This is a genomic window from Polaromonas sp. UC242_47 (assembly GCF_044452385.1).
Classification (GTDB): domain Bacteria; phylum Pseudomonadota; class Gammaproteobacteria; order Burkholderiales; family Burkholderiaceae_C; genus Polaromonas.
This window is the reverse complement of the sequence record NZ_JBIOAO010000001.1, coordinates 3,156,812-3,214,482: the sequence shown is the minus strand read 5'-3', so window position 1 is coordinate 3,214,482 and position 57,671 is coordinate 3,156,812. Positions and strand designations below refer to the sequence as shown.

Here is a 57,671-nt window from a genome sequence, read left to right as displayed (position 1 = left end):
TGAAGTCGACATCCTCAATGTCGACAAAAAAATCCGCGGTCGCGTCAAGCGCCAGATGGAGAAAAACCAGCGCGATTTTTACCTGAATGAACAGGTCAAGGCGATCCAGAAAGAACTCGGTGAAGGCGAAGAGGGCGCTGACATCGAAGAGATCGAGAAAAAGATCAAGACGGCCAAAATGCCGCAGGAAGCCCGCAAGAAGGCTGAAAGCGAGTTGAAAAAACTCAAGCTGATGTCGCCCATGTCCGCCGAGGCAACCGTGGTGCGCACTTACATCGATGTGTTGACCGGCCTGCCATGGAGCAAGAAAACCAAGATCAAGCACGACCTGGCGAATGCCGAGGCCGTTCTCGACGAGGATCACTACGGCCTGGAAAAGGTCAAGGACCGCATCGTTGAATATCTCGCGGTGCAGCAACGCGTCGACAAACTCAAGGCGCCTATCCTGTGCCTGGTCGGCCCTCCGGGTGTCGGCAAGACATCGCTGGGCCAGTCGATCGCCAAAGCCACCGGCCGCAAATATGTGCGTATGGCGCTGGGCGGCATGCGTGACGAGGCCGAGATTCGCGGCCACAGGCGCACCTATATCGGTGCGTTGCCGGGCAAGGTTTTGCAAAGCCTGTCCAAGGCCGGCACACGCAATCCGCTGTTCCTGCTGGACGAGATCGACAAACTTGGCACCGACTTCCGTGGCGACCCTTCCAGCGCTTTGCTGGAGGTGCTGGATCCCGAGCAGAACCACACTTTTGGTGACCATTATGTGGAGGTCGATTTCGACCTGAGCGACGTGATGTTTGTGGCGACCTCCAACTCCATGAACATTCCGCCGGCCCTGCTGGACCGCATGGAAGTGATCCGGTTGTCCGGCTACACCGAAGACGAAAAAACCAGCATCGCCATGCGTTACCTGCTGCCCAAGCAGCTCAAGAACAACGGTGTCAAGGACGGTGAGCTGGACATCCAGGAGCAGGCGGTTCGCGACATCGTGCGTTATTACACGCGTGAAGCCGGGGTGCGTTCCTTGGAGCGTGAGCTCTCCAAAATCTGCCGCAAGGTGGTCAAGGCGATCCAGCTGAAAAAGATGGCACCCAAGGTCATCGTCACGGCCGACAACCTCAATGATTTCCTGGGTGTGCGCAAGTACGACTACGGCCGCGCCGAGAACCACAACCAGGTTGGCCAGGTGGTGGGTCTGGCCTGGACCGAAGTCGGCGGCGATCTGCTGACGATTGAAGCGGCCATGATGCCCGGTAAGGGTGTGATCACACGCACCGGTTCGCTGGGCGACGTGATGAAAGAGTCGGTGGAGGCTGCACGCACCGTGGTGCGTAGCCGGGCGCGGGTGCTGGGCATCAAGGACGAGATGTTCGAGAAGCGCGACATCCACATTCACGTGCCTGACGGCGCCACGCCCAAGGACGGCCCGAGTGCGGGCGCGGCCATGACCACGGCTTTTGTGTCTGCCATCACCGGCATTCCGGTGCGGGGTGATGTGGCCATGACCGGTGAAATCACATTGCGCGGTGAGGTCACGGCGATTGGCGGGCTCAAGGAAAAACTGCTGGCCGCGCTGCGCGGCGGCATCAAGACCGTGATCATTCCGGAAGAAAATGCCAAGGACTTGCAGGAGATTCCCGAGAACGTGAAAAACGGTCTGGAGATCGTGCCGGTCAAATGGATCGACCAGGTGCTGCAGATCGCGCTGGTGCGCCAGCCTGTGCCTTTGCCTGAGGATGAATCGGCTGTTGCGCCCGCGGCTGCTGCGGTTCCGGCCGCCGAAGTTCTGGGCAGCGTCACGCATTAAGCAAAGTTTTTTCGCCCCTGTTTGCAGGGGTGCAAAAATCTACGCTATAATTCGAGGCTGATAACGCGGGAGTAGCTCAGTTGGTAGAGCGCAACCTTGCCAAGGTTGAGGTCGAGAGTTCGAGACTCTTCTCCCGCTCCAATTCAAAAGGGCAGCACGTCAAAATGCTGTCCTTTTTCATTGGCGCCACAGTGATCGCGTTGTGGCAGATGCAGAGAATAATTAGTCATAACAAGGCGCGGTAGCAAAGCGGTTATGCAGTGGATTGCAAATCCATCCAGGGCGGTTCGACTCCGCCCCGCGCCTCCAGAATTTGCGTTTGATTTTGTTGGTCATCAAGGCCTCGTCAGTCGATTTGGCGAGGCTTTTTTGTTTCACAATAGGTGCCCTGCCCGGGTGGTGAAATTGGTAGACACATCGGACTTAAAATCCGCCGCTTCCTTAATCGGGGCGTACCGGTTCGATTCCGGTCCCGGGCACCAAACGGCCGTTTTCTGATGTGTCGAAGAACCCCCAACCCACCCGCCCGCAATGCCATGGCCACGCCGTGGCAGCGCTCATTTCAGGCTGCAACTGGTTAAGATAGATTCCATGGCCCGCTACAACACCCCTCCCTTTGAAATTCACGTCCACGGCGAAGTGCTGCTGCGCGATGATGTTGGCTTCGAGCAGTTGCAGGAGGCACTGAAGCCGCTGTGGACCTATGCGGGTGCCAAGTCATTGGCCGGCGGCGCCGCCAGCGTGTACGAGGAGGAGCCCGGCATACGTTTCGATGCACAGCAGCATCTGCTGCAGCTGTGCTGGACCGTTCCCGGCGACGAGGATTTCCGGCAAGTGCTCGATGAGGTTTGCATGGCTCTGAACGAGTTGGCACTCAGCGGCGCACCGATCGAAGTCACGTTTTACGATGCAGACTTTGACGAGGATGAAGAGCGCGATGGCGCCGAGGCCAGGGACGACTTCGTGATGTATTTTGTGGGTCCGACGCCTGCAGCCATCATGCAGGTTCAGCGTGATCTGCTGGTGCAGGACATGATCGGGCTGATGGAGCGTCATTTCGACGCCGCCGAACTGGGTGACGTGGTCTCGGCTGTGGATAAATTGTTTGAGCGGCGTTTTGAAACGCTGGTCAACTCCATGCAGCTGGGCCGGCCGCCGCGCGGCATGGGCGGGCCACAGGGCGGCTCCGGCCACGGTGGCGGCGGGCGCAAGCCGCGGCACCTGCACTAAGCGCTTCTGCGGCGTTGCCGGGCCGTCTCTGGCCTGGCTGGCGCCTTATTTCTTTTCGGGCTTGAAGCCCAATCCTGCCAGATAAATATCCACCACGTCCTGGCCGACGGCGGCCAAGTCGAAGGCTGTGCTGTCCAGCAGCCAGTTCTGGATCAGGCCGTCAAGGATGGCGTGCAGTCCTTGCGCGACCGTGGAAGCGGGCGCCGTCAGTGTCAAGGCCTGACGTTCGGCGGCGTCAAGCAATCCGCTCTCGACCTGTTGCAAAAACTCATGGCGCACCGTCAGGTGGCGCAAACGCACCGCCTGCAGCTCGTCCACGTACTCGACCTTGTGGGTGGCGACTTCAAACACCCGGCGCGTGTGCGGGTCGGTGGCGATGTGAACCAGTGCTTTGCGTATGCCATCGCAGATACGCGCCAGCGGGTCGGTTTGTTCGTCCCGCATCACGTTGTCAAAAGATTGCTCCAGGGGCAGGGTGACCCGTTCCATCATGGCGTTGAACAGATCGGCCTTGTCCTTGAAGTGCCAATAAATGGCGCCCCGGCTGGTGCCGGCCTGTTTGGCAATGTCATTGAGCGAGGTGCGAGAGACGCCCTGGGCCTGAAACAGCAGTTCGGCCGCGTCCAGCAGGCTGTGGCGGGTGGCCAGCGCATCTTCTTTTGTCCTACGAGCCAAGGTGGGGTCCTGTGATCTAATTTTGTGAGGGTCTAAATATACATTCACAAATGTATGTAAAATCCGATGTTCACAGAAAACCGGGGTTTTGGCCAAGCTTTTTTTCAAACAGCTTTTCCAGCCTTCCTCTTTTTCCTCCTGCCCAGCCATTCTTCAAGGAAGCAGCATGCCTATGTCGAGCCCGATCCAGCCCTCTTTACCCGCTCCATCCCAGCCCAAAAACTTCAAGCGCCAGCATCTCCTGGCTGTAGCGGTGTTGACCGTCCTGATGGCGGGTTGCGGCAAAAGCGGTGATGGCCATGGGCCAGGCGCCGGCGGTGCGCCGCCGCCGGCCGAAGTCGGCGTGGTGACGGTCAGCCAGAAGGATGTGGGCCTGGTCACGGAACTGCCGGGTCGGCTGGAAGCCTCTCGCGTGGCGCAGGTGAGGGCACGCGCCGCGGGCATTTTGCAAAAGAGGCTGTTCAAGGAAGGCAGTGATGTCAAGGCCGGGCAGCCCTTGTTCACGATCGATTCCGCGCCTTATGCGGCCCAGGTCGCCAGTGCCAAGGCCAGCCAGGTGCGTGCCGAAGCCAATCTGGCTCAAGCAGCGGCGCTGGCCGAGCGTTACAAGCCGTTGGTCGCCGCCAACGCCGTGAGCAAGCAGGAATATGCCAGCGCGGTGGCGGCGCAAAAGCAGGCCGAGGCCGATGTGGCCGTGGCCAAGGCCAGCGTGCAAACCGCCACCATCAACCTCGACTATGCCCATGTGACCGCACCCATCTCAGGCCGTATCGGCCGTGCGCTGGTCACCGAAGGTGCTTTGGTCGGGCAGGGTGACGCCACCCAGCTGGCCGTGATCCAGCAGATCAACCCGATGTACGTCAACTTCACGCAGTCGGCGACCGAGGTGATGGCGTTGCGCAACGCCCTGGCCAACGGCCAGTTGAAACGCGCCGAAGGCCCCCAGGCGGCCAGCGTGCGCATCATGCTGGAAGATGGCAGCGAATATGCCACGCCCGGCCGCCTGCTGTTTTCTGACCTGACCGTTGATCCCACCACCGGCCAGATCACCTTGCGCGCCGAGGTGCCCAACCCTAAGGGCGAGTTGCTGCCAGGTCTGTACGTGCGTGTGCGTCTGGAGCAGGCGCAGGCCATGGCTTTCACCGTGCCGCAGCAAGCGGTGACACGCACGTCGCAGGGTGACACCGTGATGGTGGTAGGCGCGGACGGCAAGGTCAGCCCGCGCACGATCAAGATCAGCTCCGCCAAAGGCAACCAGTGGGTGGTGCTGGATGGCCTGAAAGACGGCGACAAAGTCATGGTGGACGGCTTCCAGAAATTGCAGCCTGGCGCTACGGTCAAGCCCGTGGCCTGGCAAGCCCCGGGCGCCACGCCGGCTGCCGCCGCACCTGCAGCGACAGCTTCCGCGCCATCGGCTGCCAAAGCCACAGAGCCCGCCGCTTCCGCGGCCGCGAAATAAGGAGCGCAAGGCATGGCCAAGTTTTTTATCGATAGGCCGATTTTTGCCTGGGTGATCGCGCTGTTCATCATCGTGATGGGCAGTGTGGCGATCACGCAGTTGCCCATCTCCCAGTACCCGCCGGTGGCCCCGCCGGCCATCATCATCAACACCGCCTATCCCGGCGCCTCGGCCCAGACGCTGGAGGACAGCGTCTTGTCCGTGATCGAGCGCGAGATGAACGGCTCCCCCGGTCTGATTTACATGGAATCGGTGGCCCAGGCGGACGGCACCGGCTCCATCACCATCAGTTTTGAGCCCGGCACCAACGCTGATCTGGCGCAGGTGGACGTGCAGAACCGCCTGTCGCGCGCCACGCCGCGTTTGCCGCAGGCCGTGACGCAGCAGGGTGTGCGCGTTGACAAGTCGCGCTCGAACTTCCTGCTGTTCACCATGTTGTCCTCGGACAATCCGGCCATCGATCCCGTGGCGCTGGGCGACTACGCTTCGCGCAACATCGTGCCTGAACTGCAGCGCCTGCCTGGTATCGGCCAGGCCCAGTTGTTCGGTTCCGAGCGTGCCATGCGGATCTGGATAGACCCGGCCAAGCTGGCCGGCTTCAAGCTGTCGTCGGCGGAGGTGACCGCCGCCATCCGTGCGCAAAATGCGCAGGTGGCCTCGGGCACGATTGGTGACTTGCCCAACATCACGGGTCAGGGGATTGCCGCCACGGTGGTGGTCAACGGCCAGTTGGCCGACGTCAAGCAGTTCGGCAACATCATCTTGCGTGCCAATACCGACGGCTCGACCGTGCGGCTCAAGGACGTGGCGCGTATCGAACTCGGCGGTCAGACCTATGCAACGGCGGCGCGACTCAACGGCCAACCGGCCGTGGGTATCGGCGTCCAGCTGTCGCCCAGCGGCAATGCGCTGGCTTCGGCCAAGGCGGTTCGCGCGCGCATGGCCGAGCTGGAGCGTTATTTCCCCGAAGGCGTGAAATGGAGCATTCCTTACGACAGCTCGCGTTTCGTGAAAATTTCGATCACGCAGGTGGCCGAGACTCTGTTTGAAGCGGTGGCGCTGGTGTTCCTGGTGATGTTCCTGTTCCTGCAGAACTGGCGCTACACGGTGATTCCAACCATCGTGGTGCCGATTGCGCTGCTGGGTACTTTCGGGGCCTTGCTGGCCCTGGGCTTTTCGATCAACGTGTTGACGATGTTCGGCATGGTGCTGGTGATCGGCATCGTGGTGGATGATGCGATCGTGGTGGTGGAAAACGTCGAGCGCATCATGAGCGAGGAGGGCTTGCCCCCGCTCGAAGCCACCCGCAAGGCCATGAAACAGATCTCGGGCGCCATCATCGGCGTGACCGTGGTGCTGATCTCGGTGTTTGTACCGCTGGCGTTTTTTACCGGCTCGACCGGCAACATCTACCGCCAGTTCTCGGCGGTGATGGTCGTGGCCATCGGCTTCTCGGCCTTCCTGGCGCTGTCGCTGACACCGGCCTTGTGCGCCACCTTGCTCAAGCCGGTGGAAGCCGGGCATCACCACGAAAAGACGGGCTTTTTCGGCTGGTTCAACCGTGGTTTTTCGCGAACCGCCAAGGGTTATGAGGGTGTTGTTGCACGCGTCCTGAAACGTGCTGCGCGTTACCTCGTGATCTACGTCGCCATCATCGGTGCGGTGGCCGTGGTTTATATGCGCTTGCCGACCTCTTTCCTGCCGGGCGAAGACCAGGGCAATATTTTGGTCAACGTGCAACTGCCGCCGGGTGCGACGCAGGAACGCACGGTGTCGGTGATGGAAAAGGTCGAGGGTTACCTCCTCAAGCAGCCTGAAGTCCAAAGCATGGTCAGCGTGGTGGGTTTCAGCTTCTCGGGCCAAGGCCAGAATGCGGCCCTGGCTTTTGTGACGCTGAAAGACTGGTCCGAGCGCAAAGGCCCGGGACAATCCGCCGACGCACTGGCGGGCCGGGCATTTGGGGCGCTTTCCGGGATTCGTGATGCCTTCATCTACCCGCTCAGCCCACCACCGATTCCCGAGCTCGGTTCGGCCAGCGGTTTCACTTTCCGCTTGCAGGACCGTGGTGGCGCCGGTCATCAGGCGCTGGTCAATGCGCGCAACCAGTTGCTGGGCATGGCCGCCAAAAGCCCGGTGCTGGCGCAGGTGCGTCCGGACGGCCTGGAAGACGGACCGCAATTGCAGATCGACATCGATAGAGACAAGGCCAATGCGCTGGGTGTGTCTTTTGATGCTATCAACAGCACCTTGTCGACGGCGCTCGGTTCCAGCTATGTGAATGACTTCCCGAATCAGGGACGTCTGCAGCGTGTGGTGGTGCAGGCCGATGCGCCGGCGCGTATGCAGCCCGACGACCTGCTGAAGCTCAATGCGAGCAACAGCCAGGGCCAGGCGGTGCCGCTGTCGGCTTTTGCCAGCACGCGCTGGGTGACGGGCGCGCAGCAGACCGTGCGTTACAACGGTTATCCCGCGATGCGTATTTCCGGCTCAGCCGCTCACGGTTACAGCTCGGGCGCGGCGATGACCGAGATGGAAAATCTGGCGAAGAAGCTTCCGTCTGGTTTCGGTTTCGAGTGGACCGGCCAGTCGCGTGAGGAAAAACTCGCCGGTTCGCAGGCGCTGATTCTGTATGGCTTTGCCATCCTGGCCGTGTTCCTGTGCCTGGCCGCCTTGTATGAAAGCTGGACCATTCCGCTGTCCGTGATCATGGTGGTGCCGCTGGGTGTGCTGGGCGTGCTGCTGGCGACCTTGTTGCGGGACTACTCGAACGACGTGTATTTCCAGGTCGGGCTGATCACCATCATCGGTTTGTCGGCGAAAAACGCGATCCTGATCATCGAGTTCGCCAAGGATCTGGAGTCACAAGGCAAGAGTGCGATCGAAGCGGCACTGACCGCCGCACATCTGCGTTTCCGTCCCATCATCATGACCTCGCTGGCCTTCATGATGGGTGTGTTGCCGCTGGCACTGGCCTCTGGCGCCGGCTCGGCCAGCCAGCGTGCCATCGGCACCGGCGTGATCGGCGGCATGATCACCGGAACTGCGCTCGCAGTGATTTTTGTACCAGTGTTTTTTGTGGTGGTGCGTACCCTGTTCAAGGGCAGTGCGCGTCAGAGAAAGATCTATGCCGAGCATGCCAGGGCGGCCGGTTTCGACGGAGAAGAAGGACATGAAGGTAAAACCCATGACTAAGACCCGATTGGCGCAATTCCTGTCGGTAAGCGCGGTCGCGCTGCTGGCAGGTTGTTCGATGGCGCCCAAATACGAACGGCCGGACGCGCCGGTGTCCACCGACTGGCCCAGCCTGCGCCTGTCCCGCGGCCTGACGGCTGCGGCGCCCGCCGCGTCGACGGCGGTGCAGGGCGCGACGGCGGCGGCCGAGATCGAGTGGCAGAGTTTTTTCAGCGATCCCAAGTTGCGGCAGCTGATTGAGGCGGCACTGAAAAACAACCGCGACCTGCGTGTGGCCGTGCTCAACATCGAGCAGGCCAGAGCCCAGTTCCAGATCCGGCGCGCCGACCAGTTCCCCACGGTGGGGGTGGGCGCCACAGGGATGCGCCAGCCCAACGGCACAGGCGGGACCACCAGCGTGTACACCGCCGGCCTGGCGACAACGTCTTACGAACTGGACTTTTTGGCCGGGTGGCCAGCCTGAAAGACGCCGCGCTGTCGCAGTACCTGGCGACCGAAGAAGGCCGCAAGACCACGCAGATCGGCCTGATTGCCTCCGTGGCCAACACCTACCTCAGCCTGCTGGCCGACGACGAGTTGCTGGCCATCACGCAGCAGACCCTGGTCACACGTGAAGAGTCGTTCAAGCTCAGCCAACTGCGTTTTGACAACGGCGTCAGCTCCGAGCTGGACCTGCGCCAGGCCGAGTCCCTGACGGAAGCTGCACGTATCAGCCTGGCGCAGTTGCAAAGGCAGCGCGCGCAGGATGAAAACCTGCTGACCCTGTTGCTGGGCCAGCCTTTGACCGACGACCTGGCCGTGGCTCTGCCGACGGGGCAGGGCCTGGCCGATGCGGCGGTGATGGTTGACGTGCCGGCCGGTCTGCCCTCGGATCTGTTGACCCGACGCCCGGACATCCGTCAGGCCGAGCAGCAGTTGCTGGCCGCCAATGCCAACATCGGCGCCGCACGTGCCGCGTTTTTTCCGAAGATTTCCCTGACGGCCTCCGCCGGCAGTGCCAGCAACCACCTGTCCGGGCTGTTCAAAAGCGGCACCTATGGCTGGACGCTGGCGCCCCAGCTGTTTTTGCCGCTGTTCGACGCGGGCCGCAGCCGGGCCGGGCTGGACTCGGCCAAGGCCGATCGCGACATTGCCGTGGCGCAGTATGAAAAGGCGATTCAAACCGCTTTCCGCGAAGTCGCCGATGCCCTGGCCGGCCGCGCGACCCTGGGCGAGCAGTTGCGTGCACAACGGGCACAGGCGACGGCCGAGGCCGCACGCTTCAAGCTGTCGGACCTGCGTTACCAAAACGGCATCGCCAGCCAGTTGGACTTGCTGGATGCGCAGCGCTCCTTGTTCGCCGCGCAACAAGCGGTGGTGCAAACCCGGCTGCAGCAGTTGCAAAACCAGGTCACCTTATACAAGACCCTGGGTGGTGGCTGGAAAGAGCCCGCGCCTGCCGTCGCCAGCACGGCAACACCCAGCACCACGCCCTGAGCCAAACCAAAACAACGCGACAGTGTCCATCCACGGGATGGCGCTGCCGCGTTTTTTCGTTTTTATAAGCATTTCAGGGTTCTAGCCCAGGGTGGACGGGCGCAAGAAGCTATTAAATTGGTAGCGTTTTGCCCCGCCGCAGCAGGTCGGGCCAGACCCGGCCCCGTCTCATTCGCCGGTGCCTATTCAGCGGGCTTGCGCAAGGCCGCGATCTGGGCAAAACCTCCCGAGAGAAAAGGGACCAGCAGCTCCAGGATTTGTGTCACATCGTCGGGGTCGGCTTCCCCGTTCGAAAGCAGGCGTATGCGCCCGGTGGGCGAAATTGCGGAAATCATCGCCCCCACGGAAAACAGATAACACCAGGCCAGGGTGGCCTGGTCCAGCTCGGGCAAGGCCAGGCGCAAGACCCGCATGGTCTGGCGCGCGATCGGGTCGGTCAGGGTGCGTGACACGTTGCGCGCGTGCGGTTGCGGGTCGTTCGTGACCTGCGAGATCAGCTGCGCGTAGTGGACGCCGCCCGAGGCCTTGTCCCGGGACAGCAGCACGGTGGGCTCCAGAAAGGCGCGCAACACATCTTCGAGTTCAATCTTGCCGGTGGCGGCCGAGCGTTGCTCCACCTCGTCCAGACGCATCAGGCGCTTGTGGTTGATGGCCATGATGCGGCGCTCCATCACCGCGCCAAACAACAACTCCTTGGCCTTGAAGTGGTACTGCGCCAGAGACACGGACACGCCCGCGCCGTCGGCGATTTGCCGCATGGAGACGCCGTGGTAGCCGCGTTCCGCGAACAAGGCCTCGGCCGCGTCCAGCAGCCGGGTCGGCACATCGGCCTTGGTCATGGGGTTCTCCTGGCAATACTTTTTTTACTGTTCAACTGACCTAATGCTGATCCAAATTTTACCGTTAACTTACCCGAGCGGAGTGCGTGGTTGATAGGAAATCTTGTACAGTTGACCTATAAACTGTACGATTGACCTACTTTTGAGCAAGCCCGGCCAGGTGCCGATGGGGTTTTGGCAATTGCACCGGACCTGGCTACCCCGCCCACTGATTCCTTTACTTTTTGACAGGAGCTTTCATGACCTCTTCGTTCTTGTACCCACGTCCCTGGGCCGCCTTCGCTGCTGCTGCCGCCATGGGCCTGGTGTTGCCGGCCGGCGCCCAGGAGGCCTTTCCCTCCCGCGTGGTGGAACTGATCACGCCTTACGCTGCCGGCGGCGGTGTCAGCGCCATTGCCCGCGTGTATGCCGCCGAAGCGTCCAAGGTCACGAATCAGCAATGGGCGGTGCTGAACAAGGAAGGCGCCGGGGGCGTGGTTGGGTTCACCGCCATGGCCAGGGCCAAGCCGGATGGTTACACCGTTGGTTTTGCACCGGCGTCACCCATGACCAACTCGCCGTTTGTGAACGCCAAGATGCCCTTCAGCAACGACCAGATCGAGCCGGTCTGCCAGGTGTTTGAAAACGTGTTTGCGGTGGCGGTCAAGGACAGCTCGCCGATCAAATCCCTGCCCGAGTTGATCGCCCTGGCCAAAAGCAAGCCGGGTGCCATTTCTTACGGCCATGCCGGACCGGCGTCGGTGCCGCACTTGTCCATCGCCGCCATCGAAAAAAGCAGCGGCATCAAGTTCAACGGCATTCCCTACCGTGGTGACGGCCCGGTGCTGACCGATGTGATGGGGGGCTCGATTGATTTTGCGGTGCCCGCCATTTCTTCGCTGGCCGGTAAAAACCTGCGTGTGCTGGCCGTCTTGTCGGACAAAAAAACACCCGGCCATGCCGGACGCACCCATCGTCACGCAATTCGGTTTCCCGGCCATCAGCCCCGGCCTGAACGGCGTGTATGCGCCTGCGGGCACACCCAAACCGGTGTTGGCCGAGCTGGAAGCGATCTGCAAGAAAGTCGTGGCTTCACCCTCGTTTGCACAAGGCATCAGCGGCTTGCTGCAGACGCCGCAGTATCTGTCGGCCAAACAATTCAAGGCGCGGATTCAGGCCACTTACAAGGTTCACGCCGAGCTGGTGCCTGGCCTGAACATCGAGAAAAACTGAGGACAGGCGATTTATTTATGAGCCGTTTCATCGACATCTCCATGCCTCTGGAAAACGACGTCCAGAGCGACCCGGACATCGCCCGCCCGCGGATTGAATACCTGGGCCACCAGGAAACCATTCCGCGTATCCAGAGCTTTTTTCCACAACTCAAGGCGGAAGACCTGCCGGATGCAGCCGGCTGGGCGGTCGAACGTGTGACCCTGACCACCCACAACGGCACACACCTGGACGCGCCTTACCACTTCCATCCCACCATGAACCACGCGAGTGGCCAGCCCGAGCGCGCCTGGACCATCGACGAGGTGCCGCTGGAATGGTGTTTTGCGCGCGGCGTGAAGCTGGACTTCCGGCATTTCCCCGACGGTTATGTGACCACCGCCGCCGATGTGGAGGCCGAGCTGAAACGCATCAACCACACGCTGGCGCCGAATGACATCGTGGTGGTCAACACCCGGGCGGGCGAGCGTTACGGCCATGCCGACTACATCAACGCCGGTTGCGGCATGGGCCGCGAGTCCACCTTGTACCTGCTGGAGCGGGGTGTGCGCCTGACCGGCACCGACGCCTGGAGTTGGGACGCGCCTTTTCTTTACACGAAAGAAAAAGTCGCGCAAACCGGTGACAACAGCCTGATCTGGGAAGGGCACAAGGCCGGGCGCGACATCGGTTATTGCCACCTGGAGAAATTACACAACCTGGAAGCCTTGCCGCCGCACGGCTTCATCATCAGTTGTTTTCCGGTGAAAGTGCGCGCGGCCTCCGCCGGCTGGACCCGTGCGGTGGCGATTCTGGATGCGCCACCGGGCTTGCTGCCTTGACGCGTGGGCGGGGCGGGTGCTGAACCCGTCTCGCCGGCTTTTATGGATGAAAAGTGCCTGTAGCCCTTGGATGGCGGGCGTAATTTGCTATCAAAAGTGAAGCGACTGAACGGAGATGTCCAGTTGCAGCCAGCGCTGCGCTGCGGCCTGCAGGGTGGCGGTCTGGCCGGTGCTGAACAGTTGGACCTGGCCTGTGCCCGTGGCCACAACATCGGGCGGTAGCGCGGCAGCTTCCAGCCGCAAACGGGTCTGGCGCGCCACAGGCGCACCGGTGTCTATCAACACCACATCCGGCCCCAGCAGCGTACGCAAGGCTGCGCCGGCAAACGGGTAATGCGTGCAGCCCAGCACCAGCGTGTCGATGTCCCCAGGCTTTAAGCCAAACTGGCCCATGGCCCCCGTGTGATGGGCGCAAGCAGCTATTATTTCAGTAGCGTTTTGCGCATCGTCCGCATGAAGCAGACTGTGTTCGATCGCATCGGCCAGGCCGTCGCAAGGCTGCAGCACAAACTCGGCGGGGTCGGACTGGTGAGCCAGCGTGTCCAGCAGGCGCTTGAAGCGGGTGCTGGCCAGGGTGCTGCGTGTGGCCATCACGCCTATGCGCCGGGTCTGGCTGATAGACGCTGCCGGCTTGAGCGCCGGCTCCACGCCGATGATGGGGAGGCCAGGATGTTCGGCACGCAACTGGTCGATGGCCGCCGCCGTGGCGGTGTTGCAGGCAATCACCAGCGCCTGGATGTTTTGCGCAACCAGGTGAGCGGTGAGGGCGCGCGAGCGGGCCAAGACATGGGTATGGTCCCGCTCACCATAAGGCGCGTGGCCGCTGTCGGCGATGTAGATGAAGTTGTCGTGCGGCAGCTCGCTGCGCAGCGCTTTCAGAACGCTGAGGCCGCCTATGCCGCTGTCGAAAACGCCGATTTGGCCCCCACGGTCGCTCACTGCGTGTAGCTCCCGAGGCCTTGCAGGCCGCGGCTCGCGAGACGCTTCGCCTCTGTTGCCTGTCCAAAGCTGCTCAAGCAGCCTTGGAGCCGCAGGCTCCAGCCCCTAGGGGGCCGCTGCGCCTGCGGCCCGGCTAAGCCGGTTCCGCGGCCCCTGCTTGCTAGGGAAGGGGCCTGTGGCATTGCAGGGTCAGGCTGCAGCAACCGCAATGCCCTTGAACTCGCCGGTGGCGATCTTCTTCTGCCACTCGGCCGGGCCGGTGATGTGGGCGCTGGTGCCGCCCGAATCGACCGCCACGGTGACCGGCATGTCGACCACGTCGAATTCGTAAATGGCTTCCATGCCGAGGTCGGCAAAACCCACGACTTCGGCATGTTTGATGGCCTTGGACACGAGGTAAGCCGCGCCGCCCACCGCCATCAGGTAGGCGCTCTGGTGTTTCTTGATGGCTTCAATCGCGACCGGGCCGCGTTCGGCCTTGCCGACCATGGAGATCAAGCCGGTTTGGGCCAGCATCATTTCGGTGAAACCGTCCATGCGGGTGGCGGTGGTCGGGCCGGCCGGGCCCACCGCTTCGCCCTTGACCGGATCGACCGGGCCCACGTAATAAATCACGCGGTTGGTGAAGTCGACCGGCAGTTTCTCGCCCTTGGCCAGCATGTCGGCAATGCGTTTGTGCGCGGCATCGCGGCCGGTCAACATCTTGCCGTTGAGCAGCAGGGTCTGGCCGGGTTTCCAGCTCGCGACTTCTTCTTTGGTCAAGGTGTTGAGGTTGACCTTTTGGCTCTTGACGTAATCCGGCGTCCAGTTGACGTCGGGCCAGGTGTCCAACGAGGGCGGCGTCAGGTAGACCGGGCCGCTGCCGTCCATCACGAAGTGCGCGTGGCGCGTGGCCGCGCAGTTGGGGATCATGGCGACCGGCTTGCTCGCCGCGTGCGTGGGGTACATCTTGATCTTGACGTCGAGCACGGTGGTCAGGCCGCCCAGGCCTTGCGCGCCTATGCCGAGTGCGTTGACTTTTTCAAACAGTTCCAGGCGCAGGGCCTCGACCTTGCTCAGTGCCGCGCCGGAGGCCGCCTTGGCCTGCAGCTCGTACATGTCCAGGTCGTCCATCAGGCTTTCCTTGGCCATCAGCACGGATTTTTCGGCCGTGCCGCCTATGCCTATGCCCAGCATGCCGGGCGGGCACCAGCCGGCGCCCATGGTCGGTACGGTTTTCAGCACCCAGTCGACGATGGAGTCGCCGGGGTTGAGCATGGCCATCTTGCTTTTGTTTTCGCTGCCGCCGCCTTTGGCCGCCACGGTGATGTCGACCTTGTTACCCGGCACGATTTCCGTGAAGATCACGGCCGGCGTGTTGTCCTTGGTGTTTTTGCGGTCGAATTGCGGGTCGGCCACAACCGAGGCGCGCAGCGTGTTGTCGGGGTGGTTGTAGCCCTGGCGCACGCCTTCGTTGATGGCGTCGTCGATGCTGCCGCTGAAACCTTCCCAGCGCACATCCATGCCGACTTTCAGAAACACGTTGACGATGCCGGTGTCCTGGCAGATAGGCCGCTGGCCGGTGGCGCTCATCTTGCTGTTGGTCAGGATTTGCGCAATCGCGTCTTTTGCCGCCGGGCTTTGTTCGCGCTCGTAGGCGCGCGCCAGGTGGGCGATGTAGTCGGCCGGGTGGTAGTAGCTGATGTATTGCAGGGCGGCGGCAACGGATTCGATGAGGTCGGCTTGTTTGATGGTCGTGGTCATGGCTTTTCGTGAGGTGGTGCAAGTCCCACTCAATGGGAATTGCTTTTATTTACGGCTATGCTGGGAACTTCAACCCTCTATTTTGACAGGTCAGGCGAACACCATGAACACCTCCGCGGACACCCGTACAGAACATGACACTTTTGGGCCCATCACCGTGCCCGCCGAACGTTTGTGGGGGGCGCAAACCCAGCGTTCCTTGCAGAACTTCGACATCTCCGGCGAGCAGCAGCCGCGCGAGATCATCCGGGCGCTGGCGCAGGTCAAACGCGCGTCGGCGACGGTGAATCTGGCGTTAGGCCTGCTGGAGGGCAACAAGGCGCAGGCGATTGTGGCCGCGGCCGACGAGGTGATCGCCGGCCACCATGAGCGCGAGTTTCCGCTGGTGGTCTGGCAGACCGGCTCGGGCACACAAACCAATATGAACGTCAACGAGGTGCTGGCGAATCGCGCCAGCGAGTTGTTGGGTGGCGCACGCGGCGAGGGCAGACGCGTGCACCCGAACGATGACGTGAACCGCAGCCAGTCGTCCAACGATGTGTTTCCGACGGCCATGCACGTGGCGGCGGTCGACGCGATCCGGCACAAGTTGCTGCCGGCCATCGCCAAGTTGCGCGGCACGCTGGCGCAAAAGGCGCAGGACTTTGAGCGCATCGTCAAGATAGGCCGCACGCATTTGCAGGACGCCACACCGCTGACCCTGGGCCAGGAGTTCTCCGGTTATGTGGCCCAGCTGGAACACGGCGAAAAACATCTGCGTGACGCCTTGCCCCATCTGTATGAACTGGCGCTGGGCGGCACGGCGGTGGGCACGGGGCTGAATGCGCCCAAGGGTTATGCCGAACAGGTGGCGGCCGAGCTGGCCAGCCTGACCGGTTTGCCCTTTGTGACGGCGCCCAACAAGTTTGAAGCCATGGCCTCCTGCGATGCGCTGGTGCATGCCCATGGCGCGCTCAAGACCTTGGCCGCCAGCATGATGAAAATCGCCAACGATGTGCGCTGGCTGGCCAGCGGGCCACGCAGCGGCATTGGCGAGTTGTCGATTCCTGAAAACGAACCCGGCTCCTCCATCATGCCGGGCAAGGTGAATCCGACGCAGAGCGAAGCCGTCACCATGTTGTGTTGCCAGGTGTTCGGCAACGACGTGGCCATCAACATGGGCGGCGCGTCGGGCAATTTCGAGTTGAATGTGTTTCGCCCCATGATTGCCCACAACTTCCTGCAGTCGGTGCGTTTGCTGGCCGACGGCATGTCGAGTTTCAACGACCATTGCGCGGTCGGCATAGAGCCGAACCGCGACCGCATTGCCGAGCTGGTGAACCGTTCGCTGATGCTGGTCACGGCGCTGAATCCCCACATCGGTTACGACAAGGCCGCGTTTATCGCCAAAAAAGCGCACGCGGAAGGCACCAGCCTGCGCGAGGCCGCCATCGCCTCCGGCCATGTCACGGCCGAGCAGTTCGACCAGTGGGTGGTGCCCGCACACATGACCGGGCGTTGATGCGCAGGCGCTGAATCGTGCCTTGCTGAAACAGCGCAAGAAGCTATCAATACGATAGCTTCTTGCGCAGGTGGTGTAAGGGCTGTAGCCTTATTTTTCTTGAACATGGGCGGCGGTGCGGGCTTGCGCGATCCAGCCGTCAAACAGCTGCTGGTGCGCCTTGATCCAGCCGTCGGTGTGGCGCACGATGTCTTTCTGGCTGTTCTCGCCGTCCTGCATGTGCCGGTTTTGCGTGCTGATGTCGCTGATCGGCAGCGCCATGACTTCAAACAGTTTGCCGGCGGCCGGGTTTTGTTCGACGAAGGTCTTGTTGGCCACGATGTATTCGTTGTTCAGCGGAAAGCCATAGTTCTTGCCATTGGACAGCTGGGTGTCGGTGCCGGTCTGCACGCCGGGCATGGCGGAGAAGGGCACTTGCAGCCACACCACGTCCTGGCCCGGACGCAGCACGTTGCTGAGCCAATAAGGCGTCCACGCGTAGTAAAGCACGGGCTTGCCCTGCTTGAAGCGGCTGACCGTGTCGGCAATCAGCGCGGCGTAGTTGCCCTGTATGTAGGTCACGGTATCGCGCAGTTTGAAGGTGGTGAGCTGGTGCTCGATCACGGCTTCGCCGCCCCAGCCGGCGCTGGCGCCGACCAGGTCGGCCTTGCCGTCGCCGTTGCTGTCAAACAGCTTGGCCAGTTTGGGGTCGCTCAGCTGGCTGATGTGGGTGATTTTGTATTCGTCGGCGGTCTTCTTGTCGATCAGGTAGCCCTGCACCGCGCCGGCCGAATAAACGCCCTTGCGCGACATCTTGGCGTCGCCACCCGCGCTTTTGTAGAACTCGGCGTGGTGCGGATTCCAGTGGTTGGCAATGAAGGTCGCATCGCCGTTGGCCACGGCAAGGTGCGCGGCCGGGTAGTCGACTTCCTTGATGGGCAACACGTCGTAGCCGAGCTGTTGCAGCGCGCGGCTGACCAGCAGGGTCTGGAAGGTTTCTTCGGCGAGTGCACTTTGCAGCGGCTGCACCTTGATGCCCTTGCCGGGCAGGTCTTGCGCCTGCGCCGCGCCGGTCAGGCCGAACGCCAGGACGCTGGTGGCGAGCAGGCTGCGTGCGAAAAATCGGATCTTGGTCATGTAGTGATGGCTCCTGTTGTGATGAGGACATGCGGGGCTCACTGGCCCGAGGTCGACAGTTGTGGGGATGGCGCGGCGCTTGTGTCGGCAGCTTGGGCGCCGCGCTGCAGCAGGCGTTGCAGCAGGCGCAGCAGCAGCCCGGCCGGACCGGTGTGCCACCAGTGGCGCACGCCGCGGCGCGGCTGGCCCAGCGACTGGGTGATGCGGTCCAGCGTGATGGCCAGCAGCACGATGCCCAGGCCGCCCACGGTGGCCAAGCCCATGTCCAGGCGGCCTATGCCGCGCAGCACCATCTGGCCCAGGCCGCCGACGGCAATCATGGAGGCGATCACCACCATGGACAGCGAGAGCATCAGCGTCTGGTTGATGCCGGCCATGATGGACGGCATGGCCAGCGGCAACTGCACCTTGGTGAGCATCTGCCAGGGCGAGGCGCCATAGGCGCGCGCCGCCTCGATCAGGTCGGGCCGCACCTGGCGGATGCCGAGGTTGGTCAGGCGCACCAGCGGCGGCAGCGCGAAGATGGTGGTCACGATCACGCCGGGCACGTTGCCGATGCCGAACAGCATCACCACCGGCACCAGGTAGACGAAGGCCGGCGTGGTCTGCATGGCGTCGAGCAGCGGGCGCAGGACGCGCTGGGCGCGGTCGCTGCTGGCCAGCAAAATGCCCAGCGGCAGGCCTAGGCACAAGCAGAACACCAGCGAGGTCAGCACCAGCGAGAGCGTCACCATGGCCTCGGGCCAGATGCCCAGCATGGCCACCAGCAGCAGCGCCAGCACGGTGCCCACGGCCAGCGCGCGGCCGGCGAATTGCCAGGCCAGCAGACCGATGAGCGCGATCATGGCCAGTGCGGGCACGCTTTGCAGCAGGCCTTCGACACTGCCCAGCGTGCTGTCTATGGGTGCGCGAATGGTCTGGAAGAAGGGGCGGAAATTCTCCACCACCCAGCCCAGGCCCTGGTTGATCCAGGATTCGATGGGCAGCGAGCCGTCCCACAGCTGCTGCAGCTGAAAGCCGTTGACGGCGGCCGAGGGGTCGAGTGTGCCGGCGGCGTCCAGGGCGCTGGCTTGGGCATCAATCCAGTCGCTGCCCACGGTGGCATTAGCCCAGGGGTCGCTGTCTGCCATGGGTGCGGGCGCTGGGCTGTCCCACGGCGATGGCTGGGCCGTGACGGCTGGTGTGCTGTTGGCCCAAGGATTGGTCTCGACCAGCGGCGGCAGCGTTGCCGTGGCATCGAAGCCGGCGGCGAGTTCGGAATTGGTTTGTGTATCGTTCATGTGCGTCAACCTTGTAGTCAGTGCGCCGCAGCGGCGGAGGAGGTGGTCACGGAGGTGGCAGGGTTGACCAGCGTGGACTCTAGCGGCGGCGTGTCGCGGTCGAGAAAGCGCAGCAGTGTGGTCTTGCTGATGGCGCCGCAAAAGCGCCCGCCCTCGGTCAGCACCGGCACGGCGTGGGGTGCGTGCGCCACCTGGCCGAACAGGTCGGCCACGGGGGCGTCCACCGCAATCGGCTGTACCCCGCTCAAGTAGGCGTGCTGCAGGCCGAGCGGGCCGACATGGCCGCGCAGCGCCTCGCGCAGTGAGTCGGCCGAGACCATGCCCAGGTATTGCTGCGTGGGGCTGACCACGTAGGCGTATTCGCGGTCCTGCTCTTCGAGCAGTTGCAGCGCGGCGCGCGCGCCGCGCTGGCTGTGTTCGGACACCACGGTGAAGGCCTTGCGCGCGATGTCGCCGGCCTTGAACACCGCCGCCGCGTCCACGCCACGCACAAAGCTGCGCACATAGTCGTTGGCCGGGTTGCGCAGGATCTCGTCGGGCGTGCCGACCTGCACCACCTGGCCGTCTTTCATGATGGCGATGCGGTCGCCAATGCGCATGGCTTCATCCAGGTCGTGCGAGATGAAGACGATGGTGCGGCGCTTGACCTGCTGCAGGCGCAGTAGTTCGCTTTGCATCTCGGTGCGGATGATGGGGTCCAGCGCAGAGAAGGCCTCGTCCATCAGCAAGATGGATGGATCGGACGCCAGCGCGCGCGCCAGGCCGACACGTTGCTGCATGCCGCCCGACAACTCGTCCGGGTAACTGGCGCCCCAGCCGGCCAGGCCGACTTGCTCCAGCGCCTGGTCGGCCAGCGCATGGCGCTCGGCGCGGCTGACGCCGGCCAGTTCCAGCCCGAAGGCCGTGTTGTCCAGCACGGTGTTGTGCGGCATCAGCGCGAAGGACTGGAACACCATGCTGATGTCCTTGCGGCGCAGGGCGCGCAACTGGCTGTCGCTCAGTGCGCCGATGTCGTGGCCGTCGACCAGGATGCGGCCTGCCGTGGGTTCAATCAGCAGGTTGAGCATGCGCACAAGGGTGGATTTGCCCGAGCCTGACAGGCCCATGATGACAAAAATTTCACCGGCCGCGATGGTGAAACTGGCGTCGAACACGCCGATGGAGTGGCCGGTACGGGCCAGGATGTCCTGTTTGCTCAGGCCCTGGCGGACGAGGTCCATGGCGTGTTCGGGCTCGTCGCCGAAAACCTTGAAGACGTGGTCGATGCGAATTTCTTTTGCCATGCGCTTGGGCTCCTTGTTAAGAAGAGTGGACAAAGCGCCGCCATGAATGACGACTGCTGCGAACCGCAGCCGCGCCATCGGCCTTGTGCTCGGGCCAGACGCAGACCATCCGGCCAAGCCGCAAGGCCGCCGGAAGGCACTGAAGACGACAAATTGACGAAGCCAGAGCCTGTCCAACGTTCAATCCGGATCAGCGCGCTCCATCAAGGTGAGGGGGCTGGTCCGGCGAACGCGACGCGGCATCGGGAGGCCGGTAAACCGGCCGGTTGTCGGGCCTGGGCCCAACGAAGAGGTCTTGCACCGCGACGGGATTCTGGTTGATCCGCGAGTAGTGCAACACCAGCCAACAAAATTACTTGTTGGTTGCTTGAAGCGTTTGATTATAACTTTTGAGCATCATTTGGTCAAGTCTGGCGGGATGGCGCCAGACGAGGCTTGCGCTTCAATGGTCTCTGGCGGCTATGCCCGACATGATCTTGTCGGTGTAGGCAATGGCAAGCGCGGACAACAGGAAGGTGATGTGGATCACCGTTTGCGCAATCAGCACCTTGTCGGTGTAGTTGTCGGCATTGATGAAGGTTTTGAGCAGATGGATGGAGCTGATGCCAATGATGGCGGTGGCCAGCTTGACCTTGAGCACAGACGCGTTCACATGGCTTAACCATTCGGGCTGGTCGCGGTGCCCTTCCAGGTTCATGCGGCTGACAAAGGTTTCGTAGCCGCCCACAATCACCATGATCAACAGGTTGGAGATCATGACCACGTCAATCAGCGCCAGCACCACCAGCATGATGACGGTTTCGTTCAAGGTCGTGACCGGCACCGCGGTCTTGTAACCTATGCTGGTGACCAGGGCCTGCAGCGCCGTCTGGCTGCCGAAGACCGCCTCGATCAAATGCAGCAACTCCACCAGGAAATGAAACACGTACACACCTTGCGCGGCGATCAGTCCAACGTAGAGCGGCAGCTGCAACCAGCGGCTGGCGAAGATGAAGTTGGGAATAGGGCGCAGCGGCGAAGCTATGGGCGGAGTGATTTGGGGTTCTGACATAAAGGCGGGGGTAGTTTGGGTGGCTGCGAATTGTAGGCGTGCCGCCCGACGGGGCGTGAGGCGGCTTAAACTTGTAAGCTTCAAGCCAGTCAGTGGACTGTAAGTGCTGACTATGACATTAGCCGCATTGACATTCACCGCACCGCTACAACCCCAGGAGACAAGTCATCATGAGCGCGCCCTTATCTGCCATCGAATCCACTCTGGTTGAGAACCGGGTCTTTTTCCCGAGCCCGGCGCTGGTCAAGTCCGCTCGCATTTCGGGCATGGACGCTTACCAGGCGTTGTGTGATGAAGCCGAAAAAGACTTCGAAGGCTTCTGGGCCCGACTGGCGCGTGAAAACCTGAGCTGGAAAAAACCCTTCACCCAGACCCTGGACGAATCCAACGCGCCGTTTTACAAATGGTTTGCCGACGGCGAACTCAACGCGTCATACAACTGCCTGGACCGTCACCTGGGCACGGCGACCGAAAACAAAAAAGCCATCATTTTTGAGAGTGATGATGGTCAGGTGACCAATGTCACCTACAAAGAATTGCATACCAAGGTTTGCCAGTTTGCCAATGCGCTCAAGGCCATGGGCATCCAGAAGGGTGACCGCGTCATCATCTACATGCCGATGACGGTCGAAGGTGTGGTGGCCATGCAGGCCTGCGCGCGTATTGGCGCCACCCACTCCGTGGTGTTTGGCGGTTTTTCGGCCAAGAGTTTGCAGGAACGGATTCAGGACGCGGGTGCCGTCGCGGTGATCACCGCCAACTACCAGCTGCGCGGCGGCAAGGAGTTGCCGCTCAAGGCGATTGTGGATGAAGGTATTGGCATGGGCGGCTGCGAGTCCATCAAAAACGTCATCGTCTACCAGCGCACCGTCACGGCCTGCAACATGGTGGCCGGGCGTGACAGCCTGATGCACGAGGTTGCCGGCAGCCAGCCGGCCACCTGCGAGCCGGAGTTTGTCGGCGCCGAACACCCGCTGTTTATCCTGTACACCTCGGGCTCCACCGGCAAACCCAAAGGTGTGCAACACAGCACCGGTGGTTATTTGTTGTGGGCCAAGCTGACCATGGACTGGGCTTTTGATGTCCAGCCTTCGGACGTGTTCTGGTGTACGGCCGATATAGGCTGGGTCACAGGCCACACCTATGTCGCCTACGGCCCGCTGGCGGCCGGCGCCACCCAGGTCATTTTTGAAGGCATCCCGACCTACCCGAATGCCGGCCGTTTCTGGCAAATGATCGAAAAACACAAGGTCAGCATTTTCTACACCGCACCCACGGCGATCCGTTCGCTGATCAAGGCGGCCGAAGGTGACGAGAAGGTGCACCCGGCACGCTCCGATTTGAGCAGCCTGCGCATCCTCGGTTCGGTGGGGGGAGCCCATCAACCCCGAAGCCTGGATGTGGTACTACAAACACGTGGGCGGCGAGCGTTGCCCGGTGGTGGACACCTTCTGGCAAACCGAAACCGGCGGCCACATGATCACGCCGCTGCCGGGTGCGACGCCGCTGGTGCCCGGTAGCTGCACCTTGCCGCTGCCCGGCATCATGGCCGCCATCGTCGACGAAGTGGGCAAGGACTTGCCCAACGGCTCCGGCGGCATGCTGGTGGTCAAGCGTCCCTGGCCTTCGATGATTCGCACCATCTGGAACGACCCCGAGCGTTTCAAGAAAAGTTATTTCCCCGAAGAAATGGGCGGCAAGATTTATCTGGCCGGGGACGGCGCTGTGCGCAGCACAGACCGCGGTTATTTCCGCATCACCGGCCGTATCGACGACGTGCTCAATGTGTCCGGCCACCGCATGGGCACGATGGAAATCGAATCGGCACTGGTGTCTCATTCTGCCCTGGTGGCCGAGGCCGCGGTGGTGGGCCGGCCGGATGATTTGACGGGCGAGGCGATTGTGGCTTTTGTGGTGCTCAAACGTTCCCGGCCAACCGGCGACGAGGCCAAGGCGATTGCCAAGGAGTTGCGCGACTGGGTTGGCAAGGAAATCGGACCGATCGCCAAACCCAAGGACATCCGTTTTGGCGACAACCTGCCGAAAACCCGCAGCGGCAAAATCATGCGCCGCCTGCTGCGCGGCATTGCCAAAGGCGAAGCCATCACACAGGACACCTCGACCCTGGAAAATCCCGCCATCCTTGATCAGCTATCCGAGAACCTGTGATCAAGGGCGGCGCAAGCCGCGTCAGCGAAGCTGTGGCGGGATTGGGGGGCACTCATATCGCGAAGCGATGTGAGGTGGCCACAAAACCCCCGCCATCCTCGATCAGTTGTCGGAAAACCTGTAAGTGACCTTGCCAGGACTTTCCTGGCAAGCATAAAAAAAGCCCGTTGTAGCAACGGGCTTTTTTGTGCCGGCAGAGCGGGCTTATTTTTGCGTCAGAATCCAGGCGGCCAGTTTTTTGGCTTCGTCAGGGTTGACCTGGGCATTGGCAGGCATGGGCACGGGACCCCAGACGCCGGAGCCGCCTTTGATGATTTTGGCGGACAGTTTGTCGGCCGCGTCTTTTTGGCCTGCGTATTTGGCGGCGACATCTTTGAACGAAGGACCGACCAGTTTGGTCGCCACTGCATGGCAAGCCATGCAGTTTTTGGCCGTGGCCAATTGCAGGTCAGCCAGGGCCGGTGTGGACACCGCAACACCGGCGGCCAGGGTAGCAATTGCCAAAAATACACGTTTCATTGTTCGCCTCGTGGAAAGAGTTTTAAATTTGGATTCGGTTACAGTCAATCAACGTTATTGTAGTGGTGTGGGTTGACCCTGCTGCCAAAGGGCTTGCACCGGATCATCAGGAGTAATTCATGTTTTTTTTACTGATTGGCGTCGTCGGCCTGCTGCTGAAATATCTGGAGATCGGGCCGGTCGCCACCTGGAGCTGGTGGGTGGTGCTGGCACCGTTTGGCCTGGCGGTGCTTTGGTGGTGGTGGGCGGACAAATCCGGCTACACCGAAAAGAAAGCCATGGAAAAAATGGACAAACGCAAGCAGGACCGCATCGACAAACAGCGCAGTGCCATGGGCATGTTGTCCAAAAAGCGGAAATAAACCTCAGCATGGCAGGCGGTAAGCAGTACGCCGTGCCGCCCCATAAAAAAAGCCCGTGAGGTCTGTGACCCACGGGCTTTTGTTTTAGCGCTTGGCCAACAAGATCAATAGTCGTCGAGCACCGCGCCCTTGCTGGCGCTGGAAGCGTTGAAGGCGAACTTGGCTTGCACGCCGCGTGTGTAACGCGGTGCCGGGGCTTTCCAGCCCACTTTACGTTTGGCCAGCTCGGCGTCGCTGATGTTGAGTTGCAGCAGCAGTTCTTTCGCGTCGATGGTGATCGAGTCACCTTCGTTGATGAAAGCAATGTTGCCGCCGGCCGCCGCTTCCGGCGCGACGTGGCCCACCACCATGCCCCAGGTGCCGCCCGAGAAACGGCCGTCGGTGATCAGGCCCACACTTTCGCCCAGGCCGGCACCAATCAACGCGCCGGTGGGGGCCAACATTTCCGGCATGCCGGGTCCGCCTTCGGGGCCGAGGTAACGCAGCACCATCACATCGCCCGCCACAATCTTGCCGGCCAGGATGGCGGCCAGCGCCGATTGTTCGTCGTCGAACACACGGGCCGGGCCGGTGATGACCGGGTTTTTCAGGCCGGTGATTTTGGCGACACAGCCTTCAGGCGAGAGGTTGCCCTTGAGAATCGCCAGGTGGCCTTGTACGTACATGGGCTTGTCGATGGGGCGGATCACGTTCTGGTCGGCGCGTGGCACCTCGGGCACGTCTTTCAGCACTTCGGCAATCGTCTGGCCGGAAATCGTCAGGCAATCACCATGCAGCAGGCCGGCGGCCAGCAGGGTTTTCATGACCTGTGGAATGCCGCCAGCACGGTGCAGATCCACGGCCAGGTATTGGCCCGAAGGTTTCAGGTCGCAGAGCACGGGCGTCTTGACGCGCACACGCTCGAAATCATCAATCGTCCAGTCCACACCGGCCGCATGTGCAATCGCCAAAAAGTGCAGCACGGCATTGGTGGAGCCACCGGTCGCCATGATCACGGCCACGGCATTTTCAATTGACTTCTTGGTGACGATGTCGCGCGGTTTGATGTCTTTTTTCACCGCTTCAATCAGCACCTTGGCGGATTCTTTCGCCGAGTTCATTTTCTCGTCGTGCGGATTGGCCATGGTGCTGGAGTAGGGCAGCGAAATACCCAGGGCCTCGAAGGCGCTGGACATGGTGTTGGCCGTGTACATGCCGCCGCAACTGCCGGTGCCGGGGATGGCGCGACGTTCGATTTGCAGCAGATCTTCGTCGCTCATGCGGCCGGCGGCGTTTTCGCCCACGGCTTCAAACACGCTGACGATGTTCAGGTCTTTGCCTTTGTAAGTACCCGGCAGAATGGTGCCGCCGTAGACATAAATCGCCGGCACGTTGGCGCGCAACATGCCCATCAGGCCGCCCGGCATGTTTTTGTCGCAGCCGCCAACCACCAGCACGCCGTCCATCCACTGGCCCTGCACGCAGGTCTCGATGCAGTCCGAGATGACTTCGCGGCTGACCAGCGAATATTTCATGCCTTCGGTGCCCATGGCCATGCCATCGGAAATCGTCGGTGTGCCGAAGACCTGGGCATTGCCGCCGGCTTCTTCAATCGCGGCAATGGCGGCATCGGCCAGCTTTTGCAGGCCGCTGTTGCAGGGCGTGATGGTGCTGTGGCCGTTGGCCACGCCGATCATGGGTTTCTTGAAGTCGGCTTCTTCGTAACCCATGGCGTAATACATGGAGCGGTTGGGCGCGCGCGATTTGCCCTCGGTGATGTTTTTGCTGCGCGGGTTGAGCGTGATGGGTTTGGTTTCCATGGTGTCTCTCGTGGGGAGTGATTGGTTTGTGCAACGATTATGGGCGCTTTGACTCATTTGTCCCAATCCATTTTTTGAGCTGTATTAATATGCGTGGCATATGAGTCACCCTGCCTCAACAGCCGCCGCCCCCTGGATAGAACTGCGTTTGTGGCGCCAGTTTGTCGCGCTGGCCGAGGAGCTTCATTTTGGCCGCGCGGCGCTGCGCCTGTACATGACGCAGCCGCCGCTGACGCAGGCCATTGCGCACCTGGAGGTCTTGCTGGGATTCAAGCTGTTTGACCGCACCAAACGCAGTGTGCAGCTCACGGCGGCCGGCGCGGCGCTGCTGCCCGAGGCGCGCGACCTGCTGGCCCGGGCCCAGGCCTTGCCGGCCTATGGCCGTGCCAGTGCCGACGGCGAGGCGGGTCGCTTGCGGCTGGCCTTTGTGTCCACCGTCGGCTTTGACCTGCTGCCGCGCTGGGTCAGGGCCTTTCGCGAGCAACATCCGCGTGTGCAACTGGAGCTGATTGAAGCCACGGGGGATGTGCAGCTCCAGGCGTTTGAGCGCGGGGAGATCGATGCGGGCTTCATGTTGCACTCCCCCGGCTTTGCCCCGCCTGAATTGGCCAGCCAACGTATCTCGCATGAACAACTGGTGATGGCCGTGCCGGAGCAAAGCGAGCTGGCCGTCAAAACCGGCCTGACCTTGAAAGATTTGCTGGGCCATCCGCTGGTGATTTTTCCGCGCCGCATCGTGCCTTCGCTGTATGACGCCATCTTCGCCATGTACCACGCGGCCGGGGAGTCCCCGCGTGTGGCGCAGGAGGCGATTCAAATGCAGACCATTGTCAATCTCGTCTCCGCCGGGCTGGGCGTGGCCTGGGTGCCTGAAAGTGTGCAGCAGTTTCAGCGGCCGGGTGTGGTCTACCGCAACGTGTCTGCGCAAGCCTCGGCAGCGCCGTCACGGCGTGTGCCAAAAAATAAGGTGCCAGGCTGTGAAACCAGCCTGGTCTGGTCCGCCAAAAGCGCCAATCCTGCGCTCGCGCGTTTTATTGCTTTTATCGAGCAATCCATCCACTAGCCTCGGTCAAGCGGGGAATGGCCCACGGCGCTTGCGTGCAAAATACCGCCATGCTCATTTATCCCCACATTGATCCTGTTGCGTTGCAGCTAGGCCCGGTTGCCATTCACTGGTACGGCCTGACCTACCTGGCCGCTTTTGGCCTGTTCCTGTTTCTGGGGCTGCAGCGCCTGAAACATGAGCCTTATGTCTCGATGACGGGCACGGCCGCATGGGGCCGCAAGGACATTGAAGACATTTTGTTTTTGGGTGTGATGGGGGTGGTGATAGGCGGGCGTATCGGTTACTGCCTGTTCTACAAGCCGGGTTATTACCTGTCGCATCCGCTGGAGATTTTGGCGGTGTGGCAGGGCGGCATGAGTTTTCATGGTGGTTTGCTGGGTGTGCTGGTGTCGCAATTCTGGTTTGCCCGCAGCCGCCAGAAACCCTGGCTGCAGGTGATGGACTTGATCGCGCCTTGTGTGCCCACGGGGCTGGCGGCGGGACGTGTGGGCAACTTCATCAACGGCGAGCTGTGGGGCCGTTTCAGCAGCCCGGATTTGCCTTGGGGCATGGTGTTTCCGCAAAGCGGCTCCATGCTGCCGCGCCACCCCTCGCAGATTTACCAGTTCCTGCTGGAAGGCTTGCTGCTGTTTGTGTTGTTGTGGCTGTATGCCCGCAAGCCGCGCAAAACCGGGCAGGTGTCGGCGGCTTTCCTGGTCGGTTACGGCGTGTTCCGTTTTATCGCCGAATTTTTCCGCGAGCCGGACGACTTCCTGGGCATCCTGTCCTTGGGCATGAGCATGGGGCAGTGGTTGTGCCTGCCCATGATCGCGGCCGGTGTCTGGCTCTGGTTGTGGGCTGACAAGCGGGCCTAGCCCATGTCAGTCGGTCACTGATTGCTATCTTTTGGATAGTGATGCGTGGTCCGGCCGGAATCCGGGGTCGCAGCCATGCTGTTGGCGGGGACCCACAAACACGGGTTTTCACGGGGGAAACATGCCAGGAAAAGGCTTGTGTCCCAGTCTTGGTCTTGTTCATAATTACGCGTAATTACATAAAATTATGAGCTAGTTCAAGCCCTGCCAGTCCCTGAATTTGATTTGATGAAATAAAGCCAACCCGGTTTTGTCGGTTCGCCAGAGGTGCTGGCCCGACGGTTAACCGCCAACTCGCCACACCATGCGCCTCGTCCCCCACTCACTGCACCAGGAAGTCGCCGCTACCTTGCGGGAGAAAATTTTTGCCGGTGTGTATGCGTCCGGCAGTTTTCTTGACGAGGTGGTCTTGTGCGAGAGCCTGCAGATTTCGCGCACGCCGCTGCGTGAAGCGCTCAAGGTCCTGACGGCCGAGGGTTTGTTGCGCCACGAACCGCGACGCGGTTGTTTTGTCAATGAGGTGACCGAGCAGGACCTGGACGATATTTTCCCGGTGATCGCCCTGCTGGAAGGGCGTTGCGCTTATGAAGCGGCACGCAATGCCACCGATGCCGACCTGGCCGCGTTAACGACCTTGCACGAGCGGCTCAATAGCCATGCCCAGGCCGGGCGTATCAACGACTATTACGACACCAATTTCGCGATCCACGAAGCCATCATCACCTTGGCCAACAACCGCTGGCTGGCCATGGCAATTGCCGACCTGCGCAAAATCCTCAAGCTCGCCCGCTCGCAGCAATTGCACGCACCCGGCCGGCTGGCGCAAAGCCTGGCTGAACACATGGCGGTGTTTGCCGCCCTCAAGGCCCGCGACAGCGAAGGCGCGGACGCCGCCATGCGCACCCACCTGACCCGCCAACGCGAAGCCTTGCGCGAACTTGCCCGCAACCAGAAATCGCGGGTGCTGGCATGAGCTACCTGACGAGGGGCCCCAGCAGAAGGCTGGGGATCGGCAGAAAGCGAATGCCAGCAGGGAGCCGACACCTGAGCGTGACGCACATAGCGAAACCATCGGGAGGCGACGGCATGAGTCGACGTACTACCGGCATGAGCCGGCGCACCACCAACATCCGCCACTACCCCGCAGCAAAGGTCACACCATGAGCGCCCCCGAGTGGATCACCCGCAGCGTCTCCAAACTGCGCCCGGCCGCCAAATCAGCATCAAAAATGCCTGCAGCCCAGGTGGATAAAGCGCCAGCAGCTACAAAATCAGTAGCGAATGGCGAAGCCGCCCGCAGCACGCGCGAACGCCTCAAGGCCACCTTGCGGAAAAAAGAAGAAGCGCTGTCGCCGCGTGTCCTGCGCCGCACGCTGGAGGAGCTGAAGGCGATTGTGGATCCGCAGGTCAGCGAGGTCGAAGGCGGGCGCCGGGCCCAAGGCGTGGCCGGCTGGTACGCCAAGGCGACGCTGGAGCAGCGGCGCGACATGTGGTTGTTGATCAGCGAACAGTTTGTCGCCGATACGCACAAAGTCCAGCTGGCGCAGGCGCAATTGGCCGCCGCCGTGGGCACGCCCGACGAAGCCGTCGCCGAGGTGCGGTATCGCCGCGCCACGGTGTCGCCGCGCCGGCGTTTGCTGCAGCGTTTCAGTGCCTTTCCCGAAGGGTTCCGTTTCCTGGTGGACATGCGGGCCGACATGTTGCCGCATCTGAAAGCGGACAAACGCTTGCAGGCGCTGGACGTCGAGATGGAGTACATGTTCTCGACCTGGTTTGACGTGGGTTTTCTGGACCTGCGCCGTATCAGCTGGGATTCGCCCGCATCGTTGATCGAGAAGTTGATCAAGTACGAGGCGGTACACGACATCAAGAGCTGGTCCGATGTGAAAAACCGGCTCGACAGCGACCGCCGCTGTTATGGTTTTTTCCATCCACGCATGCCGGATGAGCCGCTGATTTTTGTCGAAGTGGCCTTCACCGACGGGATGGCCGATGACATCATGCCGCTGCTGGATGAGTCGGCCGCGCCGGCGGATTTGAAAAAAGCCACGACCGCGATTTTTTACTCCATCAGCAACACGCAGACCGGCTTGCGCGGCGTGAGTTTTGGCGACTCGCTGATCAAACGCGTGGTCGAAACACTGAACGTGGAATTTCCCCGGCTCAAACATTTTGCGACCCTTTCGCCCATCCCCGGCTTTCGCCCCTGGCTGGTGAAAAATGCGGGCGCGATGCTGGACAAACTCGACGACAAGGAACGTGGTTTGCTGGGCCGGGCTCTGGGGGCAACGCCGCCCACCGCGCAGCAGGTGCTGGCCGCCGCGGACGATGCGTTGGCGCTGAACGAGAAGTCGCCGCTGCGCCGTCTGCTGCTGCGCTGCGCGGCCCACTACCTGGGCCGCGAGCTGGACGGCGGCCGGCCGCTGGACCCGGTGGCGCGTTTTCACCTGGGCAATGGCGCACGTGTGGAACGACTGAATTGGGGTGGCGACCCGTCGCCCAAGGGCCTGAAGCAGTCTTATGGCCTGATGGTCAATTACCTCTACGACCTTAAGCGTCTGGACAAACACCGGGCGCTGCTGGCGCAGGGGAAAATCCCCGTGGCGGGCGCCATCGAGGATTTGTACATTTGAACGTGAACATTTGTTTTTTTGATTCAACAACAACAGGAGACAGACATGACATCGAGTTTTGAGATCAAGCCATCGCGGCGGGATGTGCTGCGTGTGGCGGCCGCCGGCGCGGCGGTGTTTTCCACGGGCAGCTACGCCCAATCGGGCTGGCCCACCAAACCGGTGAGCATGATCGTGCCTTTCCCCGCAGGCGGCGGCACCGATGCTTTTGCGCGCCCCATGTCGGCGCAGTTTGCACGCCTGACCGGCAAACAACTGGTGATCGACAACCGCGGCGGCGCGGGCGGCACCTTGGGCGCCGGCATTGCCTCGCGTGCGCAGCCTGACGGCTACACCTTGTTCATGGGGGCGGTACACCACACCATCGCGCCCAGCATGTACCCCAAGCTCGACTACGACCTCGAACGCGACCTGGTGCCGCTGATCCTGGTGGCCAGCGTGCCGCAGGTGGTGGTGGTGAATCCGAAAAACATCACGACGCCGGACTTCAAGTCTTTCCTCGAACTGGTGCGCAAGAACCCGGGCAAATACAACTACGGCTCGGCCGGCACCGGCACCTCGCACCACCTGGCCGGCGAGTTGTTCAAGCAGCAGAGTAAAACGTTTATCACCCACATTCCCTATACCGGCGCCGGCCCGGCCTTGCGCGACCTGGTCGGCGGCCAGGTGGACATGATGTTTGACGGCCTCGGATCGTCGGCCACCCACATCAAGAGTGGCCGCGTCAAGGCGCTGATGGTCTCGGGCAACAAACGCAACGCGGCTTTCCCCGACGTGCCTTGTGCCGCCGAGGTTGGCATGCCCGACTACACCGTGACCACCTGGTACGGCGTGTGGGCGCCCAAGGGCACACCGGCCGATGCCCAGGCGCGCGCGATCGAAGAGATCCGCAAGGCCTGCAGCACCGACGAAGCCAAGGCCGTCTGGGCCGGGCAGGGCGCAGAGTTTGCCAACCTGGCCGGTCCGCAATTCGGCAGCTTCATCAACGCGGAGATCAAAAAATGGACCCAGGTGGTGAAAGCCTCGGGTGCCAAGCTGGACTGAGCGCTGCGCCCCATCCGTCCACCGGGCTGAGTCAAGAGTCTTTCAGGGCTCCAGCCCAGAAAGGACGGGCGCCATCAGCTATGAATAACATAGCGAATGGCGCGGCCTGAAGAGAACGTTTTCCGCCGTGGCGAGTACCACGCTTGTTTTTGCTTTCCTTGATTTTCCTATTCACGAGCTCATGAAAAACCACAACCTGTTTGCCGCCCTGCGTGCGGCGTTCCCCCAAGACCTCGACAGCGTGGCGGTCGAAACCGACAACGGGCTGGCCTACTCCTGGCGCGATCTGGAGCGCGGCACGGCCATGCTGGCCAACCTGCTGAAATCGCTGCAATTGCCCGAGGGCGCACGCGTGGCCGTGCAGGTGGAAAAATCGGTCGAGGCCATGATGTTGTACCTGGCCACCCTGCGCGCCGGTTATGTGTTTTTGCCGCTGAACACCGCCTACCAAAGCGCCGAGATCGAATATTTCATCGGCAACGCCGAGCCCGCCGTGGTGGTGTGTAGCGGCAAGAACTTCGGCTGGGTCAGCAAGATTGCTTTCAAGGCCGGCACACAAAACGTGTTCACGCTGGACGAGGACCGCACGGGTTCGCTGCTGGACCGCGCCGCGCATTGCAGCGACAAACACGAGGTGGTGCAGCGCCAGCCTGACGATCTGGCGGCGATTCTCTACACCAGCGGTACCACGGGTCGCAGCAAGGGTGCGATGCTGTCGCACGGCAACATGCTGAGCAACGCGCTGGTGCTCAAGGATTATTGGGGCTGGCAAGCTGGCGACGTGTTGATTCACGCGCTGCCCATCTTCCACGTGCACGGTTTGTTTGTGGCCATCCATGGCGCGTTGATCAACGGCAGCAAGATGATCTGGTTGTCCAGGTTCGACCCCAAGCTGGTGGTGCGCAAGTTGCCCGAGGCCACGGTGTTCATGGGTGTGCCCACCTTGTACGTGCGCCTGCTGGCCGAGCCGGGCCTGACCCGTGAGGCCTGCCGCAACATGCGCCTGTTTGTGGCGGGTTCCGCGCCGCTGCTGATCGAGACCTTCACCGAGTGGCAAAACCGCACCGGCCACACCATCCTGGAGCGTTACGGCATGTCCGAAACCGCCATGTTGACCTCCAACCCCTATGCGGGTGACGAACGGCGTGGCGGCACGGTAGGTTTTCCCCTGCCCGGTGTCAGCCTGCGGGTGCGGGACGAGGGTGGCCAGGTGTTGCCGGCCGGTGAGATTGGTGGCATCGAGGTGCAGGGGCCGAATGTGTTCCAGGGTTACTGGCGCATGCCGGAAAAAACCAAGGAAGAGTTCACGGCCGATGGTTTTTTCAAAACCGGCGACGTCGGCAAAATCGACGAGCGCGGTTACGTGGTGATTGTCGGACGCAGCAAGGACCTGATCATCAGCGGCGGCTACAACGTCTACCCGGCCGAGATCGAGGCCTACATCAACGACTTGCCGGGTGTCGCCGAAAGCGCGGTGGTCGGTGTGCCGCACCCGGATTTCGGCGAGGTCGGCGTGGCCATTGTGGTGGCCAGGCCAGGCAGCATACTGGACACGGAACAGATTCTGGCCGAGCTGAAGGCCCGGTTGGCCAACTTCAAGATCCCCAAACGCTGTTTCAGCATCAGCGACCTGCCGCGCAACACCATGGGCAAGGTGCAGAAAAACATCTTGCGCGAGCAACACAAAGCCCTGTTCACCTGAAACGATAGCCTCAATTGCTATCGATTCAGGAGCTGCTTGTGACCGAGATGCAAGGGCTGGCGGCCGATTTACCTTAAGACCAGCACCGGAATATGCGAATGTGTGAGCACGTGGGTGGTCTCGCTGCCCATCAAAACCCGCTTGAGGCCACGGCGACCGTGTGAGGCCATCACGATCAAATCACAGTTGTGTTTTTTGGCCATGGCGATGATGGACTCGGCGATCAGGTCCGATGTCTTGGTGATGGCCTTGGCCTTGACCCCTTTGGCCTCCGCGCTGGCCTTGACTTCCTCCACCACGGCCAGCGCTGCGTCTGCCCATTGCTTTTCGGTGGCGGCGATATCTTGATTGTTGGCGGACAAGGACTTGCTGCCTTCGAAATAACTCACCGGATAGCGTGGTATCACCTTCAGCGCGACGACCTGAGCGCCTGCAAGCGCCGCCAGTTCGATGCCGCTGTCAACCGCCATGCGCGAAAGGTCTGAGCCATCGGTTGCAATAAGAATGCGTTGGTACATGGCCTGTCTCCGTTGGAGTGGAAGGGCTCTTCACTTTAAACCTATGTCGGGCTTTGCGCGACCCCTTTATCGATCGTCAACAGGCTCTTGGCCTCAGGGCGCAAAGTCATCGACCTGGATCACGCGGTTTGCCGCGCGCAGGTAGGCCAGCGACAGTGCAGGGTTGGCCGTGTTGAGCGCCGCTTCCTCGAAGGAGCGGGTGCGGCGCACCAGCTTGTTCAGTGCGGTGGTTTGCTCGCCGAGTTGCGCAGATAAGGCCAGTGCCTGCATCAGATCCAGCAGGCCGCCTTGTTTCGGTGTGCTGACGTCCGGGCAGAGGCGGGCCAGCAGCTTAGGGTGGCTGCGCAACAAGCGGGCCAGTTCCAGCCGTTGCGCGTCGCGCAGCGGGGCCAACTGGGCCGTGCGGCTCAGGACCAGGGCGCCCACCAGGCGGTGGCCGGGCGCGGGAAGGTTGGCGTACAAGTCACGCAACACCTCTTCGGCCGCATCGAGCTGCACCCGCAGCGCAGCGCGTGTGAAGGACAACATCTCGCTGTCGGCGTCGGCCGTGTAGCGCCAGAGGCAGGCGCTGGCCATGTAGAGATGGGCCAGGCAGTCGCCCAGCCGGGCCGACAACAGCTCCATGCGTTTGAGCTTGCCACCCAGCAGGCCCATGGCCAGGTCGCAGGTCAGCGCGTATTTGGCGCTCAGGCGCGCAAGCAGGCGGGCCTCTGCGCGCAAGACCTCGGGCGGTGTGCCTATCAGGGGCGCGCCGAACAGGCTGTGCCAGAAATTGCGCGCGGCATGGCCGGCATGGCCCAGCAACGCATGCCCCAGCGCTTCTGCATCGCGTTGTGCAACCGCCTGCATTTCCTGCATGACGAAGGGGTGGCAACGCACGGCGCCCTGACCAAAAATAATCAGCGAGCGGGTCAGGATGTTGGCGCCTTCGACCGTGATGGCAATCGGCATGTGGCGGTAGGCCGAGGCCAGCAAATTGGAGGGGCCGTTGATGATGCCTTTGCCGCCCAGGATGTCCATGGCATGGTTGACAGCGCGGCGCCCGGCCTCGGTCAACTGCACCTTCAGGATGGCGCTGGCCACGCTGGGTTGTTCACCCTTGTCCAGTGCGGCGGCGGTGTAGCGACGTGCGGCGTCGGTGGCATACAGCTCGGCCGCCATGCCGGCGATGATGCCCGCAATCGCGTCAAAGCGGCCTATGGGCAGGCCGAACTGTTCGCGCACCTGGCCGTAGCCGTTGGCGACAAACAACGCGGCCTGCTGGGTCGCCGCGCCCAGGGCCGGCAGCGAAATCGCGCGCCCCGCGGCCAGGCATTCCATGAGCATGCGCCAGCCCTGGCCAACCTGCGCTTCGCCGCCTATCAGCCAGTCCATGGGCACAAACACCTCCTGGCCTTCGATGGGTCCGTTCATGAAAGCGCTGTCCATGGGCCGGTGGCGCCGGCCGATTTGCATGCCGGCTTGCGGCACGGGAATCAGGGCGCAGGTGATGCCCAGTTCGCGCTGGCCTTCGGGCCGGCTGTTGTCGATGGCCTGGAAGGCGAGGCCGACCACCGTGGCCACAGGCGCCAGCGTGATGTAGCGCTTGGAAAAAGTGATACTGAAACCGCGCACCCGCTGGCCGTCAATCTCGCGATCGGTCAACACGCCGCGGTCGGGGATGGACGCCGCGTCGGAGCCCGCATACGGCGCGGTCAAACCAAAGCAGGGCAACTCGTGCCCGTCGGCCAGGCGGGGCAGGTAGTGCTGCTTTTGGGCCTCAGTGCCGTAACGCAGCAGCAACTCGGCGGGCCCCAGAGAATTGGGCACCATGACGGTCACCGCGGCCGGCACACAGACGGTGGCGATGCGGGTGACCACGGCGGCATGCGCCTGGTGGCCGAAACCCAGGCCGCCCCAAACCTCTGGAATGATCATGCCGAAAAAGCGTTTCTCACGCATGAATTGCCAGACCTCGGGCGGCAGGTCGTGGGCCTCGTCGATGGCAAAGTCGTCCAGCATCGCGCAAAGGGTCGTCACTTCGTTGTCGAGAAAGGCCTGCTCCTGTGCCGTGATGACACCGGGCCCCATGCCTATCAAGCGGTCAAAGTCCGGCCGCCCGGCAAACAGCTGGCCCTCGAAACCGACGCTGCCGGCCTCCAGTGCCGCGCGTTCGGTGTCGCCCATGGTTGGCAGCGCTTTGGAAAAGGGTGCCATGGCCACACGCCCCAGCAGTTTTGCAAATCCCATCACTTGTCTCCTGTAGTGCGTGGGATTCAGTCTGAGGCCTGGGCTGCGCCAGGTCTGTAGGCGCCAGGGCCGTCAGGAGGGCGGCGATATTCGAACACCTGCGGCCGGTGCCCGTTGCGGCAAGGTCGCGAGTACCACACCTGCCAGCGCCAAGGCGAAGGCGGCCATCTGCAGGCCGCCCAGTGTTTCACCCAACACGGCGACACCTACCGCCGCCGCGCTGATGGGCAGCATGACCGTGAAGACGCCGGCCTGGCTGGCCGGCAGGTTTTTCAGGCCGGTCATCCACAGCCACACGGTCCAGACGCTGGCGGCCAGCGCGTAAAACAGCAGCAGCCACCACATGGCCGGCGCAACGGCGCCAAAGTCAAAACGCCAGGCCAGCCACAGCCCCATAGGCGTGACCAGCACAAAACCCCAGAGGTTGATCAACGCCGTGATGCGTTTGGGGCCAAGCGCACCTGTGAGTTTTTTGCCGATCACCGCATACGCGGCTTCGCACAAGACGGCGCCGACCAGCAGCAAATTACCCAGCCAGGCTGTGTTGGATGCCAAATCGGCCTCCAGCCCAGAAGAGCCGGGCGCAATCAGCTCTGTTTTTGATAGCGACACCAGCATGATGCCCAGCACCGCGCAGGCCACGGCCAGCCAGACGCGGGGCCGGATCTGTTCGCGCAGAAAAAGCCAGCTCAGCACCGCCACCGCGGCCGGGATGGCCGCCATGATGACACCGGCCGCCACGGCGCTGCTCAGGCTCACACCAAACAACATACAAATCGAAAACAGGAAGTTGCCAAGAAACGATTCCAGGAACACCAGTTGTTTGGTTTGCCGCGTCATGGCGACTTCGCCGGCCGGTTTTTTCAGCCAGTGCAGCATGGCCATCCCGCCAATGCCAAAACGCAGCCAGGCCAACAAGAAGACCGGAAAAATCGCGACCAGCGGTTTGGACAGCGCCACATAACTGCCCACCAGGGACATGCTGAGCGCCAAGCAGGCGTAGGCCACAATCCGGTTCATGAAGTTTGCTTTTCTTTCTGGGTGGGTGAGGGCAAGGGGCCGTCTGCAACAGGCCGCGGGTGCTGCCCGAAATCATGCCTCAATTCCATGAGTGATCCGAGCACGACGGCGCCCAGTCGCTTTGTTTTTGTCTACGGCACCTTGCGTCGGGGCGATGTGCGCGACATCACACGCCTGTCTCCCGCACCGCGCTTTGTCGGCCTGGCCAGTGTGCCGGGGGTGCTGTATCACCTCGGGCGCTATCCGGGCGTGATTCTGGGCGGGGCTGGCCATGTGTTGGGTGAGGTCTACGCCATCAGCCCCGCGCTGGAGTACCAGCTCGACATCATCGAGGGCGTTTTACCGCAGGCCAACGGCGAATATTTCAAGCGGGAGGTGCTTGTGTCGCTGCGTGATGGCAGCTCGCCCGACACCTTGACCTGTCTCATGTACGAAATCAACCCGGCACACACGGTTGGCCGGCCGGTGATTGCCAGTGGCAACTGGCTGTTAGGCCGCGACCTTTTCTCCAGCGAATAAACCCTTGGCGACTCGGGCTGGCCGGGCCGAACGCTTGGGTGAGCGAGCGCAGGATGCGCTCTATTTCATCATTCGATAAATGCTTTTCATATTAAGAAATATGAAAATGCTGCGCCGCGGAATTATTTCTCAATATGAGAAAGTGATTCCTGCATTGTAAAAATTTAGATGAATAGCGTTGATTTCATTGAAGATAATTTTTGTCTTATATAAGACATAAGAGCTTACAAAAGTCTTGTAGAAGACTTAAAGTGGAGGCCAGAGCAAGACGCCAAGACACTTCCCAGTGCACAGCGGTTTGTCCCCTCTTTTTTTCAACCTCTGGAGTGACCTCATGCCGCAGACCCTCACCGAACAACTGAGCCGCGAACAGCAAATTTCCGCCCTCGAAAAAGATTGGGCCACCAATCCCCGCTGGAAAGGCATCAAGCGCGGCTACAGCGCGGCCGACGTGGTGCGCCTGCGCGGTTCCTTCCCGATCGAACACACGCTGGCCCGCCGCGGTGCCGAGAAGTTGTGGGACCTCCTGCACAACGAGCCTTACGTCAACTGCCTCGGTGCATTGACCGGTGGCCAGGCCATGCAGCAGGTCAAGGCCGGCGTGAAGGCCATCTATCTGTCGGGCTGGCAGGTTGCCGCGGACAACAACAGCTACTCGGCCATGTACCCGGACCAGTCGCTGTACCCGGTGGACTCGGTGCCCAAGGTGGTTGAAACCATCAACAACACCTTCCGTCGTGCCGACGAGATCCAGCACTCCAAAGGCATTGATGCCGGCGACAAGGACTACATCGACTACTTCGCGCCCATCGTGGCCGATGCCGAAGCCGGTTTTGGCGGCGTGCTCAACGCGTTTGAACTGATGAAGGCCATGATCAAGTCCGGCGCGGGTGGCGTGCACTGGGAAGACCAGCTCGCCTCGGTCAAGAAGTGCGGCCACATGGGCGGCAAGGTCTTGTTGCCAACCCGCGAGTCCTGCCAGAAGCTGATTGCCGCACGTATGGCGGCCGACGTTTGCGGCGTGCCTACCCTGGTGATTGCCCGCACCGATGCCGAAGCCGCCGATCTGCTGACCTCTGACTACGACGAGACCGACAAACCTTTCCTGACCGGTGAACGCACGGCCGAAGGTTTCTACAAGACCCGCAAAGGTCTGGACCAGGCCGTGTCGCGTGCCAATGCCTATGCACATTACGCCGACCTGGTGTGGTGCGAAACCGGCACGCCCGACCTGGACTTCGCCAGGAAGTTTGCCGAAGCCGTGCACAAGGTTCATCCCGGCAAGATGCTGGCCTACAACTGCTCGCCGTCCTTCAACTGGAAGAAAAACCTGGACGATGCGACCATCGCCAAGTTCCAGCGCGAACTCGGCGCCATGGGTTACAAGTACCAGTTCATCACGCTCGCCGGCATCCATTCCATGTGGTACAACATGTACGACCTGTCGCAAGACTACGTCAAGCGCGGCATGACGGCTTACATCGAGAAGGTGCAAGAGCCCGAGTTCGCCGCCCGTGACCGCGGCTACACCTTTGTGTCGCACCAGCAGGAAGTGGGCACCGGTTATTTCGACGAAGTCACCACCGCGATCCAGGGCGGCAAGTCCAGCGTGACGGCGCTGACCGGTTCGACCGAAGAAGAGCAGTTCCACTGAATCGCGCACTGATCTGAGCGCAAGCGGCCCGCCTCCGGGTGGCCGCCAGGCCCGGCCGAAGCCCCCAGCTTCTCCGGGCCTTTTTCTTGGGTCGACCGCAGAATGTTGGCTTGGCCCCAAGCTGCCGTAAAATAAGGTCATGCAATCAATCAAGCTGGAAACAGGAAGGATCGCGCGGGTTATGACACCGCGAACGACGACCACGCCTCCAGTTTGGAGCCACCCAGGGCGCTAGCCGCATCCCCAGGTGATTTGTAGCTACCTAATTAATAGCGAACCTCCAACCCAATCCTCTTCAAGCGCGGCAGTTTCCGCGCTTTTTTCATTTTTACGGCCTGCCCATCATGATCAAAATTACGCTGCCAGACGCCTCGATTCGTGAATTCCCCCAGCCTGTGACCGTGGCCGACGTGGCCGCCTCGATAGGTGCCGGCCTGGCCAAAGCGGCGCTGGCCGGAAAAGTCAATGGCCAGGTGGTGGACACCAGCTACCTCATCAGCAGCGACAGTCCGCTGGCCATCATCACGGCCAAGGATGCCGAAGGCCTGGACGTGATCCGCCACTCGACCGCCCACTTGCTGGCATATGCGGTCAAGGAGTTGTTTCCGGAGGCGCAGGTCACGATTGGTCCGGTGATTGAAAACGGCTTTTTCTACGATTTCTCCTACAAACGTCCCTTCACACCGGAAGACCTGACGGCAATCGAGAAAAAGATGGTCGAGCTGGCCTCCAAGGACGAGCCGGTGACACGCCGCGTGTTGCCGCGTGATGAAGCCGTGGCTTATTTCAAGGAGTTGGGCGAGCATTACAAGGCCGAGATCATCGCCAGCATTCCGGCGAATGAAGACGTCTCGCTGTACCGCGAAGGCAAGTTTGAAGATTTGTGCCGCGGCCCGCACGTGCCCAGCACCGGTAAGCTGAAGTTTTTCAAACTCATGAAACTGGCCGGCGCGTACTGGCGCGGCGATCACAACAATGAAATGTTGCAGCGTATCTACGGCACGGCCTGGGCCACCAAGGACGAGTTGCAGCAGTACCTGACCTTGCTCGAAGAAGCAGAAAAACGCGACCACCGCAAGCTGGGCCGCGAGCTGGATTTGTTCCACATCGACGAACACGCGCCGGGTCTGGTGTTCTGGCATCCCAAGGGCTGGACCGTGTGGCAAGGCGTTGAGCAATACATGCGCAAGGTCTACCAGGACAACGGCTACCAGGAAGTCAAGGGCCCGCAAATCATCGACAAGTCGCTGTGGGAAAAAACCGGCCACTGGGACAAGTACCGCGAAAACATGTTCACGACCGAATCGGAAAAACGTGAATACGCACTCAAGCCGATGAACTGCCCCGGCCATATCCTGATCTTCAAGCAAGGCATCAAGAGTTACCGCGACCTGCCACTGCGTTACGGCGAGTTCGGCCAGTGCCACCGCAACGAGCCTACCGGCGGCCTGCACGGCATCATGCGTGTGCGTGGCTTCACGCAGGACGACGGCCATATTTTCTGTACCGAAGAACAAATCCTCAAGGAGTGTGTCGACTACACCACCTTGCTGCAAAAGGTCTACACCGACTTCGGTTTCAAAAACATCATCTACAAGGTGGCCACACGGCCCGACGCGCGTATCGGCTCCGACGAAAGCTGGGACAAGGCCGAACACGCATTGATCGAAAGCCTGCGCGCTTCCGGCTGCGAGTACGAAATCTCCCCGGGCGAAGGTGCGTTTTACGGCCCGAAGATCGAATACACCTTGAAGGATGCGATTGGCCGTCAGTGGCAGTGCGGCACCATCCAGGTGGACTTCTCCATGCCCGAGCGCCTGGATGCAGAATATGTGGGTGAAGACGGTGCCCGCCATCGCCCCGTGATGCTGCACCGTGCCATCGTCGGCAGCCTGGAGCGTTTCATCGGCATCCTGATCGAGGAACACGCCGGCGCACTGCCCACCTGGCTGGCGCCAGTGCAGGTTTCTGTGCTCAATATCACGGATGCACAGGCTGATTACTGTCGTGAAATAGCTAAAACGCTGCAGAATCAAGGGCTTAGGGTCAACCTAGATCTGCGCAATGAGAAAATAACGTATAAAATACGGGAGCATTCAATGCAAAAGCTGCCTTACATCCTTGTCGTGGGCGACAAAGAGAAGGAAGCTGGCGCGGTTGCAGTGCGTGCCCGGGGTAACAAAGACCTTGGCGTCATGTCCCTCGAAGCTTTTGCCCAAACGATTGCTTCCGACATTACCCAGAAAGCCTGATTTTTAACTGTTTTGTTAATGATTTTGGTCTGTCGTCCTTGCTGGACGGGTGCAAGCAGCTATAGCTTTTATAGCAAGTGTTAAAGGATAACAGCCATCGCTACTGAATTTCGTGACCGCCGTCACCGTGAAGAACGCAAGCACCGCTTGAACCGTGAAATCATGGCCCCTGAAGTGCGCCTGACAGGGCCGGACAATGAGCCTTTGGGCGTTGTCAGCATCATGGAGGCCTTGCGCCTTGCTGGTGAGGCGGACGTTGACCTTGTCGAGATCTCGCCAACGGCGGTGCCGCCGGTGTGTCGTCTCATGGACTATGGCAAGTTCAAATACGCCGAGCAGAAAAAAGCGGCTGAAGCGAAATCCAAGCAAAAAGTGATCGAGGTCAAGGAAATCAAGTTCCGGCCCGGCACCGACGATGGTGACTACAACATCAAATTGCGCAATATCAAGCGCTTTTTGGAAGAGGGCGACAAGTGCAAGATTACCTTGCGTTTTCGCGGTCGCGAAATCACGCACCAGGAACTGGGCTTGGCCCTGCTGGCGCGTATCCGTGACGAGTTGGCTGATTTGATTGTGGTTGAGCAGTTCCCCAAGCTCGAAGGTCGGCAGATGGTCATGATGATCGCGCCGGGCAAGAAGAAGGTGGCTGCCAAGCCAGCAGCGGCGCCGGTGGAAGCGGCGCCGGCAACATCGACAAACGCCTGACGGCGCTTGTCACGAATGAAGAGTTCAACCTGTCGGTGATTCACCGGCAGGTTTTTCAAAGGGAGCGCATCAGCGCTTCCCGAGAAAGCAGATGAATCTGCTTTCCGAAGACGGTGTGTTTAAATATGCGCCGTCAACAAATGGCGAGTTGCAAAACTTGCCATGACAAGTGGCTCGGGGCCGTCAAGTCTGCGTCAGGTTCGCAGCGCCTCACGAGCACAAATGAAAAGGAGCATTTAATGCCCAAAATGAAGACCAAGAGCGGCGCTAAAAAGCGTTTCCGCGTTCGTCCGGGTGGTACCGTCAAGCGCGGCCAAGCCTTCAAACGTCACATTCTGACCAAGAAGACCACCAAAAACAAACGCCACTTGCGCGGTTCAGTTGCTGTTCATGAGACCAATATGGGTCACATGGCACAGATGCTGCCCGGCATGGGTATTTAATTAACGACGAACAAGGAGTAATCACATGCCTCGCGTCAAACGTGGTGTAACGGCTCGCGCCCGCCACAAAAAAGTTTTAGCCCTTGCAAAAGGTTTCCGTGGTCGCCGCGGTAATGTCTTCCGGATCGCCAAAGAAGCGGTGATGAAGGCCGGGCAATATGCCTACCGTGACCGCCGTAACAAGAAACGTGTGTTCCGCCGCTTGTGGATCGCGCGTATCAATGCCGCCAGCCGTTCGTTCGGCATGACGTACAGCCAATTTGCCAACGGCCTGAAAAAAGCCGGTATCGAGATTGACCGCAAGGTTCTGTCCGATATGGCCATTCATGACAGCGCCGCTTTCGGCGCCATCGTGGACCAGGTCCGGGCCAAGCTTGCTGCTTGATTTTGGAAGGGTGATCAGCTATTGATTTGATAGCTGGTTGCGCACAAAAGACGGGGGCTAGAGCTTGAAAAGGCTCTGGCCCTTTTTCTTTGACCTGGTAGCAGACGAGAACTGTGGCTGGGTTGGCAAGAAACTCACAAGAAATTTATGAACGAACTCGATGCTCTGGTGGATTCGGCAAAAACCAGCTTTACGCAGGCGGTGACACCGGCGGACCTGGAAAATGCCAAGGCGCAGTTTTTGGGCAAGTCAGGCCGCATCACCGAGTTGATGAAAGGCTTGGCGGCCTTGCCCGTGGAAGAGAAAAAATCCCGCGGCGCTGCCATCAACCTGGCCAAACAGGCCATCGAGGCCGCACTCACGGCGCGCCGCCAGGCGCTGGCCGATGCCGAGCTGGAGATGCAGCTCAAAGCCGAAGCGCTGGACGTCACGCTGCCGGGCCGCCAGCAATCGCAGGGCGGATTACACCCGGTGTCCCGGACGCTGGAGCGTATCGAGGCGATTTTCGGCTCCATGGGTTTTGATGTGGCCGAAGGCCCGGAGATTGAAACCGACTGGTTCAACTTCACCGCGCTGAACACGCCGGAAGACCATCCGGCGCGTTCCATGCACGACACGTTTTATGTCGAAGGCGGCACCGAAGCCGCGCCCAATTTGCTGCGCACCCACACCAGCCCGATGCAGATTCGCTACGCGGTGCAGCATGTCAAAAAACACCGCGCGCTGATTGATGCCGGCGGTGTGATGCCGGAGATTCGCGTGATCGCGCCCGGTCGCACTTACCGCGTGGACAGCGATGCCACGCATTCGCCCATGTTCCACCAGTGCGAAGGTCTGTGGATTGGCGAAAACGTCAGCTTCAAAGACCTGAAGGTGGTGTTTACCGATTTCTGCCGCACCTTTTTCGAAAGCGACGACCTGGTGTTGCGCTTCCGTCCGAGTTTTTTCCCCTTCACCGAGCCCAGCGCCGAGATCGACATCCAGTTCCAGACCGGCCCGCTGGCCGGTCGCTGGCTGGAGGTGGCCGGCTCCGGCCAAGTGCACCCGAACGTGGTGCGCAACATGGGGCTGGACCCTGAGAAATACATAGGCTTTGCCTTCGGCATGGGGCCGGACCGCTTGACCATGCTGCGTTATGGCGTCAACGACTTGCGGCTGTTTTTCGACGGCGACCTGCGTTTTCTGTCGCAGTTCCAGTAACCCATCAGGCTTGATCAAACATGCAATTTCCCGAATCCTGGTTGCGCGAATTCTGCAACCCATCGCTCACCACCGAACAACTGGCTGAAACACTCACCATGGCCGGGCTGGAGGTCGAAGAACTCAAGCCGGTGGCACCGCCCTTCACCAAAATTGTGGTCGGTGAAATCAAGGAAGCGGTGCAACACCCGGATGCCGACCGCCTGCGTGTCTGCCAGGTGGATGTGGGGCAGGGCGCCTTGCTCAACATCGTTTGCGGCGCGCCCAACGCACGTGTTGGTATCAAGGTGCCTTGTGCGCTGGTCGGCGCCGAGTTGCCGCCCGGTGATGACGGCAAACCCTTCCTGATCAAGGTCGGCAAGCTGCGCGGTGTGGAAAGCCAGGGCATGTTGTGCTCGGCGCGTGAGCTCAAATTGTCGGAAGACCATGGCGGCCTGCTGGAGTTGGCCGCCGATGCCCCGCTGGGCCAGGACATTCGCGAGCACCTGCAGCTCGACGACACCCTGTTCACCCTCAAACTCACACCCAACCTGGCGCATTGCCTGAGCGTGTACGGCATTGCCCGCGAAGTCGCTGCCCTGACCGGTGCGCCTTTGACGACGCCATCCTTCCCGCCGGTCAAGGTGGCCAGTGATGACCAACTAGCCGTCAAGATCAGTGCGCCTGATTTGTGCGGACGTTTCTCCGGACGTGTTATGCGCAACGTCAACACCAAGGCCGTCACCCCTGCCTGGATGGTGGACCGCCTGGCACGTTGCGGCCAGCGCAGCGTGACGGCCCTGGTGGATATTTCGAACTACGTGATGTTCGAGCTGGGCCGGCCGTCGCACATTTTTGATCTCGACAAGATTCAGGGCGGGCTGGACGTTCGCTGGGGCAAACCTGGCGAGACGCTGAAGCTGCTCAACGGCAACACGGTGACGGTGGATGAAAAAGTCGGCGTGATTGCCGACAACACGCAGGTCGAGTCGTTGGCCGGCATCATGGGTGGTGACGCGACGTCCGTGTCGGACGACACCCAGCATGTGTATGTCGAAGCCGCTTTCTGGTGGCCCAAGGCGATTGCCGGTCGTTCGCGCCGCTACAACTTTTCCACCGACGCCGGTCACCGTTTTGAGCGCGGCGTGGACCCGGGACAAACGGTCGAACACATCGAGCGCATCACGCAGCTCATCCTGTCCATCTGCGGCACAGCAGACACGGTCTGCGGGCCCATCGACGATGTGCAGGCCAACCTGCCCAAGGCCGTCCCGGTGACCTTGCGTGTGGCGCGGGCGGCCAAGGTCATTGGCATGCCTTTGACCCAGGCGCAATGCGGCGATGCCCTGCGGCGCCTGGGTTTGCCGGTGCTGGAAGCCGAGGGCACCTTGACGGTGACGCCGCCCAGCTACCGCTTTGACTTGCAGATCGAGGAAGACCTGATCGAGGAAGTGGTGCGCATGGTGGGTTACAAAAACCTGCCCAACACGCCACCGCTGGCACCCATCACCGCCAGGATACGGACCGAGTCCCGCCGCAGCCCGTTTGCCGTGCGCCGTGCGTTGGCCGCGCTGGGCTACCAGGAAACCATCAATTTCAGTTTTGTCGAAGAACGCTGGGAGCACGAGCTGGCCGGCAATCCAAATCCGATCAAGCTGCTGAATCCGATCGCCAGCCAGATGAGCGTGATGCGTTCCTCCCTGCTGGGCTCCTTGCTGCAGGTGCTGAAGTTCAACCTGGACCGCAAGGCCAGCCGGGTCAACGTGTTTGAACTGGGTCGGGTCTTTTTGCGTGATGCCAAGAGCCAGAACACCGACACCACGGTGGCGGGTTTTGATCAGCCCATGCGCGCCGCTGGCCTGGCTTATGGGCCGCGTGAGGCCTTGCAATGGAGCCAGTCCGACAAGGGTGTGGACTTCTTCGACGTCAAAGGCGATGTCCAGGCCTTGCTGGCACCGCTGCAGGCCGTGTTCACACCGGGTGATCATCCGGCCATGCATCCTGGCCGTTGCGCCCGTGTGGCGGTGGACGGTGTGGACATCGGCTTTGTGGGGGAGTTGCATCCCCGCTGGCGCCAGGCTTACGAGTTGGCGCAGGCGCCCATTCTTTTTGAACTGGCGCTGGATGCCTTGTTGCGGCGTCCGCTTCCCGGCTTTCAGCCGGTGAGCAAGCGCCAGCCGGTGGAGCGTGATATCGCTGTCATTGTTGCCGAGCAGGTCAGCCATGCGGCACTGATGGCCGCGATCCAGGGCGCCGATACCGGCGGCTTGCTGAAGTCGGCCACCTTGTTCGACATCTACCGGCCGCAGCAGGCCAATGCCGTCATGCAGCTGGGCGAAAAAAGCCTGGCGGTGCGCTTGGTGCTTGGCAGCGAGGACGCTACACTGACCGACGAACAGATCGAGGCGGCCATCAAGGCGGTGCTTGAGCAACTTGGGGCCCGTGTGCAGGCGCGTTTGCGTGCCTGAGCTTTCACCACCAACAACAACAGTCATCAGCGAGGAGCGTGCCGTGGAATTTTCCGTTGAAAGTCTTGAGAGCCCCGCACTGACCAAAGCCCACCTCGCGGACTTGCTGTTTGAGCAGATCGGTTTGAACAAACGCGAATCGAAAGACATGATCGATGCGTTTTTTGACCTGATCTCCGACAGCCTGGTGGATGGCAACGATGTGAAAATTTCCGGCTTCGGTAACTTTCAGATTCGCACCAAGGCGCCGCGTCCGGGACGTAATCCGCGCACCGGGGAGTCAATCCCTATCCAGGCGCGCCGCGTGGTGACGTTCCATGCCAGCCACAAGCTCAAAGAGCAGATTCAGGGTCTGCCCGACCCGGCATAAGCGGCCTGCGGTGCTGGCGAACGGCCGGCACCAGTCGAAAGCACTCAGGGTTTGTGCCCCTGCCACGGACTGGCCGGCTGTTACGATGGCTTGAGCTGGCCTGTGAACTAAACAACACATCCGGATATATCTTTTTGTAACTGTTTGCTCTTGGTTTGGACTTAGAGTAGATTTGTAGCTTTACCGCTTAGCGTATTGATTTAATTGGAGAAACCTCTCCCTCCCATTCCCGCGAAACGCTACTTCACCATTGGTGAGGTCAGTGATTTGTGCGGCGTCAAACCTCACGTGCTCCGTTATTGGGAGCAAGAGTTCACGCAGTTGCGCCCGATGAAAAGGCGTGGCAACCGCCGCTACTACCAGCACCACGAAGTGCTGATGATCCGCAGAATCCGGGATCTGCTCTATGACCAGGGCTTCACCATCAGCGGTGCACGCAACAAGCTGCAGGAGATCGTGCAGACCGAACGTGACAAGCGCCGCAATGGCGAAGTCATGCTGGACGGTGTGGATGTGATGGAGGCCGGGGACTCCAGTCTGGACGACTTTGGTGATTCCGCGGACTTCGAAGACAGCGTGCCGGATCTCGCGCAGTTGACGGACAGCGCTGCAGCGCTGCAGCGGCTGCAACTTGTGCGCCGTGAATTGTTTGAAATTCGCGATCTGCTGAGTTCCACTTACTGAATGGCTCAAGAGCGCGTTATAATCTGAGGCTTGAGACGGTGTGTGGCGCAGCCTGGTAGCGCACTTGCATGGGGTGCAAGGGGTCGAAGGTTCGAATCCTTTCACACCGACCATATGAATCAAGGGCTTAGCGGCGAAAGCCTCTAAGTCCTTTCTTCTTTCTGGCTCCGAGGGGTAAACCAAGGGGTAAACCAGAAAACTCCTCCGCACGCTTCTCTCAGCATGCGTCTGGGCATCCCATCTTGAGTCGATGTAGATGAGGTTGTAAGTCAGTACGCTCAGGCTTAGTTCCGTCGCCACGTTGTGGATTCCGTGCATCAGGAAGTGCCTCCAGCCCATCCAGTATTTGCTTTAGTAGTCCTGCTCTGGCTGCTTAATAGATTGCTGCGTGGACGTAGGTAGCTTGTTCTCTGTTCGTTCAACTACGGAGGTGGACTTTTTTAGCATCCGCTTGGTAGCGGCAAGTTCGTGCACTTCTTTTTTCATCAAGCCAATCCGCTGTTCAATCTCGTTTGATCTGCGGTTAACAGCCCGAGCTTTGTCATCCGCTCCATCAATTAGGCACTGAGCCTGTTCAACACGTTCTTTTTTTGGTGCTACGACCACCAAATGCAGATACGTCAGCATGGCTATAAAAACGGCGGTGGAAAAAGCAATGCAGGTGAACTCACCGAGCAGACCAAGCCAATACCAGGGAGAAGTAGTTCCTGCAAACCCACTCTTCAGGCGCTGCTCACCTAACTCACGTGTCTCCTTGCTGCACAGATTGAAAAACTGTTTACAGCCAAGATAGGTGCCGGCCTGTCGTTCTGCAAATTCCAGGTCAGCGGCTCTGCTTCCCTGTTGGATTTCCAGCGCTGTCTTGAGGTGAATGATTTCCGCATCTTTATGCTCGCCAGACTGTAATAAGTTGCAGCCGGAGAGGAATAGGGTGGTCACGATCCAGCCAACGCCCAGGATTTTTTTCAGATGAGTTGCCATGTGATCCTTGCGTTTGTCCAGTCTGGCACGGTCTTCTGTTCGCAAGTGGTCCACCTGCCGGCCTCATTTTTCTGCCAAGTCCAAAACTTCGCCCCAGTTGAGAATGCCTCTTGATAACGTTTAAGAATGGCTGCTGAATCTGTGACGATCAACAGTCGATCAAACCGTGAAGGACCGTTCTTAGTGCTGAGTGATACCAGGGACGAATGCACAAAAACATCCAGGTCCCGTTCCCATTTACCAGACAACTCAATTTCGACAGATACCTTGGCCCCATCTGGAAGGATCCATGCGACATCTGGATTCTTGACGGCATTCTGACTCTTTGCCTTCATCTCTTTTTCTGACCGGTAGTCCTTTATGGCGCCCGATGAGAGCAGCTCAGCAGTAACCCGTTGAGCCATTTCGTTGTGCACGAGGTGGTTCTGATTCACGCGATCAGACCGGTGCTCATAGGGCATCAGCTCCATCCGATTGACTTCCACCAAGTGTTTGCCATCGGGTGTTAGCGTCAAGAATGAGCCTGGCAAAAACTTCTCATTGCGCCTGCTCAATGTTTTTGTGCTGACAAGTAGCCCGCTTTTAACCAATCGCTGTGCCAAGCCTGAGCGCTGAGTGCCGACCAAAATTTCCAAGGTCGTCGAACTTGCCCATCCCCAGCGATAGATCCATTCCAGCGCCGTCATCGTCCGCTCTTTGCCTCGTTCCAGTGAAGAGCGGCCGGCGAGCTTCTCATTTAGAACGGCCCTGGCTGCTGATGTTTTACTGGTTATTTGTACAGTATTTTGCATGGTTCATATGATAATGGGAATCATTAAGATTGCAAGCACTATGTGTTGCACTTGGCAAACAGATTTGCCCGCACTATGTTGTGCGGTTGGATATGTGCATTGAAATTAAAGTCAGCGCCTGCGGCGGGAGCTTCGCTCCCCGCTACGCGGCCCCCCTAGCGCTGCGGCTGCGCCTACGCGGGAGGGGCAGTGGCTTCGCCCCTATCCCTCCCCGCCATTCGGCGGCTCCCCACCCATCCCCAACACCTGTGCGCGCTTCGCGGCTACCTGGGAGGTTTACCGACTGCGCACTTTCGTGCTTGGGCTATCGCCTGTGCTTACGCACCTCGGAACCTCCCAGGTAGCCGCGAGGCGGCGCACAGCAGTCCTTCGGACGAGGCTCCCGCCTCCCCGGTGGGCCGGGTGCCCTCCGCACAGGTCTTCGACCGGGCTCTCGCCCCCCGCACGGCGGGTGCCCCCAATGCACCTGGCGGCGCATTGAAATCTGCGCGCGTGAGATGTGCTCATTCATAGCCGTTGTTGATGTCGTGATGCTTTGCCGCACAATTCTTTTTCGGCTAATTTGGACAAGAAAAAGCCACGACTAATCGTGGCTTGGGACTTACTGTTGGAGTCATCGACGGTTCAGTGAGTACTGAACATGGATGTTTACTGGAAGTGAATAGCGCGCATCAGACAAGCTATCGCATATTGGGGATTCAATCGTCATTCATTAAATCTTCAGTACCCCGTAAAAATACAGAAACTACAGTCAAGAGCGTTGAAAACACACACATTAAAATTGCGGTGAGCACTGATACCGCTGAACTCATGGTTATGGCTAGTACCAAACCTAAGATCAGTGCAGCGGCCATGTCACCCATTAAATTGGCTAGGCCTTCGCGTTGTTGCTTATTTAGGTTCATTGGTTGATTAATCCTTTCAAAAAGATCAGGCACATTGCCATCACTGGCATGGATATGTCGGCTCTTCGAAAAAGGCTTTTTCATCAAGCTAGCGTAGCCGCGAGTTAGCGGCGCATGAGGCAGTCGCCTTTCCAGAAGCGCCGGGAGCCCACCAATGCACAAGTCTTCGGCCCCGGCTAGCGCCCCCGGCACGGCGGGTGGCCTGCAACATATTCCAGTCGACAGTCAATGCCATGAGATGAGTAGTCCACCCTGTTTCAATGATTCACAAGAAAAAATTAAGAGATACAAGAAATGCCAATCGCTGTGCCAGAGAGAGAATTTTTGTTTTTTTCGGAGCTGGAAGCCCGATGGCAAATGAAGGCAGATGATCTATTCAACCTCATTCTTCTTGGGCATGTAAAGCCAGCAATAAAGCTGTCACAGAAGCTGTTTAGACCGATGTTGAACATCTCTAGTGATCTTGGAGTGTTTAGAACAGGGGTTGTCGACAAAAGTGACGGTTCCCCGTACTCGTCCTTCTATGCTGGATGTTTGTATCTTCAACTGCCAAAGCAAACGGGCCACTTGGACTTGGACTTTGAGCTTTCAAGTTACTTGCGTGATCCCGTGTTGTCCCAAATGGCATTTCAATTGGATTCGGAGGTCTGGTTTTTGCTGCCGGCAGCAATGAACTTTGAGGCTGTAAAAAAACAGTCTTACTTTCTTATCTCTGAGGTTGTCTTTTGTGAGAAAAACCTTGGGATTGGAAACTTCACTATTGAAACGACCCCTTTGGGGACAAAGGAACTCAGCTCGCTGAACAACATCACTGCTATGTTGGAGAAGAAGATCGTTGAAAGCCAAAAAACAAAAAATGATGGCGGTGCTTTAGTCAAAGCGGTCAAGAGAGGTGTTGCAAGTAGTCTGTCTATGAAAGTTATCAGGAAAAACATGGGGGCGAATGAGCGAGTACCGTACTACGCACTCATTGCTGAACTGGCAAAAGTTTCTGGAGTCAATCTTGTAGATCCCGGCAAAGATGCTGGATTTATCGAAGGAGGCTCAGAAGGGACCGACTACAAGGTCTCACGGCGCTCTGTTATTGATCACTTTAAGCGTATTGCTTTAGCGTTAGAACCTCGCCTGAAATAAGGGTTTTGTTGGCAAATGCCAATTCTGTTTGGCAGTTGCCCCCTTTTTTGAACTGAAAAATTGACATTACTCCCACTTGCTACACGTCGTGGCAATAACCGCCAACAGGCGATAAAGGGTTTTGATGTCAATTTTGAGAATTTCGGCTGTCAAACAGCTAACGGGTCATCGCTCGCACTCCAGCATTTACACGGCTATCAGAGTCGGTCTATTCACAAAACCAGTCCAGATAGGACCGCGTTCAGTGGGGTGGCCTGAGGATGAGGTTCTGAAAATAAATTCGGCGCGAATCGCCGGAAAATCAGAATCTGATATTCGTGTTCTGATAGATCAGCTTCATGTGAAGCGCACGTCACTGGTCATGGGCTGAGGAGCAGTTCATGAACCAAAATGCGAATGAGTTTCGTTTGGCGATGGAGGCAGAGGGGCTGACTCCACCGGAATACATGGAGCCTGGAAAATTTTATCGTTTTCCAAGCAATGGTCGAAAATCCGACACAGCCGGCTGGTGCAAGTTTTTTCTTGATGACCAGGCGGGTGTCTTTGGCGATTTCCGAAGTGGACTGATTTACGTATGGCTACCCAAAGATGCCACGCCGCATACTTTGGCGCAGCGTCAGGAGCGTTCCGTTCAGCGGAAAAAGGCGCAGGCCAACGCAATGGTGGCGCGTGACATACGGTGGGCGCGTGCTGCAGCGGCCAACAATGATTTATGGGCGCAAGCCGTCAGCATCACTGCTGGTGACCCCGTTGATCGGTATCTTTCTGGTCGCGGCATTCGGCTGGAGTGCTGGCCAGCGGCCTTAAGCTATCACGCCAGTCTAGATTATTGGAAGGATGGGCAATCAATTGGCCGGTTTCCGGCCATGGTCGGGGCCGTTACAAATGTTGACGGGACGTTGGTGAGCATTCATCGCACCTACCTCACCCCTGATGGCCGCAAGGCCGATATGGAAACTGTCAAGAAGCTCACAAGGTGTTCGGGGCGACTGGAGGGATGCAGCATTAAGCTGGGCCAGGTCAATCTCTCGCAGGAGCTGCCAATCGTCGGCGTAGCCGAGGGAATTGAGACTGCTCTAGCTTGTATGGCCGCTTACGGCATTCCCACTGCATCTGCTGTTTCTGCGCATGGCTTGGAGCGCTACCACTGGCCAGAAGGAGCGCACAGTCTTATCGTGTTTTCTGACAACGACATTAAGCAAGTGGGGCAGCAGGCTGCGGCTGCTTTGTCGCATCGTGCTTTATCGAATGGTCTGTCTGTACGAGTATTGACACCGCCTCAGGCTGGCACCGATTGGGCTGATGTCTGGGCCAGCCTAGGGGAGGGCGCGTAAATGGATGCAGTGCATCAGCTCAAAAATCCTATGGCCGGATCAGTTGATCAGCTTGGGGGGCAACGTCAGCAGTCGGGAAAACTGAAGAGCCCAAAACCAGCGAGGAAATCCCACCAGAGTCAGGGCATCAATGGTTTCAAGGTTTCAGAAAACGGTATTTTCCTGGTTACCCCTGGTGATGATGAAACGCCGGCTCAGTATGACTTTGTTTGCGGAAAGTTTGATGTGATCGCGATGATTCGTGATTTGCATTCCGAGCAGTGGGGCAAGATCCTTCAATGGCAAGACATAGATGGTCGCTTCCATGAATGGGTGATGCCGATGGCTTTGCTGCAAACGGACGGGGTCGAGGTGCGCCGCGAACTGGCGGCAGGCGGCTTGGAAATCGCCTCTCAGGTCAGGCTGCGTGCTGCACTGATGTCCTATTTGTCGCTGATAAAGACATCTGCACGAGCACGAGGGGTTGAAAAAACTGGCTGGCACCAGCTTGGTGACGGTTTTGTTTTTGTACTTCCCGATCAGACGATTGGTGAGTCCAATGAGGTGGTTCGCCTTCAGACGGCCATTTCGTCACGAGCCTATACATTGGCAGGCACGTTTGATGGGTGGCGTACCGAGGTTGCCGCACTGTGTGCTGGAAACTCGCGTTGCATCTTGTCCTTGTGCACTGGTTTTGCTTCAATGCTCCTGGAGTTCTCCGGGCTGGAGTCTGGCGGCCTCAACCTCATGGGGCCGTCATCGACGGGAAAATCCACGGGGTTGGCGGCGGCAGCCTCAATCTTTGGTGGGCCTAATTACGCCAGCCGCTGGCGGGCGACCACCAATGGGCTTGAGTCACTTGCTGCATCGCACAACGACACCTTGTTGATTCTGGACGAGATGGGTCAGGTCGATCCCAAGGTCGTTGGTGAAATCGCCTACATGTTGGCTAACGGTCAGGGCAAGCAACGCAGTTCGCGCACTGGCAGTGCCAAGACGCGGCAAAGCTGGCGGTTGTTGTTCTTGAGCTCTGGAGAGCTTGGCCTTGCGCAGCACATGGCTGATGGTGGAAAAAAGGCCCAGGCGGGGCAGGAGGTGCGCCTAGTGGACGTGGTGGCTGATGCTGGCAAAGGGCTAGGGTTGTTCGACACACTGCATGGCTATCCAGCCGGTGCCGACCTCTCCAAATCAATTCAGGCGGGGGCGGCACGCCACCATGGGCATGCGGTACTTGCATTTGCCAAGGCGTTGGTTGCATCTGCTGATCGACTGTCTGACTACATCAAGCATGAAATGGCGCTTTTTGTTAAGACATGTCTGCCCGAGGGAAAAATTGAGGGGCAGGTGCATCGGGTCTGTGAGCGATTTGCTTTGATTGCGGTTGCTGGAGAGCTTGCGACATCAAGCAGCATTACGGGGTGGCAGCCTGGTGAGGCAGATCTGGCTATCAAACGTTGTTTCACCGAATGGCTGGCGGTGCGTGGGGGCGTTGAAAACTCTGAGCCAACAGCCATGATTGAGGCAGTTCGCAGCTTCATTTCCAAGCACGAGGAGTCCCGTTTTACCGATCTGAATATTGAATTCAATACGTCGTTTCGTGTGACGAGCAATCGTGCCGGATGGCGCCGCAAGGTCGATGGTGGCTATGAATACTTGATTGACCCGAGTGTCTTTAAGTTCGAGGTCTGTGCAGGTTTCGATGTCTCGGCCGTATGCAAGGTGCTGGCTGAGGCCGGCTGCCTGGAGCCAGGACTGGAATCCGGAAAGACTCGCTATGCTGTCAAGCGGCGTATCCAGGGCGAGGGGCCTCGCCGTGTTTATGTGGTGACGGCGAAGGTATGGGAGGCTTGAGTACGGAACCCAAACTTTGCTCCACTCACCAACCAGCTCCAATGTGGTGGGGTGCAAGGGGGGCAGGGGGGCGCACACCGCTAAGCCAATGCCGACGCGGGTGTGCTTGTTCCTTCTACCGATTTGGTGCCGTTCCCCTGTCTATTAACGAGGGGGACGGTGGTGACGTCAAAAATTCCGCTGGGAACTCTAAGAGGCTGTATCCATGCGGGTTCCAAGAGGGTGCTCCCACCTACCCCATGTTCCCCTTGAGTTTTGGATGCTGGCATGGAATCACACAGGGCTGGGGTGTTTGCGCAGGATCTTGCGATCTGATGGGACTTTAATTTTTTGCGACATATCCCAGTTAGTTACGGAGTTTCACCAATTCATCTGTGGCTGCAAGGTCGTAAATCGTAGAGGAGCAGTTCCCAAATTAATCGTTCAATTCCCAGATAAAAATCGTGGCTGTACTGTCCAGACACTGTTTTTTCGTGGCGGCTCTTTGGAGCCGCCATTTTTTTATGGGTGCTTCATGTCCTATTTTCCTGGAAGACTGGGGAGCTAGGAGTTCAGTGCAGGGGCTGCGTGGGGTGAAAAGTTACGCACCCATTCAGGTGCTGTTGGATCAGATCATGACACCAAGCTTTTGCCATCAGAAAAAGGTGCGTCTGGTTACTCAAATTTGGCAGCATCGGCCATGTATTCTTCTCTCGTTCATCCTCGATGAGGTGCCCTGTTAGACTTGAGACGATTTAAGACGACTATAAAGGCCAATGCCTGAATCCCAACTCTATGAACACCGAACCGTGGGTCACCGCTGAACAAGTCGCCCAACATCTGGGCGTAGTGAAAGACACCGTCTACCGCTGGCGAGAGCGCAAAGGGCTACCTGCACACAAGATCGGTCGCCTGTGGAAGTTCCAGTTGTCTGACGTCGATGAGTGGGTGCGCGCGGGCGGCGCGAATGAAGAGCAAGAACATGATTGATGGGAGAGCCCATGGCGATGGACAAGTACCAACTCAGTGAGCGCGATATCTGCACCAAGTTCATCACGCCTGCCATCGTGCACGCGGGCTGGCAGCAGCATCAGTTTCGCGAAGAGGTGAGCCTCACTGACGGTCGCGTCATGGTACGTGGCAAGCTCGCTGCTCGCGTCAAAAACCCAGATGCTAAAGGCGGCCCAAAGCGCGCCGACTTTGTGCTCTATGCAAGGCCAAACGTCCCCATCGCGGTTGTGGAGGCCAAACAGGCCAAGTTTTCTGTTGGGCATGGCATGCAACAGGCATTGGCCTATGCAGAAATGCTGGATGCCCCATTCGCCATCAGTAGCAACGGTGAAGGTTTTTTGCTGCACGATCGCACTGGTCTCACGCAGCAAGTAGAACGCGAGTTTCAACTCAACGAATTCCCCATGTTGGATGATTTGTGGCCGCTGTACCAGCAATGGAAAGGGCTGGCAGCCCCTGAGGCTGTCCAGCTCATAGAGCAACCGTTCTATACTGACGGCAGTGGCCGTGAGCCGCGCTATTACCAGCGCGTGGCGATCAACCGTGCAATTGAAACCGTTGCCAAAGGTCAGCAACGCGTGCTGCTGGTCATGGCCACCGGAACCGGCAAGACCTACACCGCTTTCCAGATAATTTGGCGACTGTGGAAGTCGAAATCCAAGAAACGCATCCTGTTTTTAGCCGACCGCAATATCCTGGTTGACCAAACCATGCAGCAAGACTTCGCCCCCTTTGGCGAGGTGATGCATAAGGTTAATAACCGCGAGATTAAGAAGAACTACGAGATCTACCTTGCGCTTTACCAGGCCGTGACCGGCAAGGAGGAATGGAGGCAGATCTATCGCCAGTTCCCGTCCGACTTTTTCGATATGATCGTCATCGACGAATGCCACCGAGGCAGCGCGGCCGACAACTCCGCCTGGCGAGAAGTTCTCGATTACTTCAGCAGCGCCACGCACATAGGTCTGACAGCCACACCGAAAGAAACCAAGGATGTAAGCAACGCCACCTACTTTGGCGAACCGATTTACACCTATTCTCTCAAGCAGGGCATTGAAGATGGTTTCCTTGCACCCTATAAAGTCATTCGCATTGCCACCGATGTCGATGCTGTGGGCTACACGCCAGAGAAAGGCAAGGTCGACAAACTCGGCCAAGCCGTGGAGCAACGCCAGTACAATACCAAGGACTTCGACCGCAATCTGGTGCTAGAAAAACGCACTAAGCTCGTCGCCAGTAAAGTCTGGGAATACCTCAAGGCCACCGATCCGATGGCCAAGACCATCGTGTTCTGCGATGACCAGGACCACGCTGAACGCATGCGACAAGAGCTGGTCAAGCTGATTCCAGCCGCCGCCAGCAATCGCCGCTACGTGATGCGAATCACCGGCGACGACAATGAAGGCAAAGCGCAACTTTCGTACTTCATCGACAACGACGAGCCTTACCCCGTCATCGCCACGACGTCCAAGCTGCTGACTACGGGCGTGGATGCCAAGACCTGCAAGCTC

The 57,671-nt window shown here is 59.9% G+C and carries 45 protein-coding genes, 4 tRNA genes and 3 pseudogenes (2 of these 52 running past the window's edge); 36 read left to right on the top strand and 16 right to left on the bottom strand.

Translation table 11 applies throughout. The features are described 5' to 3' along the window. The 5 genes from lon to ACHMXK_RS15540 all read left to right on the top strand — a co-directional run. Positions 1-1,804 carry the 3' portion of an endopeptidase La gene (gene lon / locus ACHMXK_RS15560; RefSeq protein WP_397441447.1) on the top strand. It extends 626 nt beyond the left edge of the window, so 1,804 of the gene's 2,430 nt are visible here — the last part of the coding sequence; its start codon lies beyond the left edge, outside the window; it ends in the stop codon at positions 1,802-1,804. Between the two features lie 65 nt (positions 1,805-1,869). After that, positions 1,870-1,945, top strand: a tRNA-Gly gene (locus ACHMXK_RS15555). A gap of 94 nt (positions 1,946-2,039) precedes the next feature. After that, positions 2,040-2,113 (top strand) — tRNA-Cys (locus tag ACHMXK_RS15550). 81 nt (positions 2,114-2,194) lie between these two features. Further along, positions 2,195-2,286, top strand: a tRNA-Leu gene (locus ACHMXK_RS15545). Positions 2,287-2,395: 109 nt separating this feature from the next. Beyond that, positions 2,396-3,034: a DUF6806 family protein gene (locus tag ACHMXK_RS15540; protein ID WP_397441446.1), complete on the top strand. Its 639-nt coding sequence runs from the start codon at positions 2,396-2,398 to the stop codon at positions 3,032-3,034. Between the two features lie 45 nt (positions 3,035-3,079). Here ACHMXK_RS15540 and ACHMXK_RS15535 read toward each other — a convergent pair whose 3' ends face one another. Then, a complete protein-coding gene (locus ACHMXK_RS15535; RefSeq protein ID WP_397441445.1) occupies positions 3,080-3,709 on the bottom strand; it encodes a TetR family transcriptional regulator in 630 nt (209 codons plus the stop codon). A 172-nt stretch (positions 3,710-3,881) separates the two neighbouring features. On the opposite strand from ACHMXK_RS15535, the gene ACHMXK_RS15530 reads away from it, so the two are divergent. The 3 genes and pseudogenes from ACHMXK_RS15530 (at position 3,882) to ACHMXK_RS15520 (ending at position 9,836) form a co-directional block, all read left to right on the top strand. Then, positions 3,882-5,168, top strand: coding sequence for an efflux RND transporter periplasmic adaptor subunit (locus ACHMXK_RS15530; RefSeq protein ID WP_397442540.1), 1,287 nt, complete (start codon positions 3,882-3,884; stop codon positions 5,166-5,168). A 12-nt stretch (positions 5,169-5,180) separates the two neighbouring features. Further along, the gene (locus tag ACHMXK_RS15525; protein ID WP_397441444.1) at positions 5,181-8,360 is read left to right on the top strand and encodes an efflux RND transporter permease subunit; all 3,180 of its coding nucleotides are present in this window, start codon (positions 5,181-5,183) and stop codon (positions 8,358-8,360) included. Next, positions 8,353-9,836 (top strand): annotated as a pseudogene (locus ACHMXK_RS15520) (efflux transporter outer membrane subunit). Before ACHMXK_RS15525 ends, ACHMXK_RS15520 begins: the two are co-directional and overlap by 8 nt. Positions 9,837-10,018: 182 nt before the next feature. On the opposite strand, the gene ACHMXK_RS15515 reads toward ACHMXK_RS15520, so the two are convergent. After that, a complete protein-coding gene (locus ACHMXK_RS15515; protein ID WP_397441443.1) occupies positions 10,019-10,675 on the bottom strand; it encodes a TetR/AcrR family transcriptional regulator in 657 nt (218 codons plus the stop codon). 239 nt (positions 10,676-10,914) lie between these two features. On the opposite strand from ACHMXK_RS15515, the pseudogene ACHMXK_RS15510 reads away from it, so the two are divergent. Both ACHMXK_RS15510 and ACHMXK_RS15505 read left to right on the top strand, forming a co-directional pair. Beyond that, positions 10,915-11,589 (top strand): annotated as a pseudogene (locus ACHMXK_RS15510) (Bug family tripartite tricarboxylate transporter substrate binding protein); the annotation flags it as partial. Positions 11,590-11,904: 315 nt separating this feature from the next. Continuing rightward, the gene (locus tag ACHMXK_RS15505; protein WP_397442538.1) at positions 11,905-12,708 is read left to right on the top strand and encodes a cyclase family protein; all 804 of its coding nucleotides are present in this window, start codon (positions 11,905-11,907) and stop codon (positions 12,706-12,708) included. Between the two features lie 90 nt (positions 12,709-12,798). On the opposite strand, the gene murI is transcribed toward ACHMXK_RS15505, so the two are convergent. Then, positions 12,799-13,647, bottom strand: a complete 849-nt coding sequence (gene murI, locus ACHMXK_RS15500; RefSeq protein ID WP_397441442.1) for a glutamate racemase — start codon at positions 13,645-13,647, stop codon at positions 12,799-12,801. 189 nt (positions 13,648-13,836) lie between these two features. Then, positions 13,837-15,390 carry a fumarate hydratase gene (locus ACHMXK_RS15495; protein WP_397441441.1) on the bottom strand — a complete coding sequence of 518 codons (1,554 nt, stop codon included), beginning with the start codon at positions 15,388-15,390 and terminating at the stop codon, positions 13,837-13,839. A 103-nt stretch (positions 15,391-15,493) separates the two neighbouring features. Between ACHMXK_RS15495 and fumC the strand changes: the two genes are divergently transcribed. Beyond that, positions 15,494-16,891 (top strand): class II fumarate hydratase, encoded by a 1,398-nt coding sequence (fumC, locus tag ACHMXK_RS15490; RefSeq protein WP_397441440.1) that lies wholly within the window; start codon positions 15,494-15,496, stop codon positions 16,889-16,891. 90 nt (positions 16,892-16,981) lie between these two features. Here fumC and proX read toward each other — a convergent pair whose 3' ends face one another. From proX to ACHMXK_RS15470, 4 genes are all read right to left on the bottom strand, one after another. Beyond that, on the bottom strand, positions 16,982-18,007 hold the full coding sequence (proX, locus tag ACHMXK_RS15485) for a glycine betaine/L-proline ABC transporter substrate-binding protein ProX (protein ID WP_397441439.1): 1,026 nt from the start codon (positions 18,005-18,007) through the stop codon (positions 16,982-16,984). 38 nt (positions 18,008-18,045) lie between these two features. Beyond that, complete coding sequence (gene proW, locus ACHMXK_RS15480; RefSeq protein WP_397441438.1) at positions 18,046-19,287, bottom strand: glycine betaine/L-proline ABC transporter permease ProW; 1,242 nt, start codon at positions 19,285-19,287, stop codon at positions 18,046-18,048. A 17-nt stretch (positions 19,288-19,304) separates the two neighbouring features. Then, a complete protein-coding gene (proV, locus tag ACHMXK_RS15475) occupies positions 19,305-20,570 on the bottom strand; it encodes a glycine betaine/L-proline ABC transporter ATP-binding protein ProV (RefSeq protein ID WP_397441437.1) in 1,266 nt (421 codons plus the stop codon). Positions 20,571-21,012: 442 nt separating this feature from the next. Then, positions 21,013-21,621 carry a YqhA family protein gene (locus tag ACHMXK_RS15470; protein ID WP_397441436.1) on the bottom strand — a complete coding sequence of 203 codons (609 nt, stop codon included), beginning with the start codon at positions 21,619-21,621 and terminating at the stop codon, positions 21,013-21,015. 170 nt (positions 21,622-21,791) lie between these two features. Here ACHMXK_RS15470 and acs point away from each other — a divergent pair. Continuing rightward, positions 21,792-23,790 (top strand): annotated as a pseudogene (gene acs, locus ACHMXK_RS15465) (acetate--CoA ligase). Between the two features lie 204 nt (positions 23,791-23,994). Here the strand turns inward: acs and ACHMXK_RS15460 are convergent. Then, entirely contained in the window at positions 23,995-24,309 is a 315-nt protein-coding gene (locus ACHMXK_RS15460) for a c-type cytochrome (protein ID WP_397441435.1), read from the bottom strand. A gap of 119 nt (positions 24,310-24,428) precedes the next feature. On the opposite strand from ACHMXK_RS15460, the gene ACHMXK_RS15455 reads away from it, so the two are divergent. Continuing rightward, entirely contained in the window at positions 24,429-24,671 is a 243-nt protein-coding gene (locus tag ACHMXK_RS15455) for a TIGR04438 family Trp-rich protein (RefSeq protein WP_397441434.1), read from the top strand. Between the two features lie 104 nt (positions 24,672-24,775). Here ACHMXK_RS15455 and ilvD read toward each other — a convergent pair whose 3' ends face one another. Further along, positions 24,776-26,470 carry a dihydroxy-acid dehydratase gene (ilvD, locus tag ACHMXK_RS15450; protein WP_397441433.1) on the bottom strand — a complete coding sequence of 565 codons (1,695 nt, stop codon included), beginning with the start codon at positions 26,468-26,470 and terminating at the stop codon, positions 24,776-24,778. 100 nt (positions 26,471-26,570) lie between these two features. Between ilvD and ACHMXK_RS15445 the strand changes: the two genes are divergently transcribed. The 6 genes from ACHMXK_RS15445 to ACHMXK_RS15420 all read left to right on the top strand — a co-directional run bounded on the left by ACHMXK_RS15445 (position 26,571) and on the right by ACHMXK_RS15420 (position 33,769). Further along, complete coding sequence (locus ACHMXK_RS15445; protein ID WP_397441432.1) at positions 26,571-27,533, top strand: LysR family transcriptional regulator; 963 nt, start codon at positions 26,571-26,573, stop codon at positions 27,531-27,533. A 50-nt stretch (positions 27,534-27,583) separates the two neighbouring features. Next, positions 27,584-28,390, top strand: a complete 807-nt coding sequence (lgt, locus tag ACHMXK_RS15440) for a prolipoprotein diacylglyceryl transferase (protein ID WP_397441431.1) — start codon at positions 27,584-27,586, stop codon at positions 28,388-28,390. A gap of 304 nt (positions 28,391-28,694) precedes the next feature. Continuing rightward, a complete protein-coding gene (locus tag ACHMXK_RS15435) occupies positions 28,695-29,363 on the top strand; it encodes a GntR family transcriptional regulator (protein ID WP_397441429.1) in 669 nt (222 codons plus the stop codon). Between the two features lie 187 nt (positions 29,364-29,550). After that, positions 29,551-31,023, top strand: coding sequence for a malonyl-CoA decarboxylase (locus ACHMXK_RS15430; RefSeq protein WP_397441428.1), 1,473 nt, complete (start codon positions 29,551-29,553; stop codon positions 31,021-31,023). A 45-nt stretch (positions 31,024-31,068) separates the two neighbouring features. Beyond that, the gene (locus ACHMXK_RS15425) at positions 31,069-32,067 is read left to right on the top strand and encodes a Bug family tripartite tricarboxylate transporter substrate binding protein (protein WP_397441427.1); all 999 of its coding nucleotides are present in this window, start codon (positions 31,069-31,071) and stop codon (positions 32,065-32,067) included. Positions 32,068-32,248: 181 nt separating this feature from the next. Beyond that, a complete protein-coding gene (locus tag ACHMXK_RS15420; protein WP_397441426.1) occupies positions 32,249-33,769 on the top strand; it encodes a malonyl-CoA synthase in 1,521 nt (506 codons plus the stop codon). Positions 33,770-33,837: 68 nt separating this feature from the next. Here ACHMXK_RS15420 and ACHMXK_RS15415 read toward each other — a convergent pair whose 3' ends face one another. The 3 genes from ACHMXK_RS15415 to ACHMXK_RS15405 all read right to left on the bottom strand — a co-directional run bounded on the left by ACHMXK_RS15415 (position 33,838) and on the right by ACHMXK_RS15405 (position 37,536). Then, the gene (locus ACHMXK_RS15415; RefSeq protein WP_397441425.1) at positions 33,838-34,287 is read right to left on the bottom strand and encodes a universal stress protein; all 450 of its coding nucleotides are present in this window, start codon (positions 34,285-34,287) and stop codon (positions 33,838-33,840) included. A 93-nt stretch (positions 34,288-34,380) separates the two neighbouring features. Then, on the bottom strand, positions 34,381-36,516 hold the full coding sequence (locus ACHMXK_RS15410; RefSeq protein WP_397441424.1) for an acyl-CoA dehydrogenase: 2,136 nt from the start codon (positions 36,514-36,516) through the stop codon (positions 34,381-34,383). Between the two features lie 72 nt (positions 36,517-36,588). Next, positions 36,589-37,536: a DMT family transporter gene (locus ACHMXK_RS15405; protein ID WP_397441423.1), complete on the bottom strand. Its 948-nt coding sequence runs from the start codon at positions 37,534-37,536 to the stop codon at positions 36,589-36,591. Positions 37,537-37,623: 87 nt separating this feature from the next. Between ACHMXK_RS15405 and ACHMXK_RS15400 the strand changes: the two genes are divergently transcribed. From ACHMXK_RS15400 to ACHMXK_RS15350, 11 genes are all read left to right on the top strand, one after another. Then, a complete protein-coding gene (locus tag ACHMXK_RS15400) occupies positions 37,624-38,055 on the top strand; it encodes a gamma-glutamylcyclotransferase (RefSeq protein WP_397441422.1) in 432 nt (143 codons plus the stop codon). 334 nt (positions 38,056-38,389) lie between these two features. After that, the gene (aceA, locus tag ACHMXK_RS15395) at positions 38,390-39,709 is read left to right on the top strand and encodes an isocitrate lyase (RefSeq protein ID WP_397441421.1); all 1,320 of its coding nucleotides are present in this window, start codon (positions 38,390-38,392) and stop codon (positions 39,707-39,709) included. Between the two features lie 344 nt (positions 39,710-40,053). Next, positions 40,054-41,961 carry a threonine--tRNA ligase gene (thrS, locus tag ACHMXK_RS15390; protein WP_397441420.1) on the top strand — a complete coding sequence of 636 codons (1,908 nt, stop codon included), beginning with the start codon at positions 40,054-40,056 and terminating at the stop codon, positions 41,959-41,961. A gap of 87 nt (positions 41,962-42,048) precedes the next feature. Then, positions 42,049-42,666 (top strand): translation initiation factor IF-3, encoded by a 618-nt coding sequence (infC, locus tag ACHMXK_RS15385; protein ID WP_397442537.1) that lies wholly within the window; start codon positions 42,049-42,051, stop codon positions 42,664-42,666. A 239-nt stretch (positions 42,667-42,905) separates the two neighbouring features. After that, on the top strand, positions 42,906-43,109 hold the full coding sequence (rpmI, locus tag ACHMXK_RS15380) for a 50S ribosomal protein L35 (protein ID WP_188708569.1): 204 nt from the start codon (positions 42,906-42,908) through the stop codon (positions 43,107-43,109). Between the two features lie 25 nt (positions 43,110-43,134). After that, positions 43,135-43,494, top strand: coding sequence for a 50S ribosomal protein L20 (gene rplT, locus ACHMXK_RS15375; protein ID WP_318406842.1), 360 nt, complete (start codon positions 43,135-43,137; stop codon positions 43,492-43,494). Between the two features lie 147 nt (positions 43,495-43,641). Next, complete coding sequence (gene pheS / locus ACHMXK_RS15370; protein WP_397441419.1) at positions 43,642-44,694, top strand: phenylalanine--tRNA ligase subunit alpha; 1,053 nt, start codon at positions 43,642-43,644, stop codon at positions 44,692-44,694. Between the two features lie 20 nt (positions 44,695-44,714). Further along, positions 44,715-47,141, top strand: coding sequence for a phenylalanine--tRNA ligase subunit beta (gene pheT / locus ACHMXK_RS15365; RefSeq protein WP_397441418.1), 2,427 nt, complete (start codon positions 44,715-44,717; stop codon positions 47,139-47,141). Positions 47,142-47,184: 43 nt separating this feature from the next. Next, positions 47,185-47,511 carry an integration host factor subunit alpha gene (locus ACHMXK_RS15360; protein WP_397442536.1) on the top strand — a complete coding sequence of 109 codons (327 nt, stop codon included), beginning with the start codon at positions 47,185-47,187 and terminating at the stop codon, positions 47,509-47,511. 204 nt (positions 47,512-47,715) lie between these two features. Continuing rightward, positions 47,716-48,195 (top strand): MerR family transcriptional regulator, encoded by a 480-nt coding sequence (locus ACHMXK_RS15355; RefSeq protein ID WP_397441417.1) that lies wholly within the window; start codon positions 47,716-47,718, stop codon positions 48,193-48,195. Positions 48,196-48,231: 36 nt separating this feature from the next. After that, positions 48,232-48,308 (top strand) — tRNA-Pro (locus ACHMXK_RS15350). Between the two features lie 238 nt (positions 48,309-48,546). On the opposite strand, the gene ACHMXK_RS15345 is transcribed toward ACHMXK_RS15350, so the two are convergent. From ACHMXK_RS15345 to ACHMXK_RS15335, 3 genes are all read right to left on the bottom strand, one after another. After that, positions 48,547-49,176 carry a hypothetical protein gene (locus ACHMXK_RS15345; RefSeq protein ID WP_397441416.1) on the bottom strand — a complete coding sequence of 210 codons (630 nt, stop codon included), beginning with the start codon at positions 49,174-49,176 and terminating at the stop codon, positions 48,547-48,549. Further along, a complete protein-coding gene (locus ACHMXK_RS15340) occupies positions 49,161-49,967 on the bottom strand; it encodes a hypothetical protein (RefSeq protein ID WP_397441415.1) in 807 nt (268 codons plus the stop codon). Before ACHMXK_RS15340 ends, ACHMXK_RS15345 begins: the two co-directional genes overlap by 16 nt. 698 nt (positions 49,968-50,665) lie before the next feature. Beyond that, complete coding sequence (locus ACHMXK_RS15335) at positions 50,666-50,956, bottom strand: hypothetical protein (protein ID WP_397441414.1); 291 nt, start codon at positions 50,954-50,956, stop codon at positions 50,666-50,668. Between the two features lie 210 nt (positions 50,957-51,166). Between ACHMXK_RS15335 and ACHMXK_RS15330 the strand changes: the two genes are divergently transcribed. From ACHMXK_RS15330 to hsdR, 6 genes are all read left to right on the top strand, one after another. After that, positions 51,167-52,006: a hypothetical protein gene (locus ACHMXK_RS15330; RefSeq protein ID WP_397441413.1), complete on the top strand. Its 840-nt coding sequence runs from the start codon at positions 51,167-51,169 to the stop codon at positions 52,004-52,006. Between the two features lie 124 nt (positions 52,007-52,130). Further along, positions 52,131-52,376: a helix-turn-helix transcriptional regulator gene (locus tag ACHMXK_RS15325; protein ID WP_397441412.1), complete on the top strand. Its 246-nt coding sequence runs from the start codon at positions 52,131-52,133 to the stop codon at positions 52,374-52,376. A 10-nt stretch (positions 52,377-52,386) separates the two neighbouring features. Beyond that, on the top strand, positions 52,387-53,340 hold the full coding sequence (locus ACHMXK_RS15320) for a toprim domain-containing protein (protein WP_397441411.1): 954 nt from the start codon (positions 52,387-52,389) through the stop codon (positions 53,338-53,340). Further along, entirely contained in the window at positions 53,341-55,170 is a 1,830-nt protein-coding gene (locus tag ACHMXK_RS15315; RefSeq protein WP_397441410.1) for a DUF927 domain-containing protein, read from the top strand. 774 nt (positions 55,171-55,944) lie between these two features. Continuing rightward, a complete protein-coding gene (locus tag ACHMXK_RS15310) occupies positions 55,945-56,139 on the top strand; it encodes a helix-turn-helix domain-containing protein (protein WP_397441409.1) in 195 nt (64 codons plus the stop codon). Between the two features lie 17 nt (positions 56,140-56,156). Continuing rightward, positions 56,157-57,671 carry the 5' portion of an EcoAI/FtnUII family type I restriction enzme subunit R gene (hsdR, locus tag ACHMXK_RS15305; RefSeq protein WP_397442535.1) on the top strand. 924 nt of this gene lie beyond the right edge of the window, so only the first 1,515 of its 2,439 coding nucleotides appear in the window; it begins with the start codon at positions 56,157-56,159; its stop codon lies off the right edge, out of view.

What these genes read in the sequence shown, in the direction of transcription:
- ACHMXK_RS15540 (WP_397441446.1), top strand. Translation starts at nt 2,396, where the DNA reads ATGGCCCGCTACAACACCCCTCCCTTTGAAATTCACGTCCACGGCGAA.
- ACHMXK_RS15530 (WP_397442540.1), top strand. Translation starts at nt 3,882, where the DNA reads ATGTCGAGCCCGATCCAGCCCTCTTTACCCGCTCCATCCCAGCCCAAA.
- ACHMXK_RS15525 (WP_397441444.1), top strand. Translation starts at nt 5,181, where the DNA reads ATGGCCAAGTTTTTTATCGATAGGCCGATTTTTGCCTGGGTGATCGCG.
- ACHMXK_RS15515 (WP_397441443.1), bottom strand. Translation starts at nt 10,675, where the DNA reads ATGACCAAGGCCGATGTGCCGACCCGGCTGCTGGACGCGGCCGAGGCC.
- ACHMXK_RS15505 (WP_397442538.1), top strand. Translation starts at nt 11,905, where the DNA reads ATGAGCCGTTTCATCGACATCTCCATGCCTCTGGAAAACGACGTCCAG.
- ACHMXK_RS15495 (WP_397441441.1), bottom strand. Translation starts at nt 15,390, where the DNA reads ATGACCACGACCATCAAACAAGCCGACCTCATCGAATCCGTTGCCGCC.
- fumC (WP_397441440.1), top strand. Translation starts at nt 15,494, where the DNA reads ATGAACACCTCCGCGGACACCCGTACAGAACATGACACTTTTGGGCCC.
- proX (WP_397441439.1), bottom strand. Translation starts at nt 18,007, where the DNA reads ATGACCAAGATCCGATTTTTCGCACGCAGCCTGCTCGCCACCAGCGTC.
- proW (WP_397441438.1), bottom strand. Translation starts at nt 19,287, where the DNA reads ATGAACGATACACAAACCAATTCCGAACTCGCCGCCGGCTTCGATGCC.
- proV (WP_397441437.1), bottom strand. Translation starts at nt 20,570, where the DNA reads ATGGCAAAAGAAATTCGCATCGACCACGTCTTCAAGGTTTTCGGCGAC.
- ACHMXK_RS15470 (WP_397441436.1), bottom strand. Translation starts at nt 21,621, where the DNA reads ATGTCAGAACCCCAAATCACTCCGCCCATAGCTTCGCCGCTGCGCCCT.
- ACHMXK_RS15460 (WP_397441435.1), bottom strand. Translation starts at nt 24,309, where the DNA reads ATGAAACGTGTATTTTTGGCAATTGCTACCCTGGCCGCCGGTGTTGCG.
- ACHMXK_RS15455 (WP_397441434.1), top strand. Translation starts at nt 24,429, where the DNA reads ATGTTTTTTTTACTGATTGGCGTCGTCGGCCTGCTGCTGAAATATCTG.
- ilvD (WP_397441433.1), bottom strand. Translation starts at nt 26,470, where the DNA reads ATGGAAACCAAACCCATCACGCTCAACCCGCGCAGCAAAAACATCACC.
- ACHMXK_RS15445 (WP_397441432.1), top strand. Translation starts at nt 26,571, where the DNA reads ATGAGTCACCCTGCCTCAACAGCCGCCGCCCCCTGGATAGAACTGCGT.
- lgt (WP_397441431.1), top strand. Translation starts at nt 27,584, where the DNA reads ATGCTCATTTATCCCCACATTGATCCTGTTGCGTTGCAGCTAGGCCCG.
- ACHMXK_RS15435 (WP_397441429.1), top strand. Translation starts at nt 28,695, where the DNA reads ATGCGCCTCGTCCCCCACTCACTGCACCAGGAAGTCGCCGCTACCTTG.
- ACHMXK_RS15430 (WP_397441428.1), top strand. Translation starts at nt 29,551, where the DNA reads ATGAGCGCCCCCGAGTGGATCACCCGCAGCGTCTCCAAACTGCGCCCG.
- ACHMXK_RS15425 (WP_397441427.1), top strand. Translation starts at nt 31,069, where the DNA reads ATGACATCGAGTTTTGAGATCAAGCCATCGCGGCGGGATGTGCTGCGT.
- ACHMXK_RS15420 (WP_397441426.1), top strand. Translation starts at nt 32,249, where the DNA reads ATGAAAAACCACAACCTGTTTGCCGCCCTGCGTGCGGCGTTCCCCCAA.
- ACHMXK_RS15415 (WP_397441425.1), bottom strand. Translation starts at nt 34,287, where the DNA reads ATGTACCAACGCATTCTTATTGCAACCGATGGCTCAGACCTTTCGCGC.
- ACHMXK_RS15410 (WP_397441424.1), bottom strand. Translation starts at nt 36,516, where the DNA reads ATGGGATTTGCAAAACTGCTGGGGCGTGTGGCCATGGCACCCTTTTCC.
- ACHMXK_RS15405 (WP_397441423.1), bottom strand. Translation starts at nt 37,536, where the DNA reads ATGAACCGGATTGTGGCCTACGCCTGCTTGGCGCTCAGCATGTCCCTG.
- ACHMXK_RS15400 (WP_397441422.1), top strand. Translation starts at nt 37,624, where the DNA reads ATGAGTGATCCGAGCACGACGGCGCCCAGTCGCTTTGTTTTTGTCTAC.
- aceA (WP_397441421.1), top strand. Translation starts at nt 38,390, where the DNA reads ATGCCGCAGACCCTCACCGAACAACTGAGCCGCGAACAGCAAATTTCC.
- thrS (WP_397441420.1), top strand. Translation starts at nt 40,054, where the DNA reads ATGATCAAAATTACGCTGCCAGACGCCTCGATTCGTGAATTCCCCCAG.
- rpmI (WP_188708569.1), top strand. Translation starts at nt 42,906, where the DNA reads ATGCCCAAAATGAAGACCAAGAGCGGCGCTAAAAAGCGTTTCCGCGTT.
- rplT (WP_318406842.1), top strand. Translation starts at nt 43,135, where the DNA reads ATGCCTCGCGTCAAACGTGGTGTAACGGCTCGCGCCCGCCACAAAAAA.
- pheS (WP_397441419.1), top strand. Translation starts at nt 43,642, where the DNA reads ATGAACGAACTCGATGCTCTGGTGGATTCGGCAAAAACCAGCTTTACG.
- pheT (WP_397441418.1), top strand. Translation starts at nt 44,715, where the DNA reads ATGCAATTTCCCGAATCCTGGTTGCGCGAATTCTGCAACCCATCGCTC.
- ACHMXK_RS15345 (WP_397441416.1), bottom strand. Translation starts at nt 49,176, where the DNA reads ATGGCAACTCATCTGAAAAAAATCCTGGGCGTTGGCTGGATCGTGACC.
- ACHMXK_RS15340 (WP_397441415.1), bottom strand. Translation starts at nt 49,967, where the DNA reads ATGCAAAATACTGTACAAATAACCAGTAAAACATCAGCAGCCAGGGCC.
- ACHMXK_RS15335 (WP_397441414.1), bottom strand. Translation starts at nt 50,956, where the DNA reads ATGAAAAAGCCTTTTTCGAAGAGCCGACATATCCATGCCAGTGATGGC.
- ACHMXK_RS15330 (WP_397441413.1), top strand. Translation starts at nt 51,167, where the DNA reads ATGCCAATCGCTGTGCCAGAGAGAGAATTTTTGTTTTTTTCGGAGCTG.
- ACHMXK_RS15325 (WP_397441412.1), top strand. Translation starts at nt 52,131, where the DNA reads ATGTCAATTTTGAGAATTTCGGCTGTCAAACAGCTAACGGGTCATCGC.
- ACHMXK_RS15320 (WP_397441411.1), top strand. Translation starts at nt 52,387, where the DNA reads ATGAACCAAAATGCGAATGAGTTTCGTTTGGCGATGGAGGCAGAGGGG.
- ACHMXK_RS15315 (WP_397441410.1), top strand. Translation starts at nt 53,341, where the DNA reads ATGGATGCAGTGCATCAGCTCAAAAATCCTATGGCCGGATCAGTTGAT.
- ACHMXK_RS15310 (WP_397441409.1), top strand. Translation starts at nt 55,945, where the DNA reads ATGAACACCGAACCGTGGGTCACCGCTGAACAAGTCGCCCAACATCTG.